The organism is Mycobacterium sp. NGS24 (assembly GCF_059813065.1).
In genome coordinates, this window is record NZ_JCALDW010000020.1 from 56,933 (window position 1) to 109,650 (window position 52,718).

Annotated in this window: 48 protein-coding genes; 31 read left to right on the top strand and 17 right to left on the bottom strand. The window is 66.3% G+C overall.

What is annotated here, in order from left to right; all coding sequences use genetic code 11:
• Positions 1–386: 386 nt before the first annotated feature.
• The 7 genes from AC5Y6Y_RS21430 (at position 387) to AC5Y6Y_RS21460 (ending at position 8,370) form a co-directional block, all read left to right on the top strand.
• Positions 387–1,259, top strand: coding sequence for a MinD/ParA family ATP-binding protein (locus tag AC5Y6Y_RS21430; protein WP_166462084.1), 873 nt, complete (start codon positions 387–389; stop codon positions 1,257–1,259).
• A complete protein-coding gene (eccD, locus tag AC5Y6Y_RS21435; protein WP_499930244.1) occupies positions 1,259–2,761 on the top strand; it encodes a type VII secretion integral membrane protein EccD in 1,503 nt (500 codons plus the stop codon). The genes AC5Y6Y_RS21430 and eccD overlap by 1 nt, the downstream gene beginning before the upstream one ends.
• A complete protein-coding gene (locus AC5Y6Y_RS21440; protein WP_499930245.1) occupies positions 2,758–4,395 on the top strand; it encodes a S8 family serine peptidase in 1,638 nt (545 codons plus the stop codon). Before eccD ends, AC5Y6Y_RS21440 begins: the two co-directional genes overlap by 4 nt.
• A complete protein-coding gene (locus tag AC5Y6Y_RS21445; RefSeq protein ID WP_499930246.1) occupies positions 4,392–4,688 on the top strand; it encodes a hypothetical protein in 297 nt (98 codons plus the stop codon). The genes AC5Y6Y_RS21440 and AC5Y6Y_RS21445 overlap by 4 nt, the downstream gene beginning before the upstream one ends.
• Positions 4,675–6,039, top strand: coding sequence for a type VII secretion protein EccE (gene eccE / locus AC5Y6Y_RS21450; protein WP_499930247.1), 1,365 nt, complete (start codon positions 4,675–4,677; stop codon positions 6,037–6,039). The genes AC5Y6Y_RS21445 and eccE overlap by 14 nt, the downstream gene beginning before the upstream one ends.
• A 57-nt stretch (positions 6,040–6,096) precedes the next feature.
• On the top strand, positions 6,097–6,876 hold the full coding sequence (locus tag AC5Y6Y_RS21455) for a DUF2637 domain-containing protein (RefSeq protein ID WP_499930248.1): 780 nt from the start codon (positions 6,097–6,099) through the stop codon (positions 6,874–6,876).
• Between the two features lie 78 nt (positions 6,877–6,954).
• Complete coding sequence (locus tag AC5Y6Y_RS21460) at positions 6,955–8,370, top strand: type IV secretory system conjugative DNA transfer family protein (RefSeq protein ID WP_244602131.1); 1,416 nt, start codon at positions 6,955–6,957, stop codon at positions 8,368–8,370.
• 80 nt (positions 8,371–8,450) lie between these two features.
• Here the strand turns inward: AC5Y6Y_RS21460 and AC5Y6Y_RS21465 are convergent, their stop codons facing one another.
• The 3 genes from AC5Y6Y_RS21465 to AC5Y6Y_RS21475 all read right to left on the bottom strand — a co-directional run bounded on the left by AC5Y6Y_RS21465 (position 8,451) and on the right by AC5Y6Y_RS21475 (position 10,152).
• Positions 8,451–9,143, bottom strand: coding sequence for a helix-turn-helix transcriptional regulator (locus AC5Y6Y_RS21465; protein WP_499930249.1), 693 nt, complete (start codon positions 9,141–9,143; stop codon positions 8,451–8,453).
• A gap of 66 nt (positions 9,144–9,209) precedes the next feature.
• Entirely contained in the window at positions 9,210–10,013 is an 804-nt protein-coding gene (locus tag AC5Y6Y_RS21470) for a hypothetical protein (RefSeq protein WP_499930250.1), read from the bottom strand.
• 10 nt (positions 10,014–10,023) lie between these two features.
• Positions 10,024–10,152: a hypothetical protein gene (locus tag AC5Y6Y_RS21475; RefSeq protein ID WP_276323736.1), complete on the bottom strand. Its 129-nt coding sequence runs from the start codon at positions 10,150–10,152 to the stop codon at positions 10,024–10,026.
• A gap of 361 nt (positions 10,153–10,513) precedes the next feature.
• Here AC5Y6Y_RS21475 and AC5Y6Y_RS21480 point away from each other — a divergent pair, with 361 nt between their 5' ends.
• From AC5Y6Y_RS21480 to AC5Y6Y_RS21520, 9 genes are all read left to right on the top strand, one after another.
• A complete protein-coding gene (locus AC5Y6Y_RS21480) occupies positions 10,514–10,966 on the top strand; it encodes a hypothetical protein (protein WP_499930251.1) in 453 nt (150 codons plus the stop codon).
• 131 nt (positions 10,967–11,097) lie between these two features.
• Positions 11,098–12,210 (top strand): hypothetical protein, encoded by a 1,113-nt coding sequence (locus tag AC5Y6Y_RS21485; protein ID WP_499930252.1) that lies wholly within the window; start codon positions 11,098–11,100, stop codon positions 12,208–12,210.
• Positions 12,211–12,269: 59 nt separating this feature from the next.
• The gene (locus AC5Y6Y_RS21490) at positions 12,270–13,148 is read left to right on the top strand and encodes a conjugal transfer protein (protein WP_499930253.1); all 879 of its coding nucleotides are present in this window, start codon (positions 12,270–12,272) and stop codon (positions 13,146–13,148) included.
• Positions 13,149–13,164: 16 nt separating this feature from the next.
• Positions 13,165–13,500: a hypothetical protein gene (locus AC5Y6Y_RS21495; RefSeq protein WP_122447345.1), complete on the top strand. Its 336-nt coding sequence runs from the start codon at positions 13,165–13,167 to the stop codon at positions 13,498–13,500.
• Entirely contained in the window at positions 13,497–16,418 is a 2,922-nt protein-coding gene (locus AC5Y6Y_RS21500) for an ATP-binding protein (RefSeq protein ID WP_499930254.1), read from the top strand. The genes AC5Y6Y_RS21495 and AC5Y6Y_RS21500 overlap by 4 nt, the downstream gene beginning before the upstream one ends.
• 170 nt (positions 16,419–16,588) lie before the next feature.
• Entirely contained in the window at positions 16,589–18,568 is a 1,980-nt protein-coding gene (locus tag AC5Y6Y_RS21505) for a hypothetical protein (RefSeq protein WP_499930255.1), read from the top strand.
• Positions 18,565–20,376: an AAA family ATPase gene (locus tag AC5Y6Y_RS21510; RefSeq protein WP_499930256.1), complete on the top strand. Its 1,812-nt coding sequence runs from the start codon at positions 18,565–18,567 to the stop codon at positions 20,374–20,376. Before AC5Y6Y_RS21505 ends, AC5Y6Y_RS21510 begins: the two co-directional genes overlap by 4 nt.
• Before the next feature lie 318 nt (positions 20,377–20,694).
• Entirely contained in the window at positions 20,695–21,093 is a 399-nt protein-coding gene (gene tnpA / locus AC5Y6Y_RS21515; RefSeq protein ID WP_499930257.1) for an IS200/IS605 family transposase, read from the top strand.
• Between the two features lie 3 nt (positions 21,094–21,096).
• Positions 21,097–22,347 (top strand): RNA-guided endonuclease InsQ/TnpB family protein, encoded by a 1,251-nt coding sequence (locus AC5Y6Y_RS21520; RefSeq protein WP_499930258.1) that lies wholly within the window; start codon positions 21,097–21,099, stop codon positions 22,345–22,347.
• A gap of 308 nt (positions 22,348–22,655) precedes the next feature.
• On the opposite strand, the gene mobF is transcribed toward AC5Y6Y_RS21520, so the two are convergent.
• On the bottom strand, positions 22,656–28,535 hold the full coding sequence (gene mobF / locus AC5Y6Y_RS21525) for a MobF family relaxase (RefSeq protein WP_499930271.1): 5,880 nt from the start codon (positions 28,533–28,535) through the stop codon (positions 22,656–22,658).
• 314 nt (positions 28,536–28,849) lie between these two features.
• Here mobF and AC5Y6Y_RS21530 point away from each other — a divergent pair, with 314 nt between their 5' ends.
• Positions 28,850–29,278: a hypothetical protein gene (locus AC5Y6Y_RS21530; RefSeq protein ID WP_122447340.1), complete on the top strand. Its 429-nt coding sequence runs from the start codon at positions 28,850–28,852 to the stop codon at positions 29,276–29,278.
• A 190-nt stretch (positions 29,279–29,468) separates the two neighbouring features.
• Complete coding sequence (locus AC5Y6Y_RS21535; RefSeq protein WP_356948566.1) at positions 29,469–29,795, top strand: hypothetical protein; 327 nt, start codon at positions 29,469–29,471, stop codon at positions 29,793–29,795.
• Positions 29,796–29,813: 18 nt separating this feature from the next.
• Here the strand turns inward: AC5Y6Y_RS21535 and AC5Y6Y_RS21540 are convergent, their stop codons facing one another.
• From AC5Y6Y_RS21540 to AC5Y6Y_RS21565, 6 genes are all read right to left on the bottom strand, one after another.
• Positions 29,814–30,164 (bottom strand): hypothetical protein, encoded by a 351-nt coding sequence (locus AC5Y6Y_RS21540; protein ID WP_499930259.1) that lies wholly within the window; start codon positions 30,162–30,164, stop codon positions 29,814–29,816.
• A gap of 21 nt (positions 30,165–30,185) precedes the next feature.
• Positions 30,186–30,719, bottom strand: a complete 534-nt coding sequence (locus AC5Y6Y_RS21545) for a hypothetical protein (RefSeq protein ID WP_499930260.1) — start codon at positions 30,717–30,719, stop codon at positions 30,186–30,188.
• A gap of 11 nt (positions 30,720–30,730) precedes the next feature.
• Complete coding sequence (locus AC5Y6Y_RS21550) at positions 30,731–31,084, bottom strand: hypothetical protein (RefSeq protein ID WP_499930261.1); 354 nt, start codon at positions 31,082–31,084, stop codon at positions 30,731–30,733.
• Positions 31,081–31,329 carry a glutaredoxin-like protein NrdH gene (gene nrdH / locus AC5Y6Y_RS21555; protein ID WP_122447335.1) on the bottom strand — a complete coding sequence of 83 codons (249 nt, stop codon included), beginning with the start codon at positions 31,327–31,329 and terminating at the stop codon, positions 31,081–31,083. The genes AC5Y6Y_RS21550 and nrdH overlap by 4 nt, the downstream gene beginning before the upstream one ends.
• A 276-nt stretch (positions 31,330–31,605) precedes the next feature.
• Entirely contained in the window at positions 31,606–33,468 is a 1,863-nt protein-coding gene (locus AC5Y6Y_RS21560) for a DNA cytosine methyltransferase (protein ID WP_499930262.1), read from the bottom strand.
• 37 nt (positions 33,469–33,505) lie between these two features.
• Positions 33,506–34,414, bottom strand: a complete 909-nt coding sequence (locus tag AC5Y6Y_RS21565; protein ID WP_499930263.1) for a phosphoadenosine phosphosulfate reductase domain-containing protein — start codon at positions 34,412–34,414, stop codon at positions 33,506–33,508.
• 84 nt (positions 34,415–34,498) lie between these two features.
• Between AC5Y6Y_RS21565 and AC5Y6Y_RS21570 the strand changes: the two genes are divergently transcribed.
• The 4 genes from AC5Y6Y_RS21570 (at position 34,499) to AC5Y6Y_RS21585 (ending at position 36,929) form a co-directional block, all read left to right on the top strand.
• Positions 34,499–35,695 carry a hypothetical protein gene (locus tag AC5Y6Y_RS21570; protein WP_499930264.1) on the top strand — a complete coding sequence of 399 codons (1,197 nt, stop codon included), beginning with the start codon at positions 34,499–34,501 and terminating at the stop codon, positions 35,693–35,695.
• A 73-nt stretch (positions 35,696–35,768) separates the two neighbouring features.
• Complete coding sequence (locus AC5Y6Y_RS21575; protein ID WP_499930265.1) at positions 35,769–36,008, top strand: helix-turn-helix domain-containing protein; 240 nt, start codon at positions 35,769–35,771, stop codon at positions 36,006–36,008.
• A 13-nt stretch (positions 36,009–36,021) separates the two neighbouring features.
• Positions 36,022–36,327 (top strand): hypothetical protein, encoded by a 306-nt coding sequence (locus AC5Y6Y_RS21580; protein ID WP_499930266.1) that lies wholly within the window; start codon positions 36,022–36,024, stop codon positions 36,325–36,327.
• Positions 36,328–36,359: 32 nt separating this feature from the next.
• Positions 36,360–36,929, top strand: a complete 570-nt coding sequence (locus AC5Y6Y_RS21585; RefSeq protein WP_499930267.1) for a hypothetical protein — start codon at positions 36,360–36,362, stop codon at positions 36,927–36,929.
• Between the two features lie 22 nt (positions 36,930–36,951).
• Here AC5Y6Y_RS21585 and AC5Y6Y_RS21590 read toward each other — a convergent pair whose 3' ends face one another.
• The 6 genes from AC5Y6Y_RS21590 to AC5Y6Y_RS21615 all read right to left on the bottom strand — a co-directional run bounded on the left by AC5Y6Y_RS21590 (position 36,952) and on the right by AC5Y6Y_RS21615 (position 40,780).
• A complete protein-coding gene (locus AC5Y6Y_RS21590) occupies positions 36,952–37,254 on the bottom strand; it encodes a hypothetical protein (protein WP_499930268.1) in 303 nt (100 codons plus the stop codon).
• Between the two features lie 131 nt (positions 37,255–37,385).
• Positions 37,386–37,937, bottom strand: coding sequence for a hypothetical protein (locus AC5Y6Y_RS21595; protein ID WP_122447327.1), 552 nt, complete (start codon positions 37,935–37,937; stop codon positions 37,386–37,388).
• A gap of 719 nt (positions 37,938–38,656) precedes the next feature.
• A complete protein-coding gene (locus AC5Y6Y_RS21600; protein ID WP_174900778.1) occupies positions 38,657–39,547 on the bottom strand; it encodes a cytochrome c biogenesis CcdA family protein in 891 nt (296 codons plus the stop codon).
• Positions 39,544–40,101 carry a TlpA family protein disulfide reductase gene (locus AC5Y6Y_RS21605; protein ID WP_055576801.1) on the bottom strand — a complete coding sequence of 186 codons (558 nt, stop codon included), beginning with the start codon at positions 40,099–40,101 and terminating at the stop codon, positions 39,544–39,546. Before AC5Y6Y_RS21605 ends, AC5Y6Y_RS21600 begins: the two co-directional genes overlap by 4 nt.
• A complete protein-coding gene (merT, locus tag AC5Y6Y_RS21610; protein WP_055576802.1) occupies positions 40,098–40,400 on the bottom strand; it encodes a mercuric ion transporter MerT in 303 nt (100 codons plus the stop codon). Before merT ends, AC5Y6Y_RS21605 begins: the two co-directional genes overlap by 4 nt.
• Entirely contained in the window at positions 40,397–40,780 is a 384-nt protein-coding gene (locus AC5Y6Y_RS21615; RefSeq protein ID WP_055576803.1) for an ArsR/SmtB family transcription factor, read from the bottom strand. Before AC5Y6Y_RS21615 ends, merT begins: the two co-directional genes overlap by 4 nt.
• A gap of 90 nt (positions 40,781–40,870) precedes the next feature.
• Between AC5Y6Y_RS21615 and merA the strand changes: the two genes are divergently transcribed.
• The 9 genes from merA (at position 40,871) to AC5Y6Y_RS21660 (ending at position 51,131) form a co-directional block, all read left to right on the top strand.
• On the top strand, positions 40,871–42,274 hold the full coding sequence (merA, locus tag AC5Y6Y_RS21620; protein ID WP_055576804.1) for a mercury(II) reductase: 1,404 nt from the start codon (positions 40,871–40,873) through the stop codon (positions 42,272–42,274).
• Positions 42,275–42,376: 102 nt separating this feature from the next.
• On the top strand, positions 42,377–42,892 hold the full coding sequence (locus AC5Y6Y_RS21625; RefSeq protein ID WP_055576805.1) for a hypothetical protein: 516 nt from the start codon (positions 42,377–42,379) through the stop codon (positions 42,890–42,892).
• Between the two features lie 31 nt (positions 42,893–42,923).
• A complete protein-coding gene (locus tag AC5Y6Y_RS21630; protein WP_055576806.1) occupies positions 42,924–44,318 on the top strand; it encodes a dihydrolipoyl dehydrogenase family protein in 1,395 nt (464 codons plus the stop codon).
• Entirely contained in the window at positions 44,315–44,779 is a 465-nt protein-coding gene (locus AC5Y6Y_RS21635; RefSeq protein WP_063892812.1) for a MerR family transcriptional regulator, read from the top strand. The genes AC5Y6Y_RS21630 and AC5Y6Y_RS21635 overlap by 4 nt, the downstream gene beginning before the upstream one ends.
• Positions 44,721–45,041, top strand: a complete 321-nt coding sequence (locus AC5Y6Y_RS21640; RefSeq protein ID WP_232007743.1) for a phytanoyl-CoA dioxygenase family protein — start codon at positions 44,721–44,723, stop codon at positions 45,039–45,041. Before AC5Y6Y_RS21635 ends, AC5Y6Y_RS21640 begins: the two co-directional genes overlap by 59 nt.
• Before the next feature lie 390 nt (positions 45,042–45,431).
• Complete coding sequence (locus AC5Y6Y_RS21645; protein ID WP_231513269.1) at positions 45,432–46,802, top strand: tyrosine-type recombinase/integrase; 1,371 nt, start codon at positions 45,432–45,434, stop codon at positions 46,800–46,802.
• On the top strand, positions 46,799–48,634 hold the full coding sequence (locus AC5Y6Y_RS21650) for a hypothetical protein (protein WP_136623054.1): 1,836 nt from the start codon (positions 46,799–46,801) through the stop codon (positions 48,632–48,634). The genes AC5Y6Y_RS21645 and AC5Y6Y_RS21650 overlap by 4 nt, the downstream gene beginning before the upstream one ends.
• A 167-nt stretch (positions 48,635–48,801) precedes the next feature.
• Positions 48,802–50,727, top strand: coding sequence for a hypothetical protein (locus AC5Y6Y_RS21655; protein ID WP_499930269.1), 1,926 nt, complete (start codon positions 48,802–48,804; stop codon positions 50,725–50,727).
• Positions 50,724–51,131, top strand: coding sequence for a hypothetical protein (locus tag AC5Y6Y_RS21660; protein ID WP_055576810.1), 408 nt, complete (start codon positions 50,724–50,726; stop codon positions 51,129–51,131). The genes AC5Y6Y_RS21655 and AC5Y6Y_RS21660 overlap by 4 nt, the downstream gene beginning before the upstream one ends.
• Before the next feature lie 38 nt (positions 51,132–51,169).
• Here AC5Y6Y_RS21660 and AC5Y6Y_RS21665 read toward each other — a convergent pair.
• Positions 51,170–52,718: ParB/RepB/Spo0J family partition protein (locus AC5Y6Y_RS21665; RefSeq protein ID WP_499930270.1), on the bottom strand; the 1,549-nt coding region annotated here is incomplete at its 5' end.

The following is a 52,718-nucleotide window of genomic DNA, read 5'->3' on the forward strand; positions in this document are numbered from 1 at the left end:
CGCCGGGCGCTGATGCCCCGGAGCTGCCGGGCGCGCAGACCGGGCCGCGGCAAAGCGCCCAACCGAGTCAGCGCATCACCGAGCCCCTCGACGGCCCTGCCCGCCAGCCCGGCCCGCCGACGGCAGGCCAGCGTGGCACCGACCCTGGACGCGCGCACTGGTCACCCCCACCTGCCGCCGCCCCCTCTAGCGCCCCGCAGCCCTGGACAGCGCCGCCTCAGCACGACGACGTGGCCGTTTCGGCGCCACCGCCGCCGTATGTTCGTCACGTCCACGCCGCATCACCGGGTCACTCCGAGACGCTGCGCGAACAGCTGCGGCCCTCGGATCTGATCAAACCTCCCAAGCCCACACCGTCTCGCGGGTGGCGAAAAGCGCTGTACCACTTGTCATTCAAGACGATTAATCCCGGCCCGTCCGAGGCTGAACAGGACACTGCGAGACTGCAAAAGGAGGTAGGCGCCCACCTGCGCGGCACCTACACCATCGCGGTGCTCGGCGGCAAGGGCGGCGCCGGAAAGACTGTCACCACCGCCGCGATCGGCTCGACGCTGAAATCGCTGCGTTCTGATCCGGTCGTAGCCATCGACGCCGACCCCGCTCAAGCAGCCAACCTAGCTTCCCGGGTCGATCCGAAGTCGTCGTCGGTGCGCGAAATCAACGCCGACGACCAACTCATGCGCTACACCGACGTCCGCTCCTACACCGGTCAAAACGCCGCGGGCCTGGACGTGGTGGCCAGCCCGCGCCACGCCAATCCCAGCGCACCAGCGCTAAGCCCCACCGAATTCGCCAGCGCGCACGGCGTCCTGCAGCGGTTTTACAACGTGCTGCTGGTCGACTGTGGGATGGATCTTGACCACCCGGTCATGCCCGAAGTGCTGGGGCGAGCAGACACGATCGTGATGGTCGCCTCGGCGGTTCCCGATGGCGCAGTCGGGGCCAACACCAACTTCCTCTGGCTCCAGCAGGCCGGATACCAGCAGCTGCTGTCGCGAATGGTGTTGGTTATCAACCATATCCGTGGCTCAACGAATTACCGGGACGCAAAATCCACCAGCAAGCTGGTCGACACTCTTGTTGAGCATTTCGGCAGATTTGTGGCGCCCGAGCGGATCTTTGTGGTGCCCTTCGATCAGCATATTGCCGCCGCGGACATCTTGGACTTGGACGCTCTGCAGCCCGAGACCCGTGAACAGATTCTGAAAGCCACGGCCGCGCTGGCAAAAGGGTTCGCCGCCACCACGGACCCCCGCTAATGGCCGGCGAGGCGGCCACCGAACACAAGCGTCCCAGTGGTCCCCGCTTGTGCCGCGTAGCGTTGCTGGTCGGCCAGGACACATTGATCGATTACGCGCTACCGGCCGCGGTGGCGTTGATCGCGGTGGTCGAAGACCTGATCCCGCGGGTCAATGAGATTCTGCGCAGCCGCAATGTCGCCGCACTCGACGACGCGCTGACCTATCACTTGTGCCGCTCGGATGCGCGGCCACTCAACGCGCAGATGTCACTCGATGATGCCGGAGTCTTAGACGGCGACATCTTATGGTTGCTGCCCACCGAAGCCGCCGAGCGCTTCGAACCGGTCATCGAGGAGGTATCAACTGCGCTAGCCCGTTCGGCGCAAGCGCAGTTCGACAAGGTCGACCAGACCACAGCCCGCCGCGTTGCCGTGGGGTTGTGCGTGGCCTTGGTGGTGTGGTCGGAGGTGATCGTGGGCCGGCTGTGGTGGTACCGCGGCGGCTGGGTGCCTGCGGCGGTGTCGGCCGGGCTGACCGCGGTATTGGCCCTGATGGCCTGGCTGGCCTCTAAAGCGCTGCAACGGCAGCGTCGAGAGGCCAGCGGCGGGTTCGGTTGGGCGGCGGTGATCGCCGCGGCCTGCACGGCGGCAATGGCGGTGCCCGGGCATCCTGGCGGTTGGAGTGTGGTAGCTGGGATCGCCACGGCCCTGACCGGTGCCACCTTGATGGCCTTGCTGACCAGAGGCTACGTCACGTTGCTGGCGTTCATGGTGGTGGCATTGGGCACGGGTGGGGTCGTGTCGGCCATCGAGTCCAGCGGGTGGGCCCTGCGGCCTGAGTACATCGGCGCAACGGTGCTGGCGGTGATGTTGGCCGTCGTGACATTTGCCACCAACATCGCGGTGATCGGCGCCGGCGTGCCCGGGCCGTGGTTTCCCTCGGTGACCAATCGCCGGGTGTTTGAGAACCTTCCCGGCAAACCCCGCGACACGGTGTACCCCGTCGAACCGGAAGGGGCGCAGACCTCCGAGCAGATCACTCGGTGGGCGCGGCGCGGCAACCAGATCGTGACCGGTCTGCTGGCTGGGTGCGGTGTGGTCACCGTGCTCGCCGCCCGTTATGCCACGGTGCCCCTGCGGCCCGACGGATGGCGATTCACCGTGTTCACACTGGCGATCTGCCTGATCCTGGTGTTACGGGCGCGGTCCTTTGTCGACCGCTATCAATCGGCCATCTTGGTCATCACCGCGGTCGTAGCGGCGGCGATGGTCATTGGGCGCTACGCGGCGGCCGCCAACCCGCCATCGATGAGCGCCTCCCTTATCGGCGTCACAGCCACCGCGGGCCTGATCGCGCTGGGATTGGTTGCCGCCCTTGTCATTCCGTCCACCCCGATCATCGCCCCGGTGAACCGGGCCGTCGAGGTCAGCGAATACATCATGCTGGTCTTCATCGTCCCCTGGCTGATGTGGCTACTCAATGTGTGGTCGGTCGCGCGCAACGCGGTGCACGGACCATGACGGTCTCAGCGCGGATGCGGACGGCGGCAGCCCTGATCGCGGCGTCGGCCATGGTGGGGGCACCGGGGGCGGTGGCGGGTGCGGTCGAACCGCCCCAGGTCCCCGCCGGCCCGGCCCCGGGCGACCCGCCGCCCGAACCTGATCAGCCGATGCGCCAAATCGCTGCGTGCACCGTGACCGGGATCTTGCCGGGCAGCGACGTGCGGGAATTGCCGCCGGCGCTGGCGCTGCTGAACATGCCCGCGGCCTGGAAGGAATCTACGGGCGCCGGGGTGGTCGTGGGCATCATCGACACCGGGGTCGCCGCGCAGCCGCGGCTTCCGCACTTGGTGGCTGGCGGTGACTATGTGATGGGCCGCTACGGCGACGGCCTGTCCGACTGCGACGCGCACGGCACCCTGGTGGCGTCCCTGATCGGGGCCGCGCCCTCAGGAACGCCGCTGCCGGTCGCCCCGCGCGAAGCGGCACCGGCGGCGCCGCCGCCGGCCGCGCCCGCACCGGCACCGATCCCGCCGCCGGCACCGCCACCGACGGTGACGATCACTCAAACCGTCAGCCCCCCGCCGCCGCCTCCGCCCCCGCCCGAGGATGCCCCTGCGTGGGGGCTCGCACCGCCACGCCGCACGGGCAGCGGGGATCCGGCGCCGCTGGCTCCGCCGCCGGGCGGGGGCACCGATGGGCTGATCGGCATCGCCCCCGACGCGGTGCTGGTGTCCATCCGCCAAACCGCGCAAACCTTCGGATTGGCCGACCCCGGCGTGTCAGAGAATCCCGAGGACATCCGCCGTGCCGGCGATATCAACTCGCTGGCACGGGCCATCGTGCACGCCGCCAATCTGGGCGTCAAAGTGATCAATATCAGTGTGGTCTCCTGCATTTCGGCGACCAAGCCGCACGATCAGAGCGCGCTGGGCGCTGCGCTGCGCTACGCCGCGGTGGATCGTGACGTCGTCATCGTCACCGCCGCAGGAAATACCAACGCCCAAGGCTGCAATCACCAAAATCCGCCGCCGCTGCCCGGAAACACTGACGATCCGCTGGGATGGGGGTCGGTGACCACCATCGCGGCACCGGCGTGGTTTAGCGACTACGTGTTGGCGGTGTCAGCGACCGACGCCAACGGTGTCCCGCTGACTGAGGATGTGGCCTCGCTGCACGGCCCCTGGATGGGCCTGGCCGCTCCGGGTACCGACATTATGGGTCTGTCGCCGGCCGGAGAAGTCATCAACGGATCGGTGGACCAAGACAAACTCCATTCGCTGGCCGGAAGTTCGTTCTCGGCGGCGTTCGTTTCAGGCATCGCCGCCCTCGTGCGCGCCAAATACCCTGATCTGTCAGCTCATCAGGTCATTCATCGGCTGCAGGCCACCGCGCACCCGCCGGCCGCCGGGCGCGATCCGGTGGTGGGCTACGGCGTTGTCGATCCGGTAGCGGCGCTGACATGGGATATCGCACCGGGTGCCCTGCTGCCGCCCGGTGCGGTGCGCGGACCCCTGGTGTTGCCGCCACCGCCGATCCAGCGTGACCCTCGCCCGGGCCAGACCGCAGCGACGATTACCGCGGTCATGGCAGCCTCGCTGGTGGCGGTGGCGATCGCCACGACCGTGGTGCGCCGACGGCGGAGGCAGTCGTGAGACAACCGCTGATGGGTGCACGGATGCGGGTGGGATCGGTGGTGGCCGCCGAGCTGCTCGGCGCTGTTGTGGTCGTAGCGTTGACGCTGGCCGGCGTCGGGTTGGCGGTGGCCATCGCGGTGGGCGCGGTCGTCGCATCGCTGTGGTGTGTGGTGACACTGGCGGGCATGACGGGTGGCCAATGGGTGCGCCGCGGGGTGTGGTGGCTACGCCACCGCGAACACCGGCTCGTCGTCGCTGATCGTCGCGCGCCGGCCGAGCCCGACCAGGAGCGCGACGATGCCACCAGCTAAACGCGCCCACGACCCCGCAGGGCGCCGCCGCCGCGGCACCCATATGCTGTGTGCACCAATCGATGTCAGCGTCGATGATGCTGCTGTCGGGGTGGTGATCGACGGCGACACGGTGGCCACGATGGTGGGCGTGTGGGGGGCGCCCTACGTGCCGACGCTGCTGCACCCGCACCGCGCCGACACCTCCAACACGCTGCCGGTGTCGGTGGTGGCCGCCCAGATGCAGCAATACGGCCTGCCCGTCGATGTCGACATCATCTGCGAGGGACGGCGCACGGTACGCGACAACTACGCCGAGCACTACCAGACGCTGCTGGCCGGACGTCCGGCCGCCGGGCAGCGCACTACCACGGTGCTGGTGCGGCTGGACAGCCGCGCCCGCGACACGGTCGGAGGTCTTTCCTGGCGCCGCGACAACGTCTCGGCCACGATCGCCGCGACGCAGCGCATCGTGCACGCGTTGAATCAAAACGGTTGTCGTGCCCACATTTTGACCGCCGCGCAAATCCGCGAAGCGATGGCGGCGTCCTTGGGGGGACGGGAAGGCTTGACCGGCACCTATCGCGACGAGTGGTCACGGCTGAGCACCGGAAAAGGCTATCTGACAAGCTATTTCTTCAGCAGCGACGACGTCGCGGCCGCCACGTTGGCCGATGTGTGGTCCTATCCCTGCGATCACGCGGCACTGGTCGTGGGCCTGCGTCGGCGGGCCGGTGCGATCAGGGCATCGGCGATGGTGCGGTTGCACACCTCGCAGCCCTACGCGAGCCCGCCCGCACTGATGTTGAACAAATTCACTGGCAGACATTGGGATGCGGTGGTGGGCACGCTGCCGGGTCGCGCGCGCCTGCGGCTGCCTTCGACACCGTTGGACGGCGAAGCGCTGGATAAAGCGATTGTGGTCGGCTCCTCGGGGGTGCTGCTGGGTAAGTTCGGCGACGCCATGCTGCTGATGCCGCTGTCTGATCCTGCGGCCCCCACCCGCATCGCGGTGCGCGTCGATGACGATATGGCCGTTCGCCGGCTGATTCGACGGGCAGCCGCGGTCGGTGAGCACGTCGCGGTCTATGACACCGCCCAACGGTGGGGGATGAGCGCAGGCTCGGCGCGGATCTGGAGCAGCACCGATGTCAGCGCCCAGCCTCCGCGGCCGCCCACCTTAGTCGTCCATAACGGCCGCTCCAATCCGTATCCGGGCGCGCGGACCGCGGTAGCTGTCGGCGCGCCTGATTCCAGCGCCGCCGATATCGTCATCGAACAGGCCGGCAACCGAATCACGTTGCGAACTAACCGATTCGCGACCACGCTGGACGCGGTCTCCTTCCGCAATGAGGAAGCCTACTTGCGCTAAAGCCAATGTCGCCGCGTTGATAGACGCGGCGACCGCGCGTAGGCCATGATGGCGCTCGTGAGCAGCTACGAGGACCACCAGAGCGATGAGCACACCCGCCGGCGCGGTGTGCGGTTCTTCTGGGTGGTCCTGATCGCCTCTAGTGCGGCATCAGTTGCCGGCAACGCCATCCACGCCGCCGTTAACGCCACCGCGGTTCCTGCCGCGCTGGCGGCGGCCGTGGCCACCGCCCCTCCGTTGGTGTTGTTGGCCTCGACTGAGGGGCTCTCACTGCTGATCAAGGTGCGGCGACGCCCTTCGGTCGCATACTGGGGGGCCTTGGCCATGACCACGGTCTTGGCCGCGGCCGCGTTTCGGCTTTCCTTCGACGCGCTGCGCGATTTGGCCACCCGATGCGGCATCCGAGCCAGTTTGGCGTGGCTGTGGCCAGTCGTCGTCGATGTCACCATGACCCAAGCGACGGTGTCGTTGCTTGCGCTCACCCGCCGGGCACCGGAGCGGCCTGCCGCGGCAGAGCACCCCCGGCCTGTCCCGGCGATCACCGAAGCCGTTGAGCCCTCGGAAGGTTCGGTTCTTGCCGATCACCTGGTGGCGAGCAGTCCAGCGCCGCGCAACGGAGCGCAGTGTGCCCCGCAGACAGACGACCGCCACGAGGACGCCGCCGCGCGTGTGGTGGCCACCAAGCGCACCAAGCAGCCCCCCGAAGTGGTCGCCGCGGTGCTGGCCCGCCATCAAGCCGGTCAAAAAGTCAGTGAAATCGGAAATCACGTGGGCTTGCACCATTCGACGGTCAGCCGCATCGTGGCCAACGCCGATCGCGCACCAACCCCAGCCTAAGCATTCTCATGCCCGAAAGCCGCACCGGCTGTTGGGTTTTGATAGACGTCGCCCGCAGGTGGCGGCAATGATGAGCGCGTGAGTAATCCCGAGCCATATACTCCGTATTGCGGACTGATCTACAACGACGCCAACCAACCGGTGCGCGCGGCGAGCGCGCCTCACGTGGCGATCAGCGCCCCGACGCGCACCGGCAAGACTCGGCGGATCCTGGCGCCCGCGGCGGTGCTGCATCCGGGCCCCGTGGTGTGTGTGTCCTCCAAACCCGACCTAGCCGAATTAGTGTTACTCAAGCGGTGTTTGGGTGTCACCGGCGTGATCGACCTTCGGCCCGAGCAGACCGAGATCTGGCCCGCCACGGTGCGGCGGATGGCAACTGATCCGACAGCGACCGTCGTTGATGCTGAGGAGGCCCTGACCGTCGCAGAAACAATGTTGGCGACCTCAGGGGTGGGGTTCGGGGGCGCTTCGAGCGCGATGAGCGCGACCGCCGGAGGGCTGTGGGAGTCGCAGGCAGCCCCACCGTTGGCCTGCCTGCTCTTTGCTGCGGGACCGTGCGGGAACGGCAAGGGGATGCCGTGGGTGTTAGACGCGGTGCAGGATTTCGGGATGCCCGACCCGATGGATCCAGACGCGGAACCGCCTCCTCTGGGCGGACCGTCGTGGCTGACCGCCTATGGATTGTGCCCGCATCCGAAGTTGGCGCAACCGCTGTATTCGGTGATCGCCGGAATGGATGCCCGGTTGCGCGACAGCATCAAAGTGACCGTGTCCAAAGCTGTCACTCCGTGGTTGCGGCTAGGGTTGCGCAACGATGCCCTGGCAGCCGGGCTCGGCGATATTGAGCAACTCACCACCGAGACTTTCGATTTGGACATGCTCGACGAACCGGACGCGACCTTGTTCGTCATCGCTCCCAACACCGGCAGCGTGGCGGGCGCCGCGGTGGCACTCATCGACTCCATCATTCGCCGCTTCCGACGCAAGACGTCCAATCATCAACTCACACATCGCCTTTTGCTCGAACTCGACGAGGTGTGCAACTCGTGTCCGCTGCCGAACTTGCTGACTTACGTTGGGGAATCGGCAGGTTTGGGAGTCAACATCATGGCCACCGTGCAAGCCACCGCGCATTTCGAGGTCGTCTTCGGTTCGAAGTACGCCGAGGCGCTGCGCGTGATGTTTCCCGGAACGCTGATCATGTACGGGGCGCACGAACGCTACCTGCTCGAGGAGGCATCCCATTGGCTCGGTGAGACCACCCGACGCACCGAAAGCTATGAGCCCCACAGCGGTAGCCGCGGCCAGTCCTCGGTGTATGGACAGATGATCGGCTGGCAGGAACTGTTGCCCCAAAATCGCGAGGAAGCCCAGCTCTTGCAGCGGGGTACCGCCGGAGAACGGGTCCACATTCCGGATTGGTCGGAGTTCTTGGAGGTCTACGACCAGGCTATTGAACGGCGGCTTCATAAGCAGCGCAACGGGTCGCGGTAGGCCACCGCCATCGGGCAGATGAATCGCACTGGAAATACCGGAGACTCCGGGGCAAACCAGTGCGATTCAAGACCACACGATCATTGGGTGTTTGCGTCGCCAGCCGAGGCGGGGGCCTGGGCGAGTAGCGAGCGCAGCGCTGCAGCGATATGCGCCGTCTCGTCCCGGATGGAAGCGGGAACGTAGCCGGTGTCGGGACTGCTGACGCGCTGCGGGATCGCTTCAAGGTCGTCGGCCAGAGCGACCAGTGCGTTCAGGGCAGCGGCCTGTGTTATTTGTTGTGGTGGCAACATAATTGGGACAATTTCGAGTCCGGCGATGTCGATGGTCTCGACGCTGTGTTGCGGGGCGTGCGGAAGATCATCGCTAAGCGGGAGAAGCGAGGCGAGCGAGCGCACATTCATCTGCACGCCAAAAGTGTGTGTGCGCGCAGATTCTTCGAGGCGACAGGCCAGAACGGACAGCTTGCGCATGATGTCGGTCTTTTGCGGCCCTAGTTCCGGGTCGAGAGCGGCGCTGAGGGCTCGGATCTTCTCGGTGATGCGCCTGACCTCGGTGGCGGCGGGCGCGAGTTGTGCGGCGCGGACATCGAATATGTCCCCGTGCTCATCGGGGTAGAGGTTGCGAATTGTTGATGCTTTCCACCCTTGGTAGCGGGTGCCGATCATGGCATCCGGTGGCGGGAAGTTGCCCGACCGTATGCGCGTGTTGAGGGTGTTGATCGACAGCTCGAGCTGCTCGGCGATCTCGGAGACGGAGAGGTAGCGGTCCACGCCCGTCATCCTGCCACAGACGAATGTACATTCTTCTGTGTAATTGTTGGGTTGCGGTCGCGGATCTCAGAATGTCGCGTGGACGTTCCCGTGCACGGGTGCGATCCGTGGGGGGTCAAGAGTGGTGTCAGCAACAATCCAGACGTACCAGAGCGTGACGATGGTGAGCGCGGTGATGCCGGAGATGATGGGTCGCCAGGACACGGTGGGCGGGGTTCGGCGCCGCGTTCCGATCGATGGGGGGATGCGGCGGCGCGGCGGGGTGGGGGCGTCGTCGAGCACGGTTGGCATGGGCAGGATCGTGGAGTCGAGGATGAGGTCGTCATCGACGTCCCCGACGAGTGGGGTCAGCGGCCACCAGTCGCTGGATCCGTCCACCGCCAGCCATCCTTCGGCGAGGCCGTAGAGCGCAGCGGCAGCGAACGCGGCGGGTAATTGGGCCAGCAGCCAGGGCAGGACCAGGGTGTCGGTCAGCCCTGGTGCTGGATCGTAGAACAGCACCAGGGGAGTGGCGCTAGCTGCGGCTGACCAGAACAGAGCGGGGATCGGATAGGCGCGCAATCGCTCGGGAATCAAGGTGACGAGCGCGAGGTACGCGGCTTTTCCGGCGGCCCACCCTAGCGGAGCGAGCAGCGCGCACACTGCCACGAGTGCGGCCTCATAGGAGCCTGTCGTTGTCGAGGTGCTGCGGAAAATGAGTGGGGGAGTGATCTGGTCGTCGTGGGGATCTGGGCGGGCCCCGACTTGGGCGCGGGTACGCGCGCGGATGGTCTTGGCAAGAAGTTCGGCGCGGCGTTTCTGGAAGAGGAATACGCCGGCATGAGCGGCAATCCAGGCTCGGCGTTGGTCGTCGAAGATATTGGCGGGCATGGGCAGTGGTCTAGCCGCTGAGCACTTCGGACAGCAGTGTGCGCGCGTCGTTGAGCAGGGTGTAGCACTGCTCGAAGAGTCCTTCGACAACCGTCAAAACGCTGCGCGCCTGCTCGTCATCGCGGAGCTGGGAGCTCACTGGCTCGCCACCTTCGAGGATAGCTGCAGCTGACCCTCGCGCCCATCCCAGGGATTCATCGAGGCGGGTCAGGGTGGCCAGCGTAGGTCGTCGGGATCCTGTCTTGGCTTTGTGCAGCGTGGAACGTTCCGGGCCTCCTCGGCGAGACAGGTCATCGCGGGACATGCGCAGCAGGGCGAGTCGTTCCGAAACGAAGTGATCGAGCCGCGCGGGCCCGGACAAAGGTATGTTCACGCGCATCAAGCTACCTAAATTCACCTTGAATCGTCTAGCAATGTGGACATAGACACGCGAATAGCTCTACTTTGACATCTAGACACACTCATTAAGGATGTGTCGAAGTGTCGAGAGGGGTCCTCCGATGAAGGTTCTTGCCGCAGGGCTGGCCGTGGCAGTGACAGCTATGGCGTTTGCCCTTGTTGTCCTGGCTGAATTGGTGGCCCGGCTGGCGCCGCTGCTGCTGGTCGGCGCCGCCGTGTGGGTAGTGCTGGCCTTGCACCGAGGTCGCCGACGCGGCAGGCCCGCGACACCGGTGGTTGAGCAGCGAGCGGCCCCGGGCGCCGCCGGTGAGGTGTCCGCCCCGCCCCTGGCGCCGCCGCTTCCGCCCATGATGGTCCATCACGACCGCGTCTACGTTGTGCGCGGCGAGGACACTGGCCTGCTCGCCCAGCGAGCAGACGGTTACGTCAAGGTGTCGGCGGCCGCCCTTCCCGCACCACGCCCGCTGCGGTCGCTTCGCGCACCGGAACTCGGCCAGCCCGTGCGCCGTCGCCGCCGGCCGAGTCCGAAAGCGCGGCCGGGACCGCAGCGCTGAGCCTGCTCATGTCCCGGCAGTGCCCGTGCCCCCGGCGGACGTCGATGACGCCCGCACCCACATGGCCTCACCCACGAAAGGAGGCAAGCGGCGCGCGCGTTGCACCCCAACGCTGGCGCCGCGAACCCCGTATGGACACACAAGTCACCAACGACGAGTGGCTCGAAGACAAAGGCATCGCCAAGGATCCCGGCACCACCCCGACCTCAGGTGCGCCCATGACCGCTGATCGACCTCGCACCCCACCGCCGGGGGCCAGCAGGAACCGATCACCGCATCCCGATGCGGTGGATCTGGATGCCCCCGAGCGCGGCGATGGCGGCGCACCACCGTCGGCTGTCCCCACTGACAAGGGCATCGACGACTCCGGCGATGACGCTGCCGGCGATGGCGCTCAGCGCAGCGATTCGGCGGCGACAACGGATTGCGCTGCTGACGGCGACGGCGAGGACCAGGTGGGTGGGACCCGGCGGTCACGACGTTTCACCCCATGGGTCGCAGGAGCTTTCGCCGCCACCGTCGCCACCGCTGTGCTGGTGACCGCGGTGGGGACAAACCTGCTCGGATCATCCGACCCGGCCCCAGTGACGCAGCCCGGCAAATCGAGCACGGCGGCTCATCCAGTCGCCGCGGCGCCGCCGCCATCGACCGCGGCCGAGGCGGCTGATCAACCGTTGCCGTTCACCGCCGCGGCGGATTGCCCCGCCGGCTCGACGACCGCCCAGTCGTTGGCTGACCCCGACAAGCCCACGCCGTGGATCTGTATCCGTCACACCGATGGTCAGCCGCTCTCGATCACGCTCGGGCCGGCGGGCATGGAACGGTCCTACGTCATCACTGCAGTCAGCATCGTGCCCGGGGACACCACTGCTGCACAGGGCAGCACGACCGAGCCGTGGCTCAATCACCGGGTGGTGACCAGATTGCAGTGGCAGTTCAACGATGTCGCCAATACCGTGCTCACCCAAAGCACGGGAAACATCCATGGTGAAGCGGTATTGCCGGTACCCCGGGTCAACGCCTCCAAAATCACGGTGCTGATCCAGGAAACGAGCAGGCCCACCGCCACAGTGGGTTCATCCCCCACGTCCGGGCCGCCGGGACTTTTCGATGGCATATTGACTCCGCAAGCCCCCGCGGGCACTTCAGAACCCGTGCCGGCCTCAGACCCGCAGCAACCTGACCCCAGTGACACCACGTTTGCTGTGACCAGCATCAAAATCATCGGTCATCGGGCGCTGTGATGCAGCTCAACTCCGTCTGGAAAAAGCGATTGTCACTGTCGTCGCGCACGCTGCGGCGCGTGGTCATCATCGTCGTCGTGGCGACCTCCTGCATCAACGGCGTCGCGCTGCTGTGGCGGTTCGCCTTTCCGTCCGAACCCCCCGCCATCGCGGGCATCAGCCGCACGGTAGTCAACGAAACCGACGCCGTGAAGGCCTTCGCCACGATGTGTGTGACGTCGCTGTTGACCGCAACCACCGCCAGCGCAACCGATTTGGCGCGCTGTTATCCCAGCGGCGCCAAGTACGCGGTACCGACCACCAACACCATGATCATTTCCAACGCGGTGGCGTGGGCCTCACGCCGCGGTCCGACCAACTCCGACGTCACGGTCTACAGCGTCAAGATCGCGCTCACCTTGCAGCCCTACCCGCTTGCCCCGAGGACCATGGCGTACTACCAGATACCTGTTGGGGTCTACCAGGATTCGGGTTTCCAGGCGCTAGACCGGATTGGTCGCATCGAGGGCCCCCCGCCGGGAGCATATGTGCCACTGGGGTATTCGAGTCCTATCGCTGCAGGAACACCGTTGTTCACCATGCTGGCAGGCTTTGTCACCGCCTATTTGACAGCCTCGGGGGGGCTAGACCGATTCACCACCACCGACGCTGCAATCACCGCAGTCGGCTGCTACGCCAGCGCCAGCATCACGATCGCGCAAGCCGCCGAACAGCCCGCAGCCAATCCGGCGCAGAACACCGAACTGCCTGTGCACATCGATATTTCGGCCCGCCGCTCGGACTACACCCAAGAAGACCTGTCCTATTCCTTGACGCTGCGCGCACTCGGCGGAACATGGTTCGTCGCCCAGATCGACGCCATTCCCGTGTTCTCGGATCAGGGCGCCACGCCCGTGCCGATCAGCCCACCGGCTGCAACCTCGCCGCCACCAAAATAGAAGGGAAATTTGCATTATGTCCGCAACCGCACACGCCACCGTGCTGCTCGCTGCAGCACCACAACACACAGTGCTGGCCGCTGGAACCGGTTTGGTCAATATGGCCCATGAGGTTCTCTACATCCTGATCGCGCTGGCCGGCGCCTTCTTCCTGGGCTGCGGAATCGTCAACGCCGTCAGAAAACATCACAAAAATGGTGTCGGCGCGGCCGTCTCGGCATTGGCCGGCGGTGTGCTGCTGGCCGTGTTCGTGGCCCACATCGTGGGGATCTACCAGCGCGGTAACCAGGAATTCGAGAACCTGCCCGGAAGCGTCGGCACACCGGGCCACTCCGGTACGCGCGGCTGGTGAGCGCACCTCCCGCGGCCGCGCCCGTGGCCACCGAAAACGCGCAGGTGTTCTCCGGTATCCGCGATATCGACACCCATATCGGGGAAGCCGCACCCGGACAGCGCTGGCCCGGCGGCCCCTACCGTCCCCCGGAATGGATCGCCGCAGCGCTGATCGGTGTGCCCACACTGTGGTGGATCGACAGCCATGAGGCGGGAACCACGCTGCCCGCGCTCATTATTGGGGCCACGCTCTGTGTGCTCACTGTCGTTGCGATGCGACTGCTGCTGCCCAAGGGCAGACCATCGCTGTCAGCGCGAATACGGTTCGCCCGAAACATGTTCCGGCCTCCGCATGTCACCAGTGCAGCGGTGCCTGGCGGCGACAGCCCACCGGGTGTGCGGGTCGACCCGGGCGTCAACCCGCCCGAGCGCGTGCACCACAACCTGGTCTTTACCCGCGGAGGGGTCTACGCCGAATTCCTCATCGAAGGTTTGCCCACACTGATGCGCTCCTACCAAAAGCACCAGTGGGCGGCCAAACAGACCCGCAATCTTGGCCGATACTTGCCGTCCGGATCGATGCTGCGGATGCTGCTGGTCGCCGAGGACAAGAACACGATCCTGCGCAGCATGGTCGGCTCCCATGCCGGCAAGCCCGGCTGGGTCACTCAATGTCGACACTGGGAACCGATCATCGCCAATCCCACCAGGACCGCCGCAGTGGGCTACCAGGGGCCGGTACGCGCGCGATTCTGGTTGACCGTACCGGTGGATTCTGGCACGGCCGGTCGCACACCTCTGGGGCAGGGCAAACGGATGGTGGACTGGATCAGCGGACGCGACAAAGAGTCCGAGAAATCACTCGCCCATTACGCCGACCTTGCACGCACCATCGCACAGTCATTGCCCAACGAATTCGGTGTCCGACCGGCCACCCCGGCACAAATCCGGTGGTACTACGCTCACCGGACGCAGCCCTGGGCGCTGCACCAACCGATGCCCAGCACGCACTCCGGCGGCCCAACGTCATTGACCCGCAAAGATTTTACGCGCGCAGCGTTCGACGAGGGCGACAATGCCGGCCGCCCTTGGTGGCGCCCCAGCTGCAAACCGATGCTTCGCGTCTACGACCCGCAGCGGCCCACCACGCCTGCGTGCTACCAAACGTTCCTCACCGTCGAGCACTTCCCCGATCAAGGTGTGCGATTTCCCCGGGCCTCCTATCTGCACGCCCTCCTCAACGTGCAGACCCAGGCCGTCATCGAATGGACGCAACATTTGTACATTCGCACCCCCAAGGACGCACAGGCCGTCAATTATCGCTACACCAAGAACATCAAAGACCAGATGCAGCAGCGCGGACCCCGCGGCAACGAGGACGACGAGTTGCCCAAGAAGCTGTCGAAAACCCGCCGGTACAGCTCCCAGCTGAACTCCAATCCCGCTGAGCGAGAACTCGATCACACCGTGGTCATCGCGGTGAGCGCGCACCACCCCGACATCGTTGACGACGCAGTCAAACAGATCCGCCAAGAACTCGACACTGCCGGCATCGCCGTCGCGCGCCATCGCGGAGCGCAGCTCCTGCTGTGGAAGGCATTCAATACCGGCAGCGAGACGTTGAGCCCCCTCGACGAATTCCGCAACCCCACGACCGCCCACTTGTGGTCACTGTTTCTCCCGCTGATTTCCGCGCGCGTCGGCAATGTCAAAGGCAGCCCGCTAGCAGTGGATCAGACCACCATGCGGCCCAGCGTCATTTTGCATGACCCCGAGGGAACAGCGCGGCGCAACAAGAACACCGGATTGGCGATCGTCGGGGACCCCGGCGGCGGCAAATCCAATCGCGCGAAACTTTCTGCCTTGGAGCTGATTTTGCGCGGTGCCCGCATCGTGGCGTTCGAACCCGACACCATCGCCGAGTGGGCCAAAGCTTTGCGCTCGGTCCCCGGAGCCCGCTTCATCGACCCCACGGTCGGCCGCTGGTGTTTTGACCCACTGGTGATCTGCCACCCGCACGAAGCTGCGCGATTGGCCGCCGCTCATATTTTGCCGTGGATCGGTGTGAGCGCAGACAGTCTGACCGCCAAACGGTACCGGCGGCTGCTGCGCCCGGACAACCGCACCCGAAACGGCATCAGAAACCACCGGGATCTTATGAATTATCTACGGGCGCAACCGGATCACGAACACGACGAGCTGCTACTGCGCCTCGAGACGGCCGAAGAGGACTTCCCGGGCTTCTTCGACCCGCAGCTCCCGCCTTACCGGCCCTACGATGCCCCGGCGACGGTGTACCTGACGGGCAACTTGGCCTTGCCCGACGCCGAAGACATCGCCAACGAACAGCTCTACCTCAAGCTCAGTGGCCCCCAGCGGGCCGGAATGGCCATCTACGGGCTGCTCATCGACATCGAGCGCCAATACATGTTCGACTATCCGGACCGCTTCGATGTGATGATCTTCGAGGAGTGCGCCCAGCTGCTGGCCTACCCCGCCGGTGCGCGCACCGCACATCTGATCACCCGCCGCGGCCGTAAACATGCCACCGGAATCTGGTTCATCACACAGGATTTCCGTGATCTGGCCCGCATGGGCGACAAGTTCGTCACCCAGAAGTGGATTTTTCGCATCCAGGACCCGGAGTTGGCGTACCTGACGTTGCAGTGGGCACGCATCGATCCCGACATGTATCCCGAACTGGTCGTCACGCTCTGTGATGACACCAGCCCGGGCAACACCCGCGACGAAGACATCCTCGACGACTGCGAGGGATCCCAAACGTCGGTGGCCGAGGCCGGAGCCGTCGATCCCGACCGGCTCGGTGAAGGTTTTCTCATCGACGAATTGGGGCGCGCGGCGCGAGTCCAATTCTTCGGTGCCCCCACCGCTGCACTGGCACGCGATCTGGACAGCACAGCGGCGGTCGCGCCGTGAACGCCCGGATCACGATTTGGCTCGCCGAGCACCGCCGCGCGCAGTGGTCGATCCGTCTGATGGGCGCGATCCACTTTCTGTGTTTGTGGTCGGTGATCGCAGCACCTCGCGCCGCCGCCGATGTCGGGGCCGCCGCGATCGGGTGGACGGGGATCAAAGACACCGACGGGGTGCCGCTGGAAAGCTATTTCTTGTCCGTCGTGGACACCTCCGAGGCGGTCGCCAACAACGGTCAAGGCGTGAGCGCTATCGATCCCAGCACGTGGGTCTCCTGGATGGTGAAGGCCACGCAGGTCGCGGTCACCCACAGCACCATGGCCTGGTGGCTGACCAACGAAGCAGCCCTGGTCGTGTTCGTGTTCGCAATTTCGTTGTGGTTCCTGCGTTTTGCGATGTCCAGCTCCTGGCTGCTGGCGCTGGCTCAGATCGGACGACCGATATTCGCCGCGGTCAGCACGCTCGTCAACAACATGTGGTTAGGCCCCCTGGTGCTCACCGTGTGTGTCACCCTCGCCGGGTTCCACTACCTCAACGGGCGCCCGGGCCGGGCCTGGAATCTCGTTGGTACCGCAGCAATTATGCTCGTGCTGTCGTGGACGCTGTTTAAGGATCCGATCGACGATCTGGTCAGCGACCATGGATTACTGGGGATGGGCCGGGCGACTGGTTTCCAGATCGCTCAGGCAGCACGCGACGGCTCTTATGCGCCCGGTGCCTCGCTGCAGGGACAACTGGATGCCTTTCTGTCGCAAATGGTTTCGGCCACCGCCCGCCCTGCTTTGCAGCTGCAAAACTTCGGCATGGTGGTCGACGATGTCGGCACCTGTCGGCGCGCCTGGTCGCAGGCCATCATCGCCAGTGGCCGCAGCAGCGTCAACCAGGACCCGGCGGCCGGGCCAGCGCATGCGATGGCGGGCTGCGGGGCACCCCAGGCGCTGGCGCACGCTCAACACCTGGGCGCCAACGACTTCGTCCTCGGCCTGTTCCTGCTGGCCATGGCGATGCTGGTGGGTCTGTTCATCTGGTACGTCGGCATCAGCACCATGCTCGTGGGAGCCAAGGCAACCTACTACGGCATCGTCGTCGGCCCGGCGATACTACTGGGGATGACCGGGTGGAAACGCGCGAAGAATTACGCGACCAGAGCCGTGTCGCAGGTGTTTTTGCATGCCGCCGAAATGATCCTCTACACGACCTTCCTCGCCATCACCGCAGTCGGAATGGGGTGGACACTGACCACACCGACCCTGGGTCACGGGGGCATCACCGTCGTGCCGCGGCTGCTGATGGTGGGACTGGGGTCCATCGTGGCAATCCTTTTGTTTCACTACATCGACAAGCACTTCTATACCGACGGGCTGGGCACGATAGGGCATCAGATCAGCGGTGTATGGCAGTCTGCGCGTGCAGGCGTCCAAAGCGAATACGACGACTTCCAGCAGGGCGTCGATCGGATGCGCCGCGGCCGCGACCGCTTCGCGCAGTGGCGCTCGCGCAGCGCCGCAGACGAGGCCGAGGACGCTGAGGCGACCACGGGCGCGCAGGACGCCCCCGAATTCGACGTCGTCAAGGCCCGCCCGGTGCGACAACCCGCCCCGGCAGGGGCCGATGCTGCAGGAGCACCGGCCGAGGCCTCTGAGGTGGCCACTACCGCCGGCCGCGCGGCCGCCGCTGGGGAGTCCACCGAAGTCGTCGCAGCCGCCGAAGCAGCCGGCACGGTAATAGCTCCCGAGGTCGCCGTGCCCGTGGCCGCCGCAGCCTACGCGCTGCACCACGCGCGCCAGGGCAAGAACACCTCGCAACCCTCCGAGCCCGCCTCGACGAGGACACATTCGCCAGGTGGTGCAGATATCGATTATCCCCTGTACGAGGATCCTTCGGCATCGAGCAACGCCGATCACAGACAGTGGGCGCACGATGATCGGTGGCCATCCTCTGATGCGTCGTTGCCGCCCCTGCCTTCTCGCCCACCGGCTACCTCACGACGGCAAACCCCCGCCGCTCCTTCACACCAGGCGCCGACCGCTGACACCACTGATCCAGCAGTTGCAGGCGGCGACCGCTCGGACCCCGCCGGCGTGGACCCCGCCCTAGAATTTCCTCCGACACCCGCCGCCTCTGCACCGACAGCGAAAGATGATCACCCGTGAGCGCCCGCGACCACTTTGATTCCGGAACTACGCACCTGGGCATTCTCGGGCACGGCCCAACCGACCATTGGGCCGCCCGCGATGCCTTTCGCCGAGCCGTCGAACTCGACCCAGGAATGTGTGACGCGTGGATGGGTTTAGCTGCCGCAGGCGATCTGACCACCCCCACGCTGCGCGGAGCCTACGAGGCGCGCGCCACGCTGCACCGCGAAACGCGGCGCATCGGACTGCCTGACACCGCACTCATGCCCACAGTCCCCACCCCGGTGCTCATCGACCTCTACCCCTACACCCCCGCCGGCATCGGACTTGCCTATGTCGCAGGACTTCTGCATGACGGCGACTACACCGCCGCCGCGGCGGTCCTGCCCGCCATAGACCTCGCCAACGAACATCCTCAGCAGACACAAGTTCACCGATTCCTCGGCGCCACCTTGCACCACGTCACCGAGCGCTGGCCCGACGTCCTCGACTGGATCGCGCGTCCGGCACCCCGCGACAACGGCATCGTCGATGTCGCAACCCAACTACTCAAAGGGATCGCACAAACGGGCCTGGGCGCATTCGAAGCCGCGCTGGCCACCCTGACTACCCTCGCAGGAACTGCCGAACAGGCCAGGCTTGACGGCGACGCCAGCGACACCCAGCGCATCGTGGCCGAAGCGGCCTACTACCGCGGACTGTGTCAACGAGCTCTGGGCAACGAGCCCGCGGCCCGCGCGGAATTCACCTCGGCAACCGTAGCCGGCGAACTGTGGCCCGGTGCCGCCGCGGCACTGGCAGACCCAACCTATGGCCCGCTGGTGACCACACCTGAGGCGATCGCCGAACGCACCAATCCCTGGGACCCCAAATCTGGCCCGTCAACCGCTGAGCTACGTCAAGCGCGACAGCACGAAGACGCCATGAACGTCCTCGATAAGGCCCAGCGTGAGCTGGATCAATTCATCGGTCTCCGCCGCGTCAAAGAACATGTCAATGAACTGAAATTCGCCAAAATCTACGACCAGAAAATGGCTGAGCGCGGGGTCCAAATCGGACAACGGGAAACGCTGCACATGACGTTGGTCGGCCCCCCCGGCACCGCCAAAACCTCCATCGCCCGTCTAATCTGCGAAATGTATTTCGGCCTAGGTATTCTCGAATCGCCGCAATTCATCGAGGTGTCCCGCGAACACCTCGTTGGTGCAGTCATCGGAGAGACAGAAGCTAAAACTGCGGCGGTCCTCGACAGCGCAAGGGGACGAGCCCTTCTGATCGATGAGGCTCCCGACCTCTACAACCCCGACCTCGAACGAGACTTCGGGCGAATCGCGTTGAACACCATCATGAAATTCGCCGAAGACCACCGCGACGACACCATGATCGCACTCGCCGGATATGCAGCGCCCATGAACCGCATGCTGGCCGCCAACCCTGGTCTTCGCGGACGATTCCCCTACCAGCTGGAATTCACGTCCAACACCGCTGACGAACTCATCGAGATCGCCGGCCTGTTCGCTGCGCGATCCCACGTCAATATCCGACCCGACGCTATCGAACACCTGCGAGATGTCGTCGACTGGCTGTGCACCACACCCAACACCGTCGACACCGACGCCGCATTCCTCATTGACGTCGCCAACAACGCGCGCTTTGTGCGCAGCGTCATCGAACAAGCAACCCGAAAAGCCAAGGTACGCAACGCTGCCGACCCGTCAATCGACCTTCTCACCGCAGACCTCAGCACCATCAGCGCCATCGCCCGCACCGACATGGAGACCGCGACGCACGAGGTCTTGGTCGCCTATAACATCGTCGCCGACTAAGGATGTGAATCGCTGGCTGTACGAGGCGGGTCTAGTTCGGTCGCCGTCACGCGGACGTTCCGGCCGGGCGAGTTCGTGCACGTCGGTACGAGGTGCGGTAGGTGTCGGTCGGTATGCCGAGAAGATGGGCCAGCGTTGAAGCATTCGCGTCGGTGAGCGTCAGTTCTGCGGACTCGATCGAGACGTAGGTAGCGCGGCGGACCCCGGGCTTTAGCCCTGGGGGTGAGCGCGTCAGGTTCGTGTTGTGGTGGCCACTCTTGCCGTGTATCGGGCGTGCCGCTTTATTAGATAGCCGCTATTTGTCTAATGTTGTCGGTTGTGGGTGTTACGTTGCGGGCGAACGCGAATATCGCGTTTGCGTGCGCGTATCACGTGGTGTGGTGCCCGAAGTACCGCCGCAAGGTCATTGGCGGTCGGATGGAGGCGCGTCTGAAGGAGATCATCGCCGAGGTGATCGCCGAGAAGGGGGCGTGGTTGATCGAGTTGGAGACTATGCCTGACCATGTGCACCTGGTGGTGGAGGTGGATCCGCAGTTCGGGGTGCATAAGTTGGTCAAGGCCATCAAGGGCCGGTCCTCGCGTCTGTTGCGTGAGGAATTCCCGTGGCTGCGTTCGCGCTTGCCGTCGCTGTGGACCAACTCCTACTTCGTCGCCACGGTCGGGGCTGCGCCGTTGTCGGTGATCAAGCGGTACGTCGAAACGCAGAAGGACCGCTGAGTCATGCTGACGGGGCGAAGATTTCGGGTCGAATTCAGCCAGGAGCAGGCGCGGTACGCCGAGCAGATCGGGGCAGCGTGCCGGGCGGTGTGGAACACCGGCCTTGAGCAGCGCCGCGAGTACCGCCGACGTGGAGCGTGGATGAACTACCAGCCCCAGGCTAAGGAGCTTGCCGAAGCGAAACCCGAGCATCCGTGGCTCAAAGACGTTCCGGGGCATTGCCTGCAGCAGACGTTGATGGACCTGGACAAGGCGTGCCGCACCCAGGGCACGTTTCGGGTGCGGTGGCGCTCCGGCCGGCGGTGGCCGCCGTCGTTCCGGTTCCCCGAGGGCAACAAGATGGTCGTCGAGAAGCTCAACCGCCAGCATGCGCGGATCAAGCTGCCCAAGCTGGGCTGGGTGAAGTTCCGCGCGTCGCGTTCCTTGGACGGTGAAACCATCCGCTCGGCCACCGTGGTCCGCAGCGCAGGCCACTGGTTCATCTCGGTGCTGGTCGACGACGGTGAACGCACCCCCGCCCAGCACAGCGCGCCGGGCACGGCAGTGGGAGTGGACCGCGGCGTGGCCACGGCGATCGCGACCAGCGCGGGGGAGTTGATCGACCGTGTCTTCGCGACCGCCGGTGAGCGCCGGCGTGTGCTGGCGTTGCAGCGGCGGCTGTCGCGGTGCGCGAAGCGCTCGGCCAACCGGGACAAGGCCCGGGCCGAGCTGGCGGCGCTGCGGGCGCGCGAGCGGCGCCGGCGGCTGGATTTCTGTGCCCAAACCGCCCACCAACTTGCAACGGTCAATGCCGTGGTGGTAGTCGAAGATTTGAAAACCCGCAACATGACCCGCTCGGCGAAAGGAACACTGCAAGCTCCCGGACGCAACGTGGCTGCCAAATCCGGGCTCAACCGTGCCATCCTCGGCAAGGGATGGCATCAGTTCGCGTTGGCACTGTCCTCGGCGGCCCGCTACACCGGGACCACCGTGGTGGCGGTGCCGGCGGCCTATACGTCACAACGCTGCTCACAGTGTGGCCATGTGGACCCGAAATCCCGTGAGAGCCAAGCGGTATTCCGGTGCACCCACTGCTCGCATCACGAGCATGCGGACATCAACGCCGCCAACAACATACTGGCCGCAGGGCTTGCGGTCACCGCCTGTGAAGACCAAACCCAGCCAGCGGGCCGCGCGCGGTCACCGAAGCAGGAACCAGCAGGAAACCGCGAGGAATTACTGCTCCACACCCCCAACGCCGCTAACGCAGCATGAACGGGTTGGAATCCCCCGGCTTCAGCCGTGGGGAGGACGTCAACGGCGTTTCAAGAATGTCCATCGCTCGCTTGAGAAGGTCAACTTGCGGGCTCCGGCGGCCCGATTCCCACGCTTTGATCGTTGAAAGCCCCAGGTCAGCCAACCGCGCCAGGAGCCCGAGGAGACCGTGACGCAATGCGGTCGCAGCGACCGCAAGACGACGAGGGCATGGGCAGGCTTCCCGTCGCGAAGCGAATCGCTGTTGACGTGCTCGCCGCCATCGGCGGGGTGGCAGCACCACGGCGTGCGCCGGCACGAAACAGAATTTAGCCGGGCTCGATGCCGTCGTCACGGGCCAGGTCGAGGGTGCTGATGGCGCGATCTTGTCTGCGTGTCCAGGTGATTGTGAGATGACGCTGGTAGGCGCTGGCATTGGCGGTGTGGAGCTGGTCGGCCCGGTGCAGGATTTTCCTGAGTGGTTCGTCGACCACGTCAGGTGCTAGCTGGCGAGATTGGTGAAGGATCGGTTGCTGGTCAGGCGGTGACTGACGCAGCGGGTTGCGGGCCGGTGTCAGCTCGCTGCCTATGGTCATGCTCCACGGTAATTCGCTGTCGAGTAGGCGCAGGAGACGCTCGGCGGGCGGGGGTGGCCACTGATGGTGGTGGCTGGGGTTGATCAGGATGAGCCGTGCGTTTGATTGGTCGACGAGCTCGGCGATGTCGGCGAGTTGGTGGGGGTCGGCGCTGGTGGCGTTGTCGATGATGACCAGGCTGTTGGGCGGAAGCTGCCAGGTGCGTTGGCTCAGTTTGGTGTGTGCGGCGGTGACGCTGGTAGCGCTATCGGCGAGTTGTTCGCCGGCTGCCTGTTGCGCTTGTTCTTCGGTTGGGCTGCACCACAGCACTTTTCGTCCTGCTGCGGTGTAGGCGCTGTGCAGGGTGTGCAGCGCTTGGGTGCGGTCTTTGCCGGGGGGCGCATGGAGCGCGGTGACGGTGAAGGGCAGTTGGGCGAGCGCGGACAGGCTGGCGGCGTGGTTGGGGTCCAGGCCGGTCAGCGCGGTGGGCCCGATAGTGACGCCGCGGTCGGGGCGGTTGGTGCCGGCGACTTCAAGGACGCGCATTTCGGTGGCGAGATGCTGCTGTTGGTCGGCGATGTGTTGCGCGGTGCGGGTGGTTGCTGCGGCGAACGCGGCGGCGGCGGCGGCTTCGGCTCGGTCGAGTTGGGCGCTTAGGTCGGCGTGCTCGCGTCGCGCGCGGTTGAGGGTGGCGAGGTCCTGGTCGGTGGTGGCTGCGATGAACGCGTCGACCTGTGCGCCGCTGATGATGTGTGCCGCGCCGCCGGCGGCGGCGGCCCGGTCCTGGTGTGCTTGGGCGAGTTGCGGCTGGAATTGGTGGGCGGGACTGTCGGCGGGAAGGGTGGCGACCAGCAGGTCGACGTATCGGCTGGCGGATTCGATGTCGAGCGGATCGGCTTGGGGTGTGAGGCGCAGTTCGTCGAGGTGGGTCTGTGCGGCGTTGAGTTGATGCAGCGCGTTTTCGTAGCTGTGGTCGGCTTCGGTCCATGCGGCGATGACTTCTTCGATGGCGATCAGGTAGGGGCGATCGGCGTCGGCCCGGTGGCGCATGTCGGGGATCCGGGGCGCGGCGGCGCGCATGGCGGGACCGTTGTTGGCGCGGACCTCGCGCTCTAGTGCGTCGAGTTCGGTGCGGCTGAGTGTGAAGCGGTCGCGTAGTGCGTAGACATCGGCGAGGGCTGGGGCGAGGTGGGGGGCTGCGGGCCGTTGGGCGGCCAGCTGCGCGAATTCGAGCGGGGCGTGGGCGGTGCCCGCGAAACGATCGGGTATGTCGTGGTGGTCCGGGGGCGGCTCGGTGTGGAACGGGTTGGGTTCGTCGAGGTGTGGGTGCGCGTGATCGGTGGGGGCGCCGGTGTCGTGGGCTTGGAGGTCCGGGGGGAGTTGTTCCTCGTCGTCGGGGCTATGGGGTGGGTGGTCGGGGAGTTGTTCGTCGTCGTGCCGGTAGCGGTGGGGGGTGCAGAGCAGGTCGATGGTGTAGGTGATGAGTCGGGCGTAGTCGGTGATGGGGATGTGGCGGTCGGGGTCGGCGTCGCTGAGTTGTTCGGCGGCGACGTGGAGGAGGTCAGGCGGAGTCCAGCGAGTGGGGTCAGAGGCGGCGATCGCCGACACCAGTCCCGGCCAGGCGGGGTCTGCGACGATGGTTTCGGCGATCGTGGAGCCGAAGAGAGCGTGCAGATCGCGGATCCATGGTGGGCGGATACCGGAGTGGGTGGTCTCGAGGGTCGCGGTGGGGGATAGCTCGGCGCAGATTCGCCACCAGAGGGCGGCGGCGGGCAGTTCGTCGGGGAGTGGGCGTTCGTTGGCGCTGGTGGTGACCAGGGCGGCCAGGTCGGAGCGGCTGCGGGCGGCATCGGCGAGGTGGTCTGCCAGCTGGGGCCAGTAGGTGTCGGTCGTGATCCGGGGATCGATGCCGTCGATGAGTTGGCGCCAGCGGGCGGTGTCGGGGCGCTGCGTGAGGATCGCTGCGGTGGCGCGCTGTTCGAGGCGGCGCTGCACTGTGCGTGAGCGGTTCGCGTATTGCTCGGCGCCTAGCAGGCGGGTGTCTTCGGCGGCGACGTGGTGTGCGGCGCGAAATATGGCGATGTCAGCGGTCAGGTCGGGATCGGTAGTGATCAGGGTTCGTGCCCAGGCCGGGGCGCTGCCGGCGGTCCATGTGTGCACGGTGGTGCGGATTTGTTCGGCGAGGTCGGTGCTTAGTTGGGCGCGGCTGGCGAGGTAGGGGCCGACTTGTGCGTTGGAGTGCAACGGTTCGGGGATGGCGGGTAGCCAGGCCAGCGGCCCGGTACTCGTGTTGTGGTTGCCGCTGTGGTCAAGGCGCCAGTCCAGCACCGCGGCGACGTCGGCGGCAGTGCCCAGCTCGCGGGCGTTGGCGGCGGCGGCCAGTCTGGTGATCGGATCGTCGCCGCCCACGGCGAGGATGGCCAGGTGCTTGCGCAGCGTTGGCCACGCGGACATGTCGGTCAGTCCGCCGTAGACAGTGTCGGCGTAGGTGTCGATGCGCGTCATGACTGCTTTGCCGGCGTGGATTTCGGCGAGGGTTCCTAGCGCGTCGTAGTACATGTCGGCGGCGGGGCCCAGTCGGGTGAAGGGGTCCTCGGCGTTGCGGGAGGCCGTCGTGGCCGAAACTTGGGCTTCATCGCGGGCCAGGATTTTGGTCAATACGTCAACCGCGGTGTCGGGGTGGGTGGCTTTGGGGGCAAGGACGCGGTGGGGGTCGGCTTCGGCGGTGGAGAGATAGATGTGGTTTTCGTTGCGTCCGCGCGTCAGTGCGACGTAGAGGAGTTGCCGGCTGAGATGGTCGGCGCCGACGGTGTGGCAGCGGTGTCCGGCGGTTAATCCTTGGGCGCTGTCGATGGTCCAGGCGTAGCCCAAAGTGACGTGTTCGGCGACGTAGCGGGCGGGGAAGGTGGTTTCGCGGCCGCTACCGGTGTGGCGCACTCGAAGCGACCCGTTTTTGCCGACTTTAACGACCTCGTAGGCGTATCCGTTGCGGACGTAGTCGGTGGTCGATAAACGTAACCAGCGGGCGTTTTTTCGGGTGCGCACAATGTCGCCGACCGAGGCGTGCAATCCATCGGATAACAGCGCTTGTCTGCCCACGCGAAAGTGCGAGTCGGCTTCGCTGGCGGCGGCCAATCGTGCGGTGCGGGCGCGCGCGTTGAGGTCATCGACGATGGCGTTGGTCGGGGCCAGCAGGATGCTGTCGTGCCCGGCAATGATGTCGGTGTGCCAGGCGTCGAATGCCATGTCCGCGGCGGTGGCCTCGGAACCGACATGCACCCGCTGGTGGTCGATGTAGAAGCCGATGCCGGCGGGGTCCCCGCGATGGAGCGCCAGTGTGGCCGTTGCTTCGGCCGGTGAGGTGAACCGAACGATTTGTGACAGGGTCAACGCACCGGTTTCGACGGCGATGTCGCGCAGGACGCCTCCGGCCGAGATTGACGCGATCTGGTGGTCATCGCCGATCAAGCGCACGCTGGCGCCTTTGGCCAGCGCGTGCGCGATCAGGGCGTCGAGCTGGCCGGTGCCTGCTTTGCCTGCCTCGTCGACGATGAGCAGCGAGTGTTCGTTGATGTCGCGAAACCACTGCGGCAACTGCGATCCCGACGGGTTGTCGATCGAATAGGTGTATTTGTCGACGGTGTCGCTGACGGCGTCCAAGTCGGCACCCAGGGTGATGGCCGCCGAGGCGCTGGGCGCCAAACCGATCACCGTACCGCCCGAGCTTCGCCAGGCGTGGGCGAGTGCGGCCATCGCGGTGGTCTTGCCTGAACCGGCCGGGGCCAGCGCCAGCGCCAAACGCCGGCCGTTGGTGGCCATGTCAGTGACCAGGGCGGCCTGTCCAGGATTGAGGTCTTTGCCGCGCGCTGCGGCATCAGCCAGCGCGAGTGCGACGTCGTCGTCGCTGGCGGTGCGCCCGTCCTGTAGGTGCGCAGCGTGCAGGATCCGTCGTTCGGCGGCTACGATGTCGGCGCTGGTGAACAGGGCGGCCCCGTGGCGGGTGTAGACACTGACTCCGTCGCGGCGCCGCAGCGCCTGGGGTTCTGCGAGATCCTCATCGGCGACGCGGGCGATCGGAATCGAATACGTGTCGCAGAGTGCGGCGTCGGTGATGCGCTGGGCGAGGGTGTCTTCGGCGGTGCGCCCGAAACCGCGGACGATGCGTTGCGCCTCGGCGAACACGTGGTGGGCTTGCCAGGTTGCCCGGGCCGTCGACACGGTGGCGATCACCTCGGCGGCACGCTCGGTGATCCACGCCTCGGTGACAGGCTCGCGATGCCGCGCCGGCTGGGACAGACACGCGCTGAGCATCGCGGTGAGTTCGCGCGCACCGCCGAGCAAGTCGATCGCCTGGGTGCGCCAGGTGTGACGCTGCTCGGCCAGTGAGCGCGGCTCGTGTTTGGCCTCGCGCGATTCCAGCGTGGCCTGCTGGGCAAGCGCGATCATCTCCACGAAGCTGGGCTCGCGGCCGTGGGTGTGCTGGAACGCTTTGGACAGCTCTGCAGTGCGGGTTTCGATCGCCGCGCGGCGTGAGGACCACAGCTGCATCAATTCGGTGGACACGCCGACGACTTCGCGGATGGGCCGCTTGGCTGCTCGCGAGGGTTTGACTGCGGCGAATCGTAGGTTCAGTCGGTGTCCGAGGTGGGCTTCTAGCCGCGTGTTGTACACCTCGGAGGCGGCCACCGCGACCCGGTGCAGTGGCTGACCGTCCAGCGCGAGCCACCGCGTGATGCCGTGGGCGTCGCGCACGGCAACCTTGTTGGAGATCGCTACATGGGTGTGTAGATCGGGGTCACCGGCACGTGAGTCGCGGTGGGTGAACGCGGCGCCGATCAGACCGGTCGTGTCGACTTGGGCGATGCCGTTGGTGCCTGAGCGGGAGAACGCGGCGTTCTCGTGCAGCCACTGCAGGGCGTCGGCAACGGCTGCGTCGTGGGCTTTCTCGATGATCCCGCTGACCTCGCGCGGGGCGATCGCCCACAACGTCGATACCGATTTGACTGGGCTGAACGTCAAGTCGTAGCCGGCGACCGCGGTGGTGCGCGCCCTGGTTTCTCGGGCGATGAAACCGGTTAGTTCGCGCTCGTCGGCGGGCGCGCGGCCGTAGCGCTTGGCGAAGGTTTCGCGCGCGAGTGTGGTGCGGATGGTGGCGCGCAGCGACGCGCTGATGGGCGCGTTCCACTCCTGGCCCAAGGCTTCGTTGTGTTCGCGGTAGGCCACCGCCAGGGCGCGGGTGAAGCCGGTTTCGCCGTCGCGAATGTAGAACTCGTGGCCGAGCTTGGTGGCCTGTGCGGCCGCGGCAGGATGCACTCCACGGGCGGTCACGTAGTCAGTGATGGCCTTTTTGTTGGGGTGGCGGCCTTCGCCGAAGAGGGCTCGCATCTGTTCGGCGCTGACCACCGAGCCCGCCGGCACTGCGTAGACCTTCTCGAGGGTGTGCGGGGAGACCTCACGGGTTCCGGTTTCTGACAGTGACGCCAGCCCGGAGCCCACCCAGTGGCCGGGGGACTCGCCTTTTGCCGAGTAGTAGTCGGCCAGCGAGCTGCGTCCGAGGTCGGTGGCATCGGCAGCCGCGACCTGCCGGGTCAGGTATTCGTACCCGTCTCCGGCGGTCAGTTTGTGCAAAGTCATCGTCACGCCAACACCTCTGGCGCGCACAGTAGGAAAGCGAGCGGCGAGCTGTCCTACAACGCCCGGGGCGTTGTTATCAAAACGTGACCTTCATGCAAGAGGTGTGTGGTGTTTGGGGTGGGTCGAATCGGTTCGGCGGGTGGGGCGCTGGCGGTGGTGTCGCTGGAGGTGATCGGCGGAAGGGCAGGTCGAGGGGTGTGGTCAGGCAAGTCGAGGAAGAGGTGATCGGGTGGAAGGAAGCTGATGTGTTGGCGGTGGGCGAAGTTGCTGGAATTGGTGGCTGAGTTGCCGCCGGCGCGCTTACTGTGCGGCCCATGGTGAACATCAAGTCGAAGAGTCAGGCGCGCCGAGCAGTCCGTGAAGCTCAGACGCGCGCCAATCAAGCGCGAGTGCAGCGTGAGCGTCAGAACGTGGAGGACACCGCGGTGTTGCTGCTAGCCCAGGGCCGCCTTGGTGGGATTACCGACTGGGAGGCCGAGCGGATCGAGCAGATCCGCGCGGAGGGTCAGCGCCGCCGCTGCGAGCATCAGAAGAAGGCCGCTGAGGCGATTGTGCGGTTGCAGCAACGTGGTGAGTCGCTGCAGGCCATCGCCGAGCTCGCGCAGACCAGCGTCGCCGAGCTGCGCGCGCTGCTGAAAAGTGCGGCGCAGCAGGCGCCCAGCGCGGCGGTGGTGGCGGTCGAGTCGCCGGGTGCACTAGGTGGTGGCGGTGCGCCGAGCAGCGATGTCGGTGCCGGGGCCTAACCTGCGCGCTATGTCATGCAGAGCGTCATCATTGTGGGTCGACCCGATCGCGCATGCCGGGGAGGTGGCGCGGTTTCGTAGCAAGGTCGTGGTCGGACCCGATGAGGGGGACTGCAGCATTTGGGTCGGCAGTATTGGTGCGGATGGCTACGGCCGTTTTTTCCTGACTCGTCACGGGGTGGGGTTTTGTGTGCGGGCTAATCGGTACGCGCTGGCCTTGGACCGGGGAAGCATCGGCGCGCAGGTGTTGGCGTTGCACGAGTGCGATCTGCCGGTGTGCGTGAAGGTCAATGCGCCGCACGCGCGGCGCCAGCACGTAGTGGGCGGCACCCAGGGCGACAACATGGCGCGCATGGCGCGCATGGGCCGAGGCGGAGGCCGTCCACTGACGCGCGGGCCGGGCCGTGATGCGCGACGGCTGCGGTCGGTGGCGTTGCGCGAGGCGGTGCGTAACGGGGTGTGGGATGCCCAGGCGGTACGCGATGCGCTGTGGGGTTCTGAGCCCTCGCTGTTTTGAGGGCGCGGTGCAGGGGCCTTAGGCGGTGTGTTCTGCGGGGCCGAGTCCGGCGGCCTGGATGCGCCCTTGGATGAGGGAAAGGTTGACGACGGCGTAGCCTTGCGCGTCGTCGAGGTAGGCAGTGGCCCAGTCCTGCCAGCCGTGCAGCGCGGCGTCGATCTCGCGCTGATTCACCGTGGGTCGGCTGATTGCGATTTCGTCCCCGTGGTCGGCGCGCCCTGCGCCGGTGACGACGGCGATGAGTTGACCGGTTCCGTCGAACACGCGCGGATCGTCGGGGGGTGCGAAATTGCGGCGGAAGCGCAACTGGTGGGGTCTGCCGGCGGCGTCGACGAAGTCCCACGCCTCGCCGTAGTCGATGTCGGCCACGTGGAGTTCTCCTTCGACGTTTCAGAAGCGGACGGGGTGGGCGTGGATGCGCTCGTAGAGGTTTGATGGTGTGACGGTTTCGAGGCGGTAGACGGTGGTGTGCATGCTCCATCGCAGGGCTACCAGAAGGTTGCCGGCAAAGCGGGGACCGGGGTCCAGGGATAGGGAGGGGCCCAGGGGAGCGTAGGCGTCGGCGATGGCGCGCAGCGCGTTGTTGGCATCAGCGAGTGTGATGAACCGTAGGCCGGTGCTGCGTATGCGGGTGTGGTCGGCGCAGCACCGGTGTTCGGCGATCTGGATGCTGGGGATGCTGTGGGGCGCGGCTGGGGCTTCGGGCAGCGCCGGGACCAACAGGGTTGGGTCGATCAGGTAGGCGCGGTGTTGGGGGCCGCGGTAGTCGATCCAGGTGATGGCGGCGTGGTCGCTGGTGGTGTCCACGACGATGCCTTGCGTGGGCCCGCTGTGTGGTGTGGTCGAACACGCGCAGCGCGCCAACATGGCGGCGTTGTCAGCGGCCCGCACCAGGGTGCCCACGTGCAGTTCGGTGGTATGCATGTCGGCGGCTTTCACTGGTGCGGGGCGGGCCGCTGGGATAACCCCTGCGCATCGGCGCGGTGGGAGTCGTAGAGGGTGACCACTCGCGCCAGGGCGCGGGCTTGGGCGGTGGCGGCTCGGGCGTGGTGTTGCCAGTCGCGGCGGGTGGGGGTGCCGAACAGGCCGCTCAGCGGCATCGGGGTGGGAATCCAGATGTCGCCGTTGGGCCAGCGGATGACCTCACCGGCGGGGGTTGCTGCCGGGTCGGGGTCCGATGCGGCACGGCGCGACGGGCGGGTGCGCTGTGCGGCGAATCGTGCGAGGACCCCTGCTACGGACGCGGCGGCAACGTAGCGCAGGCCCCGGCGCCAGGCTGCGGTTTTCATGCGGGCACCGCCTGCATGAGGTCGTTGACCAGGGCTTTGATGCGGTCGGGACGAAAGCCCGACCAGTGCTGGTCGCCGGCGATGACCACGGGCGCCTGCAGGTAGCCCAGGGATAGCACGTAGTCACGCGCGTCGGGTTCGACGGTGATGTCGACGAGTTCGTGCGGAATGCCAGATTTGGCGAGAGCGCGCTTTGTCGCATCACACTGAACGCAATTCGGCTTCGTGTAGAGAATGGTGTTCACGGGTCCCCCTGAATGGTATTGGAACGGTCGGGTGGTGATATATACAGCATAGCGTATTCGGCTACTTAAAGCCATTGTTTGAGGCAAATTAAGCAGGTCATTTGTGCCATTGTTGCGAGTGCCAGAATTTGTTTGTATGCGCTGTTTATGGAAATTCGCTCGATTGTTGGTATTTGCGAAACTATCGCGGCGAATTGTCGAGGGTTGTGCGGTGTTCATTTGTTCTTCTCCTGGCGTCTTTTCCCGGTGGTGTTCGGGTGGGTGAGGTGCCACGGGTCAGGTGGCGGTCAGTAAGTGGGCGATGATGCCGCCGAGCCATTGGGCGACGTTGGCGCTGACCGCGTTGCCGAAGCCCATGGTCTGCTCGGAGCGGTTGCCCACGACGCGGTAGTCGTCGGCGAAGCGTTGGGCGCGGCCGTGTTCGCGCGGGGTGAGCATCCGGAAGCGGCAGTCGTTGACGTCGATGCTTCCGGTCGCGGCCAGCAGGGCGGCCGAGTCGCGGGTGGCGACGGTGTGCAGGGGTTCGCCGGTGGGTTTGGCGGTGCCTTTGCGGTAGGGGATGACCAGGGACAGGTTGGGTCGCGCGACGATGCCGGGCAGGGGGTCGGTCACGCTTTTGGTCATGTGGCCGATCGCGGTGTAGTCCAGGCCGCCGTGGTGTTTTTGGATGAAGGCTCCTGGGGGCACGGTGAGCGCCTGGTGGCCTCCTCCGGTGCCGCCGCCGGTGGCCACGGTGGCCAGCGGGTCGCTAAGGGGGGTGACGTCGGCGTGGTTGCGCAGCACCGTGATCCAGGGTGCGGGTGTGCACAGGCCCTCGGTGTCGCGGGTCATGCGGGTGCGCAACGGCTCGCCGGTGGTGGTGGCGGTTTCGTTCCAGGATCCGCCGGCGGGCACGATCATTGGTGGGGTGACCACGGTGTGGGGGCGGCCGTTGGCGGTGATGGTGCCGACTGGTTCGCTGACGGGTTTGATACGGCGCGCGTCGCCGTCGTGGTAGGCGCGACGGTCAAGCAGGAACGGTGGGCAGGCGATGGCCTCGCCGTTCTTGGTGGAGCGGGTGGGCAGCGGGGCGCCCGAAGCCGGGGCGGTGCGGGTCTCGCCGTCTGTGCCGTGGTTGGTGGAGATGACGGCGGGTTGGGCGAATTGCTGCAGGCCGGTGCGGATGCGGCGCATGGTGGCAGCGGCAAGCGGTTTGGTGCGGTCGCCGATGCGCTGGCCCAGGTCGGTCCAGTCGATTGCGGTGGCGGCCGGGCGCACGAAGGGTTCGACGACGCGGTTGCGGCATGCCGTGTTGGGGCAGCGGTAGGTGTATTGGGTGCGGTACTTGCCGATGTGGCGGGCGGTGGGGCGTTTCCAAGATTGCACGGCGTGGTTGATTTCGTCGCAGTCCGGGCACCAGGCCAGCGGTCGGGGCCGAATATCAATGGAGGGCAGTCGGGTTGAGGTGAAGAAGATGTAGAGGCGGTCGCGCCATTGCGGGGCGTGCGGGTTGGTGTCGTCGCCGATGTGGGCCGAGGACACCGAGATGAACTGGTGGGTGTAGCCCAGGGTGTCCATCGCGGCCAGCCAGACGTTGAACAGCTCCCAGCTGGCGGCTTCGACGACGTTCTCGACGCAGACGATCTGGTAGCGGTGTACTTCGGTGGCCCGGACGACATCCCAGAAGGTGGCGCGGGTGCGGTCGAGTGCGGCGGTGGGGACGTGTCCGTCGGGCTCCAGGAGCGACAATTGCGTTTGGCGGCGTGCGCGGCCCCCAGCTGGGGACAGTTCGGTGCAGATGGGGGAGGCCCACAGCACGTCGGTGCGCGGGAGCCGGCGCATGTCGTAGTTGGACACATCAGCGATCAGGTGATCAGCATCCGGGAAATTGAGGGCATGGGTGGAAATGGCTTTGTCCCAGTGATTTGCGCCTAGGGCCAGGGTCAGTCCGGCGTTGGTCAGTCCGATGCTGGATCCGCCGTAGCCGCAGAAGATGTCGGTGTAGGTGATGCCGGTGGGCTGGCCGCTGGGTTGCCAGGTGCTGGGGTGGGTGGCCACCGCGGCCTGGATCTCGGCGAGCTGTTCGGCGCTCAGGCCGGGGGCGTGTACGCGGCCTGAGCGGGCGGGCCTGTTCGGGACTGCGGCTGGGGTGGTGTTCATTTAGGGGCTCCTTGGTCGATTCGGGGTTGGCTGGGATTCAGGGGGTGAGCAGGGTGAGTTGGTCGGTGGGTTGGCGGGCGGTGCCTGCGGCGGCGGCGATGACGTCGGCCATGCTCAGGTCGACCCGGAATCGGTGTCCGGTCTGTTGCTCCACGGCGGCGTAGCGTTGGGCGAGTTCGGGATTGAGCCGTGCTGAGCAGATCAGGTCGGCGCGGGAAGCCAGGACACAGAACCGGCAGGACAGGCGGGTCATCCCGGCCGCATAGGCGGGGTGGGGGCGGGTGCCTGCGGCGGCGATGGTGTCCCACACGCGGGCCAGTGGCCAGTCGTGGATGGGGTACCAGTCATCGACGCGGCGGCGTCCGTTGCTGGCTGAGTGGTTGTGGGCGTAGGGGATTCGGCGACTGCGGGCGGGGCTTTCTTCGGCGCGCAGTCCCATGACGTTGAGCAGGGCCACGGGGCGGTCGAGTGCCTGGCCGCTCTCGCGCAGCTCAGCGCTCAGCCGTGTCATCAGGGTGCGGATGGGGCCGCGTTTGTGGTCGCTGGTGCACCAGCGCCGTGCCGCGTCGGGCCACTTGCCGCGTTGGGCGACCCGTTCGAGGATCGTTTCGGTCTTGCCGGCGCGTGCGCGCCCTACCAGCTCGAAGCGCAGCCCGTAGTGGGCGGCGTGTTCGGCGGCCAGCTGGGGCACCCCGTCCCATTCGGCGTCGCCGAGGTCGGCGTGCACCACCACGATGCGGTCGCTGACACCGGCGGCGCGTGCGGCCGTGGCCACGACGTGCAGGCTGGCTTGCGAGTCTTTCCCGGCGCTGGAATTGACCAGGATCCGGTCGTAGTCGGCCAGGTCGGGCGTGCTCGCCGCTGTCGCCGTCCGGGGTGCGGGTAGCGGGCATCCGGCGGTGTTCCAGTCCAGCGGGAGCTGGGCGTGGTTGGCGGTGATTGTCATCGGTTTCCTTCCCGTTTGGGTGTTGTCTATAGTCTACATCAAGAGGTAGACTATAGACAACACTTTCGAGTAGGGAGATGTACGATGATGGCAAGCGCGCCAACGGTTTCGCGATTGGCCGGTCTCGACACCACAGCACCGATTCCGCGTGTGTGCGCCTCGTTCGGGATGGGTCTGGACTCCACGGCCATGCTGCTGCGCTGGCTCACCGACGCCAGCTCACGCGACTTCGAGCTTGCCGACCTGGTGGTGCTCACGGCCATGACCGGCCATGAGTTCGCGGCCACCACCGATGCGGTCTCGCGGCTGGTGCTGCCGCTGCTGGCGCGCCACCGGGTGCGCTTCATCCAAGTGGCACGCTGCGCCCGCACCACCACACGCGCCGGAGACGGCGTCGTGATCCTCGATGATTCCTGCAGCGCCGCAACGCTGTTCGCCCATGGCGACTACACACTGGGCCAGGAGATGCTGGCGGCAGGCACGGTGCCTCAGCGCGGCGGGATCAGGGCCTGCTCGATGCACGCCAAAGGCGACTGCCTAGATCCGGTGATCGCGCGCATCACCGCCGGACACCCCTACCGGCACGCGATCGGCTTCGAGGCCAACGAATCCGGGCGCGCCGCCAAAGACCGCACCTACAACACCGCCACCCGCACCGGCTGGTATCCGCTGCTGGAGTGGGGCTGGACCCGCGCCGATTGCCAGCGTCTCGTCCTGGACATCCTGGGTGAAGCGATCCCCAAATCAGCATGCGGATTCTGCCCGTTCTCGATGGCCACAGCCACCGGCCGGTCCCAGCAAGTGCAGCGCTACCGCGCCGAACCCGAGCGCGGCGCCGAGGCGTTGTTCCTGGAATTTGTTGCCCGCAGCCTCAATCCGGCCCAAACGCTGATCGAGAACAGCAGCGCCGCCGAGCTTGTCGCCCAGGCCGGACTTGACGAGGTGATGGCGCGCTTCACCGCCCGCCTCGAGCACTCGCCGTGGGCGCTCTACGAGGTACGCCGCCTGGCACGGCCCGGCCGCGGGGGCCGCCGTGGCATCACCGCCCGCTCGGTGCGCATCATCGCCACCGGTACCCGCAGCCACATGGCCGACCAGCTCAGCACCCAACCCGGGCAGCGGGTGTGCGGCGCCGATGGCGTGGTGCGCCATGTGGTGCGCGAACGCGCGCACGACGGGGTGGACCACCTGTTCGTGGCCGCCCCGGCGGGCCCGCAGAACAAGCAGCGCCCCGGTTTTGAGCAGTGGTGGCAGGAGGCGACCGGCGATGGCCTGTTCTGAACACGGCGCCACCACGTCGCTTGTAGACTATCGGCCACAATCAACTGCTGGCCGACCACGAAGGGCGACCTGGGTGGACACCGACACTGCGGGCGACGACGCAGCGATCCAACAACAGATCGGGGCCGCGATCCGCGAGCGCCGCACCACCGCAGGATTGACCCAAGCCACCCTCGCCGAACGCGCCGGCATCCACCGCACCTACCTCAACCAGGTCGAACACGGCCACAAAGCAGCCACCACCGTCGTGCTGGTCCACCTGGCCCGCGCCCTGAACACCAGCGCCGCCACGCTGCTGCGAGGCATCGCATGACATCATCGAAAATATGTTCGAACACTGGGACGATTCCGCCGGGTTCCCGACCCTTGTTCCCGTCGACCGCCAGGTCCGCGTCGATGTGGCACGGGTCTTCCCGGCCTCCGGTATCCGCAAAGACGAACTTCCCCTCTGGGTGAAAGCCGGCGGCGTCGTGCTGGAGCCGGTCATGTTCGCACGCCAAGTGGCCTGGCTCCGCCGGTCCGAGGGCTCCTGGCTGGCCTGCGTCCAGATGCCCGCACGCAGCGCCAACCGGCGATCCCAGCTCACGATGAACCTGTGGTTGCCACCGCAAGCGCTCGCCGTCGTCGAGTAAGGCCTTTCGGCCCGGCCACCGCATGCAGGACAATGGCGTCGATGTTTCAAAGCCTGCACGCCCTCGGCGATCTCGTGCGCCATCAACGCAACGACATCAACGCCAAACTGGGCCACCGCTCGACAGGCGTCGCGGCCTGCGCACTTCTCGATGACCTCGCCGCACTGATCGCCACCATCACCGACAAGGTGCCCGCTGACGCCCTGCCCACGCGCAGCGCAATCATGGACTACGGCGATCGCGCCATCGCCATCATGCAATCGACGCAGCGCACCATGGACGAACTCGCCAAACTCCTCGCCGAAGGCGGTGCCGCGGTCTACCAGCAGCGCCAACCCCAGACACGGCTCATCGCCCGTATCGAATCCGAAAGCTACGCAGTCGACAGCACCGACTTCACCACCGTCACCGACGCCAAATCTTATGCAGCACTGAAAGACTCCGATGCTCCGGCACGGCACGTGCAGATCGAGGCCGATCGAATCGCACGTGAGGAGCAGGCACGCATCTACCAACAGCGTCTGCAACGCATGGAGACCGCGATTGAGAAAACCGAAACCGACTACGCTCAGCGGATCCGGCAACTCGCCGTGAGGTTCTAGTAATACGGGCGGACTGGCTGTGCTACCGGTAACCCGCGGTGTCGAGTTCGGCGGGCATCGGTGTGGCCTCGAGTCGATCGAGTAGTTCGTCGAGCTGTTCGGGGTCGACGTCGTCACCGGGTTGCTGCGCGGTGGTGGCGATGATGGCGGTGCACTGGCCATCGATGTGCAGGGTGTAGCGGCAGGCGCCGGCGATCTTGAGGTGGGCATGGCGGGCGCGGGTGGCGGCGAGCGCGTCCGCGCGCGCCTGGGCCGTGGTCGTGGCGGTGCCGGTGCAGATCTGCACGTCCCCGGGATGGCTGCTGGTGAGGCTCCAGGTCGTCATGCGCGGGATTCCTTTCGGTTGGGGGACACCGTAGGTGTGGGTGGCTCCAGTGTCGGCGCAAGCCGGGCACGCGGGCGCGGGCCGCACCTTCCGTTGTGGATAAGTGCGGCCCGCGATGGGTGGCTTGTGGATTACTGGGTCGTGGGTCGGTAATCGTCGAGGGTGGGGTCTGCGCTGAAGCGCGGTCCGTCGGTGAACACGTGCACTGCGGTCGAGTGCGCGCGCCGCAGCAGGTCCACCGCACTGTGGTAGCCGTCCTGGTCGAGGATCTGCCAGGTGCAGGGGCCGCAGTGAATGTCGATCCAGTGCAGCTGGCGGCGCCGATCGCGCGCGAGCTCGTCGCGGGCCACCACGGCGTAGCTGGCGCGCCGGGTCCAGTCCAGTGCGATGGTCTGGGCCGCAAAGGGTTCCAGGGCTGGTGTCGGCGGCGGCGGGATGCGGCGCAGCAGCGGTGCGAGCAGTGGGCGGGCGGCCGCGAACGCCTCGAGCACACTTTGCGCTGCCTGCGCCGACCAGAACGTCATCAAAATGCCGCCCCACGTCATCGTCATGCGCGCCGTGGGGGTGCAGGCGTGAAAGACGGTCAGATCACCCTCTTGGGCGCCCTGGATGCGGACCAGGCTGTGGGTGATGACGGCGGCCGGGGTGGCCTGCGCCGGGTTGATGGCGGGCTTGCTGGACATACTTCGACTCCTCCTCAGTAGTGGCTACTATAGTAGTCAGTCTATCAGCGGTCCCGGTCTTTAGCAACGGTAATGAGGCCGGGTTCCACCCTCGCGATGTCACGAAAACCCTCTGATCCCTTGATGTTTCGGCTCTACGTGCGGCGCACGCGTCGGAATCTCAGCAATCGATGACGGACCCCGGGCGGCGTGCACAGGATCGGTGGGGCGGCGCGAGATGCACACCGCCCCACCGACGCCTGTTCCGGTCGCCTGTTGGTGGGTCAGCCGCCCTTCGGCGCCGTGGTCTTGGCGGCGGCGATCCGGTCGTAGACGGTGTCGTCTTTGGCTTGGCCGGTGATGACTTTTTCGATGTCGGACAGCTCGTAGCCGTTGTCGGCCAGGAACCGCAGGTAGTCCTTGCTGTAGTTGGTGTAGCGGCGCCGCCAGGCGTCTTTGGGGGTCGCTGATTATGTATGACTGAACACTGTTCGTGCCCAAGAAGAAGTGGTGGGACACCATGCGTAAGCGACGGTCGGCCCGTTAACGAGTGTTGGTGTGTCGAATGTCCCTCGGCAGCCGTCTTGAGCCGATGCGCTGCAGGTGAGCGGGGCTGTCTCTTGCAGTTGGTGCCCGCTTCAGGCCCGCGCCGCGGCGTCATCGGGTCAGCCGCGCGTTGTTGGGCGCGGCTGTGTCGGGCCCACATCGATTCGCCGATCGGTTGAACTCGCTGCGATGCTTCAGTCGCTGGTTGGGTTGGTGGAGGCGGGTTCAGCGGTGGCGGCGCGGTGAGTGTCGCTGGCCGCGGCTGGGTGCGTTCGTCGCGGGAGTGTGACTAGTGCGGTGCTGATGGCGATGATGGCGAATGCGGCTGTGGCGACGAGTGTTTGGTGCGTGGTGATCCAGGTGCCGACTCGGGCGACGCCGGTGGCCAGGGGATCTGGGGGGAGGCGGTGTCCTGTGAGTTGTGGGATCCAGTAGTGGAGCAGATAGACCCCGGATGCAAAGAGAATGGTCCCGGCGATCCGGGTCATGTGCGGCATCAGTGGCCGCATGCGCTGTGTGGCAACGGTGTTCGCGACGGCGGCCAGTAGTGCGACGGTGAGCAGAAGGGTGGCTGAGCCGGCGGTGTAGGCGCCGAAGACAACGAGTACACCGGACACGTTGCTGGTGGCCAGTGCCTGGCTGATAACCGAGAGCAGGATCGCGATGCTGCAGGAGGCCGAGGCGATCGCGTACCCGACACCGTAGAGGAGCATGTCCAGGGGCCGTTGAGGATTGCGGCCGAAGTGGGGGCCGGGCAGCCGGATTGGGATATGGCGCCCGGCCAGCATGACCAGTCCGGCAAGGGTCAGCATCGCCGCGAGGACGGTCGCGGCCCACGGGACGGCGCCGATGAGTTGGCGCAGCCCGAGTGCTGCGGCCACGCCGAGAACTGTGAAGGTGCCGGCAAATCCGATGGTCAGCGCCGCGCCGGCGCGCAGCCCCCGGCTGATCCTGGCCGCCAATCCCGCGGACGTGTGCTCACCGGTGGCGGTGTAGGCCAGCACGGCGGGCAGCACCGCGAATCCGCACGGGTTGATGGGGGCGATCATGCCGGCGCCGAAGGCAAGTGCCAGTAGTCCGTTCACCGATCGGCCACTTTGGCTAGTGCCGCTTGGAGTTGTTGGGCGGAGGGTTCGACGGCGCGGAATACTTCCTTGCCGGTGGTGTCGATGATCACCACGGTGGACAGTTGGGTGATATTGAACCGGCGGGCCCAGGCGGTGTCGGTGTCGATCGCGTTGGCCACCCCCGCTGCGTTGTTGGCGGTGAGGAAGCCGGCGACTTCGGATTGCGGCTCCTGCCCGGCGATGTCCACGGCGACGAAGTCCGCCCGGGTGGGGTTCTGGGCTTGGGTTTGGGCGAGTGTTTGGGCGGTAGGCCCGCAGGTGCCGCATTCGACGGCGAAGAACAACACCACTGCGGGTCGGGAACCGGGCACGGTGAGCGGTGTGCCGGTGGCGGTGTGCGCAGTCAAAGTAGGTGTGGCGCCACCGTTTTGGTCTGCCGCAGCGTCGGTCCACGGGTGCCAGCAGAGCACGACATAAGCGATGGCCGCTGCGGCGACTACCACGCCGCCGATGATGATCAGGAGCCGCCGTCGCGGGCCGGTGTGCACGGTGGGTGTGCTGGTGTCGGTCATGATCGCTCTCCGTTAACGCGGTGCTGGTCGCCGGTGTTGGGGTGTGTGGGTGGATCGCAGTGCGGTGACTGCTGGCCGTGGTGGCGGGATCGGCGGTGATACACGGTGTAGGTGAGCGCGGCGAGCAGCACCGCCGCGGCGGTGCCGATGACCCACCCGTTACGCACGAGGCCGCCGATCACGGCCAGCGCACCCGAGGCGATGAGCAGCGGCGCCGCGCAACAGGCGATCGCGGCCACGGCCAACGTTATGGCGCCCAGGATCGCTGCCAGCGTCCCGGTGTCGTGGTGTTTGGTCACGGCGCGATCTCCTCGCGGCTGGCCGGGGCGATGCGCATACAGGCGGCCAGCGCGGCGGCGTTGTCGGCGGCCACCGAGCGCGCCAGCAGCACCAGTTCGGCCACCCGCGGGTCGCTCACCCGGTAGTAGGCATAGCGGCCGTGGCGGCGCAGCTGCACATAACCGCAGTCCGATAGGCAGGCCAGGTGGGTGGAGATGCGGCCCTGGGACAGGCCGATGTGTGCGATGCATTCGCTGACGGTGTGTTCCTCGTTGAGCAGGAACTCCAATAGCCGCAGCCGGGCCGGGTCCCCGAGGGCGCGGAAGAACTTCGCCACCATCTCGACGCCGTTGGCGGTGGCTGGCAACAGCGTGGGGCTGGGGTGGGGAGTCTCGGGCACGAAAACACGGTCCTTCGATTGAGTCGCTGATATTCGGATAAACAGATACTAGGATGCCATCTATATATTCGGCAAGGCGGATACGTGAGGATGGGAAGCATTGTGGTCAGTTATGACCTGGCGGTGATCGGCTCGGGGGGTGCCGCGTTCGCGGCGGCGATCGCCGCCCGCGGCAAGGACAAAACCGTGGTGATGATCGAGCGCGACGTGACCGGGGGCACCTGTGTCAATACCGGTTGCGTGCCGTCCAAGGCGCTGCTGGCCGCGGCCGAGGCCCGCCATGTGGCGCTGGACCAGCACTTTCCGGGCATCGCCACCGCGGCGGGCCCGGTGGATGCCCCCGCGCTGATCGGCGGCAAGGACGCCCTCGTGGAGGGGCTGCGCGCCGACAAGTACGCCGACCTGGCCGCCGAATATGGGTGGGAGATCGTGCCGGGGCAGGCCCGCTTCGCCCCGGGGCCGGTGCTGCAGGTGCAGTTAGGGGACGGGGGGCGCGCGCGTATCGAGGCCGAGCACTATCTGATCGCCACCGGTTCCGCGCCGCGCATCGACCGGCTCGACGGCCTGGATGGCATCGACTACCTGACCTCCACTACTGCGATGGCCCAGACCGCGCTACCGGAATCGCTGGTCGTGGTCGGCGCCGGCTATGTGGGGCTGGAACAGGCGCAGTTATGGGCGCGGCTGGGGATGAGGGTCAGCATCGTGGGCCGCTTCGCCCCGCACACCGAACCCGAACTGGCCGAGCGACTGGCGGCGGTGTTCGCCGATGAGGGCATCACCGTGATCGGCGAGCGCGCTGTCCGCGTGGATCCCGACAACGCCGGCGTCATCGTCGCGACCAGCGGCGGTCAGCGGGTGAGCGGGCAGCGGCTGCTGGTGGCGACCGGGCGGGCACCGGTGACCGCCGGGTTGAACTTAGACGCCGTCGGCGTGGCCACCGCTGACAGTGGTCGGGTGGTGGTCGACGGGCAGCTGCGCAGCGCCAACCCGCGGATCTGGGCGGCCGGTGATGTCACCGGTCATCCGCAATACGTCTACGTCGCCGCCGCCCACGGCGCCGTGGTGGTCGACAACGCTTTTGACGGGGCCGGGCGCAGCGTCGATTACCGCGCGCTGCCGGCGGTCACCTTCACCTCGCCCAGCCTGGCCACCGTTGGGCTGACCGAGGCCGATGCCCAGGCCCAGGGTTATGACTGTGAGTGCCGGGTGCTGTCGCTACAGAACGTGCCCCGCGCGATTGTGAACCGCGACACCCGCGGCGCGATCAAGCTTGTCGCCGAACGTGGCACCGGGCGCCTACTCGGTGCGCATGTGCTGGCCGCCGGCGCAGGTGACGTCATCGCCGCCGCCGTCTACCTGCTGGCCAACAAGATGACCGTGCAGCAGGTGGCGCAGCTGTGGAGCCCGTATCTGACGATGGCCGAGGGCCTCAAACTGGCCGCGCAAACCTTCACCCGCGACGTCACCAAACTGTCCTGCTGCGCCGCCTGAGAAACATGCAGTATCGAGGGAGGGCTACATGACTACCATCGCGCTCGCCCCGCCGAACCGGGTGCCCGCCACAGCAATCACACTTTGGCGGGTGGTGTCGTGATGATCTGGTCCAGCAGAGGCGAATTCGCCGAAGATCTGCTCGTCGGGGCTGTCGGCGGCTATGTGGGCACCAAAGTGATGGAGCCGGTGAGCAGCAAGCTTTACCAGCGCGAATCCCAGCGGGATCGCCAGCGTGAAGACGCCGCCCGGCCCGGCCCGCCGTTTCAGGTCGCCGCCGACAAGACGCTCGACCTGCTCGGCATCCACCTACCCGACCCGGTGCGAGAGCGCGCCGGGATGGTCGTGCACTACGGGCTGGGCATCAGTTGGGCGCCGGTGTATGCGGTCCTGCGCCGCGCGGTCGGCCTGAACCCTGCGGTGGCCGGTCTGCTCACCGGCGCGTCGATGTCACTGATCGTCGATGAGATGCTGACCCCGCTGCTGGGGTTCAGCGCCGCAGACCGCGCCTATCCGGTCAGCACCCACGTGCGCGGATTCCTGGCGCATCTCGCCTATGGCGCGGTCACCGCCGCCGTCATCGAGGGCTGGTGGGCGCTGCGGCGCCGCCGCCCCTGACCACCGCACCCACCCGAAGGAGAAAATCCGTATGGCAGAGCACTTCGACGCCGTCGTGATCGGCGCCGGCCCGGGCGGCGAAGTCGCCGTCGGGCGGCTGATTTCCGCCGGCTTGCGCGTGGCACTGATCGAGCGGGAGCTGATCGGCGGGGAATGCGCCTATTGGGCGTGCATCCCATCCAAGACGCTGCTGCGGCCCACCGAGGCCCGCGCCGAAGCCGCGGCCGCCGCCGGGTTATCGCGGCCGGCGCTGGATTGGCCGGCGCTGCGGGACTATCGCGACTACATGATCCGCCACCTCGACGACACCAATCAGGTCACCGGCTATCAGCGGCAAGGGGTGACGGTCCTCAAAGGCACCGCCCGGTTGACCGGTCGTGACCCCTGGCGCATCAGCGTCGCCGACACCGAGATCACCGCGGCGCATGTGGTGATCGCCACCGGTTCGCAGCCGGTGCGCCCACCCATCGACGGCCTCGACGACCTGGACGCGACTGTGGTGTGGACCAACCGCGAGGCCACCACCCTGCGCGAGATCCCGCAACGGGCGGTGATGATCGGCGGCAGCGCGGTCGGGGTCGAGTTGGGGCAGTTCCTGGCCCGCATGGGCAGCCACGTCACCCTCGTGCAGCGCGGCCCGCGGCTGCTGGACCGCGAAGACCCGCGAGTCGGTGAGCTGGTCGCTGCCCGGTTACGCGACGACGGCATCGACGTGCGGCTGGGCCGCCAAGCCACCCGGGCGCGCCGCGACGGCGCCGACGCCGTGGTCGAGTTCGACGACGGCACATCGGTGCGCACCGATGTGATCGTGCTGGGCGCCGGACGCGAACCCGCCACCGCCGGCCTGGGCCTCGACAGCGTCGGCGTCACCATCGGCGATCGCGGCGAGCTGGCCGTCGATGAGCACTGCCGGGTGACCGGTGATGGGTTGTGGGCGCTGGGCGATGTCACTGGTGTCGCGTTGTTCACCCACGTCGCGATGTATCAAGCCCGGGTGGTCGCCGACAACATCGCGGGCACCTCGCGGCGGGCGCACTACACCGGCATTCCGCGGGTGGTGTTCGCCCAACCCGAGATCGCCGCCGTCGGAATGACCGGTGAGGAGGCCCAAAGCGCAGGCCTGGACGTCGTCAGTACCGAACTGAACCTGCCTGATGCGTTGGCGCGGCCGTGGACCTATGAAACCCAGCCCGCCGGCACCCTCGGGCTGCTCGCCGACCGTAGTCGCCGCGTCCTGGTTGGTGCGTGGGCGGTGGCTCCGATGGCCGGGGAATGGATTCATCAGGCCGCGTTGGCCATCCGCGCCCAGGTTCCCATCGACGTCTTGCTCGACGGCATCGCCCAATTCCCCACCTACAGTGAGGCCTTGCTGCATGCCGCCGAACGACTCGACCTCGGTCCACGCAAGCCGCAGGAGAATTCATGAACCACCACAGTTTTCACGCTGACGTGTTCACGGTCGGTGAGCTGTCGCGCCGCACCGGCATCCCGATCAAGGCGGTGCGGGAGTACACCGATCAGGGCTTGGTGAACACCATCGGGCGCAGTCCCGGCGGGTATCGCACCTATACCCGCGAGGCGCTGCGCTGCCTGCAGTTGATCAGCACGCTGCGCGGTATGGGACTGACGCTGCGTGAGATCGGTGACCTGACCCGCCCGCACCCCCAACCGCCGGGGATACGACTTGCCGCACTGCTGGCGGCGTCGCGGCAGCGCACGAATGAGCGGATCGCGGCGTTGCAAGCCACGCTGGACCGCATCGACGCCTACGAACTGCCTCACGTTCCTATCGGGCTCACACCGGCGAGGCGGCCCGGAACGCATCGACATCACCGGTATCGACCTCGCCGACCTGGTGCGCCAGGAGCACCACTCCTACCTGTTTGACCACTGGCCCGAACTTCGGTGGGCAGCGCGGGTCACCGTTCCGCTGCGCGCCGGTGACGTCACCTTGCACCACCGCCGCACCGCACACTGCGCCGGTGCCAACCACACCGCCCAGAACCGGGTATCAATGCTGATCACCTACACCGACGCCCAAGCCACCTACCAGCCGCTTCCCGGCCACGACGGGCTCCCATATTCCCCGGGTCAACCACTGCCCGATGAACGTTACCCATTGATCAGCTCAGCGCCATGTGATGGTTAAGCATCAGCCGAGCCGTCGGTATACCGAATTGACATGGTGCACACCAGCTCCCGCACGACTACACGCAGGACCGGTTCGGTCACAGTCATCAGCTGGGCAGGCCTACTTGAGTGGCTGGGTCATCGACTGACACCTTGATCGCGGCGACTCCTGCTGAAGCAGCGGGCGCCCAGACATCGACGGATTGGCACATGCGAGTGTCTGCCGTGTGTCGGTCGCGCGCATGCGATAGACGCCGCGGTAGCTTTCCAGGCAATGCCGATCTTAGGTTGGCGAGTGCATTTCACGCATCGACAATTGGTGATGCCGCGCACGGCGCGGCCAACGCTGCAGAGCCTGAACACAGACGTAGTCGCAGAGTGGTTGGACAGCAAGGGCATTGAGGACGGCGTGCCATTCTTGATATCGCCTGACGGCCACTACGACATCGACCTGAACACCTACTTCCTGTTGCACCCGGCGCCGGAAAACACTCAGGCAGCGATCGCCTACGACCTAGCGAATTTCCTGACGTTTCTGTGGCACCATCGCCAACCGCTCGGAAAGCGATCGTGGCGCGACGCGACCCCCGAAGATCGCGCAGCCTATCACCGGTGGCGGCGCATCGATGAGCGCGGGCCTGGGGTGAGGGGTGCCACGTGGGGCCGCGAAGTCGCCACCGTGAACTCGTTCTACCGGTGGGCAACCGAATCGGGATTCGTTGAGCACAACCCGATCTTGCAGCGGGCAGCGCGCGATCGCCGATGGCGCCGTCGCGAGGAGGCGGGACTGACGCCTGCCGAAGCACCCAAGGACGGCCATCGTGAAGACTTGGCGTGGTTGCCACCGGCGTCCTATCGCCGCTGGCGCGATGTTGGTGTTCGCGGGTATCTGCCCACCGGTCTGCTCGATCAGTCGTTCGGTGGCCGAAACGCTGCCCGCAACGCCACCTTCTGCGATCTGATGGTTCGCACCGGATTGCGGCTGACCGAGCAGGCCAGCCTGACCATGTTCGACGTGCCCGACATGGACACCCATCGCGCCTACTCGCCGACCCGATTGCCGGCGGCGATCGCCAAGAATGGTTCGGGCCGCCGGATCTACATCCCGGCCACGGTGTTACGCGAGGTGTGGGACTACATCCGCTTCGACCGCGCCGAGCTGATCGAACAAGCCCGCAGCCGCGGCAGCTACAACCAGATTGCGGCCAAACTGGTTGTTGAGGACCCGCAATGCGCGGTGATCGCGCCGCGCACCAGCGGTGGTCGCCGCCGCCCGGTGGAGACTCTCAATCCACGCCAGCGTCGGCGCCTATTCATCTGTGGCGCCGAGGGTTTGGAACCGGCGACGCTGTGGTTGAACCGCAACGGGCTGCCAGTCATGCCGGGAACCTGGCAGTCAATGTTTGGTGATGCCAACGACCGCTGCCGACGCCACGCGGTGGACCTGCGGGCTCACCCGCATTTGTTGCGCCACACCTACGCGGTGGTGACGTTGGAGCAGCTACAACGTGAGCACATCCGCGAGCTGGGCGCCATGAACCCGGCGCAGCGCACGACTTATGAGCAGATTTTCGGTGATCCGCTGGACTGGGTGCGCCGGCGCTTGGGGCATCGATCGGTGGAAACAACGTTCAAATATCTGCACACCCTCAACGAACTCGCCATGGAAACTCGGCTAGCGCTGGTTCCTGACGAGTGGGCCGAATTGCAGCTGCCGGCCGGCGAATTGAGCGGCGAGATCGCCGACGAGAAGATCGTTGACACCGCGGATTCGGCGTGACGAGCCCAGAGCCGAGCGAGGCGCCGCGCCAAGGACCCCTCACACGCAGGGGCCGCCCCGCCGATCGCCCTGAGGGCGTCTACGAACCACCCGAGCGGGTGCAGCCCACGGGCAGCGGATTGGAAGTGGCGGTGGTGGGGGAGAACGGGCGTCGCCGCACGTTCAAATTGAAGACGTTCCCACTGCCGGGCTGGCATAAGCCGTTGGCCGACGCCTTCGCCCGCTGCACCGGTGCCAGTGGAACGCTACGGACACCCGAGAGTGCAGCCGGAGTGTTCTGGTGCTGGCACCGCTTCCTGGTCGCGTTGGCGTCGCTGGTGGATCCGCCGGCGACGCCCGGGGAGCTGACCGTCGACCATCTCGAGTGCTACTGGCGGCAACGCCATGCGCAGGTGAAACAACGCGGACTGGTGCATGAGGTTAGAGCTGTGGGCCGTGTCGTCGGCGAGATGCCGGCGGGCATGATCGCCGAGGAGGTCGATGCGTGGCTGCATCGCCGTCGTTCTGTGGGCCAGAATCCCGCCATCGGCGGGTATTCCGACCGGGAATTCAACGCGATCATGGCGGCGGCCCGGTCGGAGGTCGCCGCGATCCGATCGCGGCTTCAGCGCGGCCAACGCCTAGTCACCCGCTATGAGCGTGAGCCTGACACGTTGAGCGCCGAGGAGCGTCGACTCGCGAAGGTGCTGGCCGAGATTGCGGCTACCGGTGAGATTCCAGTTATCGCCCACGATTCCAGGGCGTGGGACAACCACCCGATGATGACGCTGGCACGCCAGCTGTTTGTCACCGGCTTCGATTTGGGCCCGCTACTGACATTGGCCGTCGGAATCTCGGGGCGCAACCTGGAAACCCTCAAAGATCTCACGATCGAGCACGATGTGTTGGAGGACAAGGCTGTCCGGGTGGAGGTGATCAAACGCCGGCGCGGTCCTGCACGCATGTTCGAGACGGTGCACTGGGAGATCGGCACTCCCAGCCAGCAGCTACGCCGCCCCGGCGGCTATTACCTGCTGCTCGAGCAGATGATGCGGCTGGGTCGGTCGTTCAGCGGCACGTCGTCGCTGTGGTCGGTGTGGGATCCGCCCGACGGTCACCACGGCCCGTTCGACGTGGGATTGCATCTGAAGGACTGGCATATGCAGCGCTGGAAGCAGCGCCACCCCCTCCTTGATGACAACGGTCAACCGCTGCAGATCACTTCGCTGCGCTTGAAAAAGACAGTGGACATTCGCAATACCCGCGCCGCCGGCGGCCATCTGCCCTCGTCGATTCGCTCCAACACCATGCCGGTGCTGTTCACCAACTATCTGCGCGGCGATCCGTCGGTGCATGACTGGGCGGGCGGGGTGATCACCGCGGCGCTGTCAGACGCCGAGACCGCAGCCCAGGCTTGCCACGCCCGGGTGCTGGCCGGTCAGGTGACAACGCCGAACAACGCAGCCCTCCAATTGGATGTGACCGCTACCACCGCCACAGACCTGTTGGCCGGAAATCTCGATACCGCCGTGACCGCCTGCGCTGATATCGATCACAGCCCTCTCGATGGCGGAGGTCGCTGCGGTGTGTCATTCCTGATGTGCTTCGGCTGCTCGAATGCCCTCGTCACCCACAACCACATCCCGAAACTGAAAGCGTTGCTGGACTGGTTGATCGATGAGCGCGGCAAGATCGCACTGGATCTGTGGTGGCGCCGTTACGGCATGGCGTGGATAGCGATCACCGAACACATCCGCCCGAAATTCACTCCAGCGGAATGGGATCGAGCACAGCCCGCTGAGGGTCTGCCCGAGCTGTTGGCGTTGCTGGATGGCCCGCAGGAGCCACGATGACGACGCCCCAGGTGGCTCACACCCCGGTGTTCATCGACCCGGACGCCTTCGTCCTGGGTGGACACGAACTCCGCGAGGGAATCGAACTTGCCACCACGTCGCGGTTCGGCGATGACATCTGGGACCTGCACCCGATCAACCACCAGGACCAGCTGGCTCGCAGCATCTTGAACTTCCCCACGCTGCCCGAGCCGTTCCGCGCGGTCACCAAAGAACTGTTCTACGCCTTGCTGGTTGGCGAGCTGCCACCCGGGGAGGCCCGCCTCAAGCAGGTCTCTATTCGTATTGCCTTTAGCCACGTGAAGAAGTTCTTGGACTGGTCACACGGTCGGGGCCGCTGCACACTAGCCGCGATCACCCGCGAGGACCTCGTCGACTATCAACAATGGGTCCTGCTCACGGATTTGAGTCCAACACAGCGCGGTATGCACCGGCGGGCCGCCCGGCTGTTTTGGGTGTTCCGCGACGCCCTACACACCGACCGGCTCACCGTCGACCCGCAACGTTTGCAGGCATGGCACAACCACAGCAGCCATCCACCCCGGCGTATCGAGAACGCCACCGATCGGATTCCCGAGGAAGTGATCAGCCCGCTGCTGGTCTGGGGGTTGCGGTGGGTCAACGACTTCAGCGTCGACATCCTCGCCGCACGTGAGGAATGGTGGTCGCTCTACACCGCCAGGCATGCAATGGATCAACGCAAACCCTTCGCCGGCGGGCCACTCCCAGCACGACTGGCCAAGCTGCAGCACCTGCTAGATGACTACCGCAGCCAGCGCCGCCCGCTGCCAACGACTGCTGACGGCGAAGTCAATGCGAACTTCCTTGCCCGACAACTACACACGGAATCCACGTTCATCAGCCGAGCGACCGGACGTGCGATGGTCGCGGCCGCCGCGGCAGAGGTAGGCTTCGCAGACGGCTGCTATCTGTTCACACCAGTACGGGCATGCATCGACAGCGCGCCCTGGCTGACCGGATTCGACTATCACCGAATGCCCGAGCTGAGCCGAATGTTGCTGACCGCCTGCTACGTGGTGATCGCATACCTGTCAGGGATGCGCGACAGCGAAGTCAAACATCTCCAGCGAGACTGTGTGAGCCGCCAACGAGACGCCCAAGGGAACGTCTACCGACGCACCATCACCAGTCGCGCGTTCAAGGGCGAGACCCCGAAAGGAGTCACCGCCTCATGGGTAGTGTCGGAATCTGTTGAGCGAGCAGTCGGCGTTCTCGAACAACTCCAACCCGACGACGCGAAGTACCTATTCACAGCACTGTCCGCAACGATGGGTTCTTGCGGAACCGATCGCTCCCGCTCGGTGACCATCAAGTGCACCAATAAGAATTTGAACGAATTCGTCGACTGGATCAACGCCTACTGCGCCGCACACAACCGGGCCGACGACATCCCGCTCATCCGGCGCCAACGCTGGCGGCTCACCAGTGGCCAGTTCCGCCGCACCCTGGCATGGTTCATCGCTCGCCGCCCCGGCGGCGCCATCGCCGGCACGATCCAATACCGCCACCACAGCATCCAAATGTTCGAGGGCTATGCGGGAACAACCGAATCCGGGTTCCGCGGCGAGGTCGAGGCCGAACAATCACTGCAACGCGGCGAGCGCCTCTTGGCCATGATCGAGAACAATGAGCACCATGACTTACGGGGACCTGCGGCCCCCGAAGCCGAAGAACGGCTCACCAACCTCCAACGCGGCAGCGCCTACACAGGCAGTGTGGTCACCGACCCACGACGACTCCGAAGGATCATGCGCAGCGAAGACCCCAACATCTACCTCGGTCACTTCGTCACCTGCGTCTACAACCCGGACAAGGCGCTCTGTCGACGCCAACTCGCGCCCGCAGGCGATCCGAGCCTGCCGGACCTCGCCAACTGCCAACCCCTGCAGTGCCGCAACGTCGCACTCACCGCCGACAACCTCCAAGCGCTCACCGACCAGCTGCATCAACTCGACGCCCACCTCGCCACTGCGGAACTCTTGGCCCCCTTCGTTGCTCACCGCCTCACCCAGCAGCGCCGCGATCTTGCTGCGCTACTTGAGGCTGCCACTGCACCGAAGGACATTGTGTGACCGGGCACCCACTTCCTGGCGACGATGATGTGCGCTCCGCGGCTGACGCATTGCTCACCGAACACCGCGAAGGCGGCGCCTACCCCAGCGTCTCCGCATTGGCGAAGACATTCAACGTCAACCGCACCACGTTCTATCGGCACTACGCCGCCATCACCAACGCGATGCTCGACAGCGCCGCACAACGACAAACCGATGGCCCAAAACGACGACATCCTCGCCACAGTGACGATGGCCGCGACGAGACCATCCGGCGCCTCCGCACCGAAAACACCGACCTACGAAAGCATCTCGAGATCTACGAAGAGCACATCCGGATGCTCACCATCCACAACGCAGCCTACAGAAACCAACTCGAGCGACTGGCCGGCATTACCGATCTGAGCTCACACCGAGACAGTTAACGGCCAACAGGACAGACGCCCCGGCCCACAGACCGAACCTAAATCGCCCTAGCACTGCCGAACCATCTCCTGGCGGGCATCCCCCGATACCGGCATCCCTGACGCTGACTGATCCGAAGGGGTAACACGTCCGAACAATGAACAGATCCAGATACGCCACATAATTCGGCTTCCAGCGCACCCAGGACCAGGCCCAGGGTGATCACGCTGGCGCGGGGGTCCGCAGCGGGGGGCAGTGCCGCGATGGTGTCGGCGACGGTGTCGGAGTCTTTGAGGGCGAGCAGTTCGGCGGCGGTCGAGGCGCAGTAGGACCCGATGAGCAGGCTGGGGTGGGTGGCCAGCTGCGCGGCGACGAACAGCGCCGCCCCCTGTGGTGGTGTCTTGCGGGCCAGCAGGTGGCTTTTGACCCACGCCCGGCGGACCTCGATGGCGGCGTGGCCGAGTTTGTTCAGGGCCACGACTTTGCGCTTGTCGCGCAGTTCGGCTTCGCGGCGCTGCTCGGCGCCGGTGTCGCCGGTTGCGGGGTTTGCGCCTGGCCGGGAGCGCTGATAGTACTGCTGACGCGTCAGCACCCCGGCGGCGTCGATGTCCAGGCAGAAGAACTCGGGCTCGAAAACGGTGCGCTGGACGATGAATCGCGGATGCACATAGCCCTCTTCGGGTGCGGTGTCGTGGTCGGCGGCGTCGATGTCCCAGTCGATGTCGCCTTCATCGACCTCCTCGCCGGTGCGGCTGTCCTCATAGAGCTCGACCTCGTCCAGCCACACCGCCCACAGCTGCGGGTCCTGCTCGGTCAGCGCATCTGAGAGGGTGTTGCCCTGCCCGTCGCACAAGCGGTCCCAGCGGGTGGCGAACAGTTCGTCATTCCAGGCCGGGCGTTCGGTCAGCAGCCGATACCCTTTGTTGCGCAGCGGTTCTGCCGCGCTCTCGCGGGCGTGCGCCGTAGCAGCTTTCTGGCGCAGTTCTGCTACCCGGTGGTCGAAGTCGCCGGCACTGCCCGCCTCGGTCAGATACTGCACCGCCTGGGGGTCGGCGTCGAAGTCGGCCAGGATCGCGGCTTGGGCGATGCTGAGCTGGGCGTGTGAGAGCGCCGACATCGCCTGCTCGGAGCGTGTCGCCGTGGCGGCGGCTTCGACCAGTGCCTTGGGTACGGTCAGCGATTTGGCTACCTTGGCCGGGGTCAGGCCTTCGAGCAGCAATTGCTGAATGCCTTTGGCGCGTTGGGTTTCGGTCAGGGCAGCGCGGTGATCGTTGACCACGATTTGTTCGGTGATGCGTGCCACGGTGCGCGCCTGTTCGGTGGTGGCCAGGTCCGCGGTGACATAGACGGGCACCGTGGCCAGGCCCGCTTCCCGCGCGGCCAGCAACCGGCGCTGCCCGTCGCGCACCGTCACCGCACCCTCAGCGGTGCGGACCGCCGTCAGGGGGGAGAGCACCCCGTAATTTCTGATGCTGGTCACCAGCTCGGCGTAGCCCTGGCTGGTGGGCGCGTCCTCGCGGATGTTGGGCTCCAAGGCCAACGTGTGCGGGTCGAGATGCTCCACAGTGCCCTGTGAGGTTGTCGTGGTGTTCGGTGTCGAGGCGGTG

Excerpts from the sequence above, each read along its gene's own strand:
- eccD (WP_499930244.1), top strand. The coding sequence starts at position 1,259 with ATGGCCGGCGAGGCGGCCACCGAACACAAGCGTCCCAGTGGTCCCCGC.
- AC5Y6Y_RS21440 (WP_499930245.1), top strand. The coding sequence starts at position 2,758 with ATGACGGTCTCAGCGCGGATGCGGACGGCGGCAGCCCTGATCGCGGCG.
- eccE (WP_499930247.1), top strand. The coding sequence starts at position 4,675 with ATGCCACCAGCTAAACGCGCCCACGACCCCGCAGGGCGCCGCCGCCGC.
- AC5Y6Y_RS21470 (WP_499930250.1), bottom strand. The coding sequence starts at position 10,013 with ATGCCCGCCAATATCTTCGACGACCAACGCCGAGCCTGGATTGCCGCT.
- AC5Y6Y_RS21480 (WP_499930251.1), top strand. The coding sequence starts at position 10,514 with ATGAAGGTTCTTGCCGCAGGGCTGGCCGTGGCAGTGACAGCTATGGCG.
- AC5Y6Y_RS21485 (WP_499930252.1), top strand. The coding sequence starts at position 11,098 with ATGGACACACAAGTCACCAACGACGAGTGGCTCGAAGACAAAGGCATC.
- AC5Y6Y_RS21495 (WP_122447345.1), top strand. The coding sequence starts at position 13,165 with ATGTCCGCAACCGCACACGCCACCGTGCTGCTCGCTGCAGCACCACAA.
- AC5Y6Y_RS21520 (WP_499930258.1), top strand. The coding sequence starts at position 21,097 with ATGCTGACGGGGCGAAGATTTCGGGTCGAATTCAGCCAGGAGCAGGCG.
- mobF (WP_499930271.1), bottom strand. The coding sequence starts at position 28,535 with ATGACTTTGCACAAACTGACCGCCGGAGACGGGTACGAATACCTGACC.
- AC5Y6Y_RS21530 (WP_122447340.1), top strand. The coding sequence starts at position 28,850 with ATGGTGAACATCAAGTCGAAGAGTCAGGCGCGCCGAGCAGTCCGTGAA.
- AC5Y6Y_RS21545 (WP_499930260.1), bottom strand. The coding sequence starts at position 30,719 with ATGCATACCACCGAACTGCACGTGGGCACCCTGGTGCGGGCCGCTGAC.
- AC5Y6Y_RS21550 (WP_499930261.1), bottom strand. The coding sequence starts at position 31,084 with ATGAAAACCGCAGCCTGGCGCCGGGGCCTGCGCTACGTTGCCGCCGCG.
- AC5Y6Y_RS21560 (WP_499930262.1), bottom strand. The coding sequence starts at position 33,468 with ATGAACACCACCCCAGCCGCAGTCCCGAACAGGCCCGCCCGCTCAGGC.
- AC5Y6Y_RS21565 (WP_499930263.1), bottom strand. The coding sequence starts at position 34,414 with ATGACAATCACCGCCAACCACGCCCAGCTCCCGCTGGACTGGAACACC.
- AC5Y6Y_RS21570 (WP_499930264.1), top strand. The coding sequence starts at position 34,499 with ATGATGGCAAGCGCGCCAACGGTTTCGCGATTGGCCGGTCTCGACACC.
- AC5Y6Y_RS21580 (WP_499930266.1), top strand. The coding sequence starts at position 36,022 with ATGTTCGAACACTGGGACGATTCCGCCGGGTTCCCGACCCTTGTTCCC.
- AC5Y6Y_RS21585 (WP_499930267.1), top strand. The coding sequence starts at position 36,360 with ATGGCGTCGATGTTTCAAAGCCTGCACGCCCTCGGCGATCTCGTGCGC.
- AC5Y6Y_RS21590 (WP_499930268.1), bottom strand. The coding sequence starts at position 37,254 with ATGACGACCTGGAGCCTCACCAGCAGCCATCCCGGGGACGTGCAGATC.
- AC5Y6Y_RS21595 (WP_122447327.1), bottom strand. The coding sequence starts at position 37,937 with ATGTCCAGCAAGCCCGCCATCAACCCGGCGCAGGCCACCCCGGCCGCC.
- AC5Y6Y_RS21605 (WP_055576801.1), bottom strand. The coding sequence starts at position 40,101 with ATGACCGACACCAGCACACCCACCGTGCACACCGGCCCGCGACGGCGG.
- merA (WP_055576804.1), top strand. The coding sequence starts at position 40,871 with ATGGGAAGCATTGTGGTCAGTTATGACCTGGCGGTGATCGGCTCGGGG.
- AC5Y6Y_RS21625 (WP_055576805.1), top strand. The coding sequence starts at position 42,377 with ATGATCTGGTCCAGCAGAGGCGAATTCGCCGAAGATCTGCTCGTCGGG.
- AC5Y6Y_RS21630 (WP_055576806.1), top strand. The coding sequence starts at position 42,924 with ATGGCAGAGCACTTCGACGCCGTCGTGATCGGCGCCGGCCCGGGCGGC.
- AC5Y6Y_RS21635 (WP_063892812.1), top strand. The coding sequence starts at position 44,315 with ATGAACCACCACAGTTTTCACGCTGACGTGTTCACGGTCGGTGAGCTG.